55 protein-coding genes (2 of these 55 running past the window's edge) are annotated in these 56010 nt (G+C 60.3%); 20 read left to right on the forward strand and 35 right to left on the reverse strand.

The annotated features are described in order from the left end of the window. The 5 genes in view from L6D81_RS17830 to L6D81_RS17850 are tightly spaced (each overlapping or abutting the next) and all read right to left on the reverse strand, a layout consistent with a single transcriptional unit that may run on beyond the window. On the reverse strand, positions 1-145 hold the 5' portion of the coding sequence (locus L6D81_RS17830) for an ATP-binding protein (RefSeq protein ID WP_236181267.1). Its footprint begins 1259 nt before the window's first position; only the first 145 of its 1404 coding nucleotides appear in the window; the start codon lies at positions 143-145; the stop codon falls past the left edge of the window. Next, a complete protein-coding gene (locus L6D81_RS17835; RefSeq protein WP_373874311.1) occupies positions 142-1956 on the reverse strand; it encodes a DAHL domain-containing protein in 1815 nt (604 codons plus the stop codon). The genes L6D81_RS17830 and L6D81_RS17835 overlap by 4 nt, the downstream gene beginning before the upstream one ends. Then, positions 1953-2897: a cytochrome-c peroxidase gene (locus L6D81_RS17840; RefSeq protein WP_236181268.1), complete on the reverse strand. Its 945-nt coding sequence runs from the start codon at positions 2895-2897 to the stop codon at positions 1953-1955. Before L6D81_RS17840 ends, L6D81_RS17835 begins: the two co-directional genes overlap by 4 nt. Then, positions 2894-4768, reverse strand: a complete 1875-nt coding sequence (locus tag L6D81_RS17845; protein ID WP_236181269.1) for a putative bifunctional diguanylate cyclase/phosphodiesterase — start codon at positions 4766-4768, stop codon at positions 2894-2896. Before L6D81_RS17845 ends, L6D81_RS17840 begins: the two co-directional genes overlap by 4 nt. Further along, entirely contained in the window at positions 4765-6618 is a 1854-nt protein-coding gene (locus L6D81_RS17850) for an EAL domain-containing protein (protein WP_236181270.1), read from the reverse strand. The genes L6D81_RS17845 and L6D81_RS17850 overlap by 4 nt, the downstream gene beginning before the upstream one ends. Positions 6619-6870: 252 nt before the next feature. On the opposite strand from L6D81_RS17850, the gene nosR reads away from it, so the two are divergent. The 4 genes from nosR to L6D81_RS17870 are packed head-to-tail and all read left to right on the forward strand — an operon-like array spanning position 6871 to position 9915. Further along, positions 6871-8226, forward strand: coding sequence for a response regulator c-di-GMP phosphodiesterase, NosR family (gene nosR, locus L6D81_RS17855; RefSeq protein ID WP_236181271.1), 1356 nt, complete (start codon positions 6871-6873; stop codon positions 8224-8226). Positions 8227-8286: 60 nt separating this feature from the next. Then, complete coding sequence (locus L6D81_RS17860) at positions 8287-8721, forward strand: NUDIX hydrolase (protein ID WP_236181272.1); 435 nt, start codon at positions 8287-8289, stop codon at positions 8719-8721. 23 nt (positions 8722-8744) lie between these two features. Beyond that, complete coding sequence (locus L6D81_RS17865; protein ID WP_236181273.1) at positions 8745-9383, forward strand: LysE family translocator; 639 nt, start codon at positions 8745-8747, stop codon at positions 9381-9383. A gap of 1 nt (position 9384) precedes the next feature. Then, complete coding sequence (locus L6D81_RS17870) at positions 9385-9915, forward strand: GNAT family N-acetyltransferase (RefSeq protein WP_236181274.1); 531 nt, start codon at positions 9385-9387, stop codon at positions 9913-9915. Here L6D81_RS17870 and metR read toward each other — a convergent pair. Next, a complete protein-coding gene (gene metR / locus L6D81_RS17875; RefSeq protein ID WP_236181275.1) occupies positions 9899-10816 on the reverse strand; it encodes a transcriptional regulator MetR in 918 nt (305 codons plus the stop codon). The two genes, L6D81_RS17870 and metR, sit on opposite strands and share 17 nt — an antisense overlap. A 111-nt stretch (positions 10817-10927) precedes the next feature. Here metR and metE point away from each other — a divergent pair, with 111 nt between their 5' ends. Next, positions 10928-13240, forward strand: a complete 2313-nt coding sequence (gene metE, locus L6D81_RS17880; RefSeq protein WP_236181276.1) for a 5-methyltetrahydropteroyltriglutamate--homocysteine S-methyltransferase — start codon at positions 10928-10930, stop codon at positions 13238-13240. Between the two features lie 65 nt (positions 13241-13305). Here metE and L6D81_RS17885 read toward each other — a convergent pair whose 3' ends face one another. After that, a complete protein-coding gene (locus L6D81_RS17885; protein WP_236181277.1) occupies positions 13306-13806 on the reverse strand; it encodes a hypothetical protein in 501 nt (166 codons plus the stop codon). Between the two features lie 246 nt (positions 13807-14052). On the opposite strand from L6D81_RS17885, the gene L6D81_RS17890 reads away from it, so the two are divergent. Beyond that, positions 14053-15087, forward strand: a complete 1035-nt coding sequence (locus L6D81_RS17890) for an alpha/beta fold hydrolase (protein ID WP_236181278.1) — start codon at positions 14053-14055, stop codon at positions 15085-15087. A 1-nt stretch (position 15088) separates the two neighbouring features. Here L6D81_RS17890 and L6D81_RS17895 read toward each other — a convergent pair whose 3' ends face one another. From L6D81_RS17895 to L6D81_RS17945, 11 genes are all read right to left on the reverse strand, one after another. After that, positions 15089-15418, reverse strand: coding sequence for a GlpM family protein (locus tag L6D81_RS17895; protein ID WP_236181313.1), 330 nt, complete (start codon positions 15416-15418; stop codon positions 15089-15091). A 20-nt stretch (positions 15419-15438) separates the two neighbouring features. Beyond that, positions 15439-16767 (reverse strand): two-component response regulator AauR, encoded by a 1329-nt coding sequence (gene aauR, locus L6D81_RS17900; RefSeq protein ID WP_276574215.1) that lies wholly within the window; start codon positions 16765-16767, stop codon positions 15439-15441. After that, positions 16764-18677 carry a two-component sensor histidine kinase AauS gene (gene aauS, locus L6D81_RS17905; protein ID WP_236181279.1) on the reverse strand — a complete coding sequence of 638 codons (1914 nt, stop codon included), beginning with the start codon at positions 18675-18677 and terminating at the stop codon, positions 16764-16766. The genes aauR and aauS overlap by 4 nt, the downstream gene beginning before the upstream one ends. A 64-nt stretch (positions 18678-18741) precedes the next feature. Then, entirely contained in the window at positions 18742-19476 is a 735-nt protein-coding gene (locus tag L6D81_RS17910) for an amino acid ABC transporter ATP-binding protein (RefSeq protein WP_236181280.1), read from the reverse strand. Further along, positions 19473-20144, reverse strand: coding sequence for an amino acid ABC transporter permease (locus L6D81_RS17915; protein WP_236181281.1), 672 nt, complete (start codon positions 20142-20144; stop codon positions 19473-19475). The genes L6D81_RS17910 and L6D81_RS17915 overlap by 4 nt, the downstream gene beginning before the upstream one ends. Beyond that, entirely contained in the window at positions 20144-20890 is a 747-nt protein-coding gene (locus tag L6D81_RS17920; RefSeq protein ID WP_007953174.1) for an amino acid ABC transporter permease, read from the reverse strand. The genes L6D81_RS17915 and L6D81_RS17920 overlap by 1 nt, the downstream gene beginning before the upstream one ends. Before the next feature lie 192 nt (positions 20891-21082). Further along, positions 21083-21997 (reverse strand): glutamate/aspartate ABC transporter substrate-binding protein, encoded by a 915-nt coding sequence (locus tag L6D81_RS17925; RefSeq protein WP_236181282.1) that lies wholly within the window; start codon positions 21995-21997, stop codon positions 21083-21085. Positions 21998-22335: 338 nt separating this feature from the next. Further along, positions 22336-23874: a glycerol-3-phosphate dehydrogenase gene (glpD, locus tag L6D81_RS17930; protein ID WP_236181283.1), complete on the reverse strand. Its 1539-nt coding sequence runs from the start codon at positions 23872-23874 to the stop codon at positions 22336-22338. 329 nt (positions 23875-24203) lie between these two features. Next, the gene (locus tag L6D81_RS17935) at positions 24204-24959 is read right to left on the reverse strand and encodes a DeoR/GlpR family transcriptional regulator (protein ID WP_007953179.1); all 756 of its coding nucleotides are present in this window, start codon (positions 24957-24959) and stop codon (positions 24204-24206) included. Positions 24960-25054: 95 nt separating this feature from the next. Next, positions 25055-26557, reverse strand: a complete 1503-nt coding sequence (glpK, locus tag L6D81_RS17940; protein ID WP_236181284.1) for a glycerol kinase GlpK — start codon at positions 26555-26557, stop codon at positions 25055-25057. 78 nt (positions 26558-26635) lie between these two features. After that, on the reverse strand, positions 26636-27487 hold the full coding sequence (locus tag L6D81_RS17945; protein WP_007953183.1) for an MIP/aquaporin family protein: 852 nt from the start codon (positions 27485-27487) through the stop codon (positions 26636-26638). Positions 27488-27847: 360 nt separating this feature from the next. Between L6D81_RS17945 and ybaK the strand changes: the two genes are divergently transcribed. Then, complete coding sequence (gene ybaK, locus L6D81_RS17950) at positions 27848-28318, forward strand: Cys-tRNA(Pro) deacylase (protein WP_007953184.1); 471 nt, start codon at positions 27848-27850, stop codon at positions 28316-28318. An 89-nt stretch (positions 28319-28407) separates the two neighbouring features. Next, positions 28408-29190, forward strand: a complete 783-nt coding sequence (locus L6D81_RS17955) for a PhzF family phenazine biosynthesis protein (RefSeq protein ID WP_236181285.1) — start codon at positions 28408-28410, stop codon at positions 29188-29190. Positions 29191-29239: 49 nt separating this feature from the next. Here the strand turns inward: L6D81_RS17955 and L6D81_RS17960 are convergent, their stop codons facing one another. Then, the gene (locus L6D81_RS17960; protein WP_236181286.1) at positions 29240-30349 is read right to left on the reverse strand and encodes an ABC transporter ATP-binding protein; all 1110 of its coding nucleotides are present in this window, start codon (positions 30347-30349) and stop codon (positions 29240-29242) included. Beyond that, on the reverse strand, positions 30346-31266 hold the full coding sequence (gene argF / locus L6D81_RS17965; protein ID WP_207866720.1) for an ornithine carbamoyltransferase: 921 nt from the start codon (positions 31264-31266) through the stop codon (positions 30346-30348). Before argF ends, L6D81_RS17960 begins: the two co-directional genes overlap by 4 nt. Positions 31267-31672: 406 nt before the next feature. Between argF and L6D81_RS17970 the strand changes: the two genes are divergently transcribed. The 3 genes from L6D81_RS17970 to grxD all read left to right on the forward strand — a co-directional run bounded on the left by L6D81_RS17970 (position 31673) and on the right by grxD (position 34639). Then, the gene (locus L6D81_RS17970) at positions 31673-31963 is read left to right on the forward strand and encodes a hypothetical protein (protein WP_236181287.1); all 291 of its coding nucleotides are present in this window, start codon (positions 31673-31675) and stop codon (positions 31961-31963) included. A gap of 131 nt (positions 31964-32094) precedes the next feature. Continuing rightward, positions 32095-34200, forward strand: coding sequence for a molybdopterin oxidoreductase family protein (locus L6D81_RS17975; protein WP_236181288.1), 2106 nt, complete (start codon positions 32095-32097; stop codon positions 34198-34200). Between the two features lie 97 nt (positions 34201-34297). Further along, on the forward strand, positions 34298-34639 hold the full coding sequence (gene grxD, locus L6D81_RS17980; RefSeq protein WP_039765841.1) for a Grx4 family monothiol glutaredoxin: 342 nt from the start codon (positions 34298-34300) through the stop codon (positions 34637-34639). A gap of 106 nt (positions 34640-34745) precedes the next feature. Here the strand turns inward: grxD and bfr are convergent, their stop codons facing one another. Further along, positions 34746-35222: a bacterioferritin gene (gene bfr, locus L6D81_RS17985; RefSeq protein ID WP_064599145.1), complete on the reverse strand. Its 477-nt coding sequence runs from the start codon at positions 35220-35222 to the stop codon at positions 34746-34748. 199 nt (positions 35223-35421) lie between these two features. Further along, a complete protein-coding gene (locus tag L6D81_RS17990; RefSeq protein WP_007953193.1) occupies positions 35422-35640 on the reverse strand; it encodes a bacterioferritin-associated ferredoxin in 219 nt (72 codons plus the stop codon). A 291-nt stretch (positions 35641-35931) separates the two neighbouring features. On the opposite strand from L6D81_RS17990, the gene L6D81_RS17995 reads away from it, so the two are divergent. Next, positions 35932-36534 carry a peroxiredoxin gene (locus tag L6D81_RS17995; RefSeq protein ID WP_007953195.1) on the forward strand — a complete coding sequence of 201 codons (603 nt, stop codon included), beginning with the start codon at positions 35932-35934 and terminating at the stop codon, positions 36532-36534. Between the two features lie 74 nt (positions 36535-36608). Here L6D81_RS17995 and rnt read toward each other — a convergent pair whose 3' ends face one another. Both rnt and pyrC read right to left on the reverse strand, forming a co-directional pair. After that, a complete protein-coding gene (gene rnt, locus L6D81_RS18000; protein WP_007953196.1) occupies positions 36609-37283 on the reverse strand; it encodes a ribonuclease T in 675 nt (224 codons plus the stop codon). Further along, positions 37280-38326, reverse strand: a complete 1047-nt coding sequence (pyrC, locus tag L6D81_RS18005; protein WP_236181289.1) for a dihydroorotase — start codon at positions 38324-38326, stop codon at positions 37280-37282. Before pyrC ends, rnt begins: the two co-directional genes overlap by 4 nt. 160 nt (positions 38327-38486) lie before the next feature. Here pyrC and L6D81_RS18010 point away from each other — a divergent pair, with 160 nt between their 5' ends. Both L6D81_RS18010 and L6D81_RS18015 read left to right on the forward strand, forming a co-directional pair. Then, positions 38487-39395, forward strand: a complete 909-nt coding sequence (locus tag L6D81_RS18010) for a flagellar protein MotY (protein ID WP_236181290.1) — start codon at positions 38487-38489, stop codon at positions 39393-39395. A gap of 129 nt (positions 39396-39524) precedes the next feature. Continuing rightward, positions 39525-40742, forward strand: coding sequence for an argininosuccinate synthase (locus L6D81_RS18015; RefSeq protein WP_011335737.1), 1218 nt, complete (start codon positions 39525-39527; stop codon positions 40740-40742). A gap of 133 nt (positions 40743-40875) precedes the next feature. Here the strand turns inward: L6D81_RS18015 and L6D81_RS18020 are convergent, their stop codons facing one another. Continuing rightward, the gene (locus L6D81_RS18020) at positions 40876-41457 is read right to left on the reverse strand and encodes a hypothetical protein (RefSeq protein ID WP_236181291.1); all 582 of its coding nucleotides are present in this window, start codon (positions 41455-41457) and stop codon (positions 40876-40878) included. 402 nt (positions 41458-41859) lie between these two features. Between L6D81_RS18020 and L6D81_RS18025 the strand changes: the two genes are divergently transcribed. Next, positions 41860-42486 carry a response regulator transcription factor gene (locus tag L6D81_RS18025; RefSeq protein ID WP_236181292.1) on the forward strand — a complete coding sequence of 209 codons (627 nt, stop codon included), beginning with the start codon at positions 41860-41862 and terminating at the stop codon, positions 42484-42486. Positions 42487-42563: 77 nt separating this feature from the next. Here L6D81_RS18025 and L6D81_RS18030 read toward each other — a convergent pair whose 3' ends face one another. The 8 genes from L6D81_RS18030 to metG form a co-directional block, all read right to left on the reverse strand. Further along, a complete protein-coding gene (locus tag L6D81_RS18030) occupies positions 42564-42743 on the reverse strand; it encodes a PA3496 family putative envelope integrity protein (RefSeq protein WP_236181293.1) in 180 nt (59 codons plus the stop codon). 107 nt (positions 42744-42850) lie between these two features. Further along, positions 42851-43489, reverse strand: coding sequence for an endonuclease III (gene nth / locus L6D81_RS18035; RefSeq protein ID WP_236181294.1), 639 nt, complete (start codon positions 43487-43489; stop codon positions 42851-42853). Continuing rightward, positions 43486-44067, reverse strand: a complete 582-nt coding sequence (locus L6D81_RS18040) for an Rnf-Nqr domain containing protein (protein ID WP_236181295.1) — start codon at positions 44065-44067, stop codon at positions 43486-43488. Before L6D81_RS18040 ends, nth begins: the two co-directional genes overlap by 4 nt. Further along, positions 44064-44669, reverse strand: a complete 606-nt coding sequence (locus L6D81_RS18045) for an RnfABCDGE type electron transport complex subunit G (RefSeq protein WP_236181296.1) — start codon at positions 44667-44669, stop codon at positions 44064-44066. Before L6D81_RS18045 ends, L6D81_RS18040 begins: the two co-directional genes overlap by 4 nt. After that, the gene (locus tag L6D81_RS18050; protein ID WP_236181297.1) at positions 44666-45649 is read right to left on the reverse strand and encodes an RnfABCDGE type electron transport complex subunit D; all 984 of its coding nucleotides are present in this window, start codon (positions 45647-45649) and stop codon (positions 44666-44668) included. Before L6D81_RS18050 ends, L6D81_RS18045 begins: the two co-directional genes overlap by 4 nt. Continuing rightward, on the reverse strand, positions 45636-46850 hold the full coding sequence (rsxB, locus tag L6D81_RS18055) for an electron transport complex subunit RsxB (RefSeq protein ID WP_236181298.1): 1215 nt from the start codon (positions 46848-46850) through the stop codon (positions 45636-45638). Before rsxB ends, L6D81_RS18050 begins: the two co-directional genes overlap by 14 nt. Continuing rightward, complete coding sequence (locus tag L6D81_RS18060) at positions 46847-47416, reverse strand: electron transport complex protein RnfA (RefSeq protein ID WP_236181299.1); 570 nt, start codon at positions 47414-47416, stop codon at positions 46847-46849. The genes rsxB and L6D81_RS18060 overlap by 4 nt, the downstream gene beginning before the upstream one ends. Before the next feature lie 130 nt (positions 47417-47546). Beyond that, complete coding sequence (gene metG, locus L6D81_RS18065) at positions 47547-49598, reverse strand: methionine--tRNA ligase (RefSeq protein ID WP_236181300.1); 2052 nt, start codon at positions 49596-49598, stop codon at positions 47547-47549. 155 nt (positions 49599-49753) lie between these two features. On the opposite strand from metG, the gene apbC reads away from it, so the two are divergent. Then, positions 49754-50848 (forward strand): iron-sulfur cluster carrier protein ApbC, encoded by a 1095-nt coding sequence (apbC, locus tag L6D81_RS18070; protein ID WP_236181301.1) that lies wholly within the window; start codon positions 49754-49756, stop codon positions 50846-50848. 68 nt (positions 50849-50916) lie between these two features. Here apbC and L6D81_RS18075 read toward each other — a convergent pair whose 3' ends face one another. Further along, positions 50917-51675, reverse strand: a complete 759-nt coding sequence (locus tag L6D81_RS18075; protein WP_236181302.1) for an SDR family oxidoreductase — start codon at positions 51673-51675, stop codon at positions 50917-50919. A 160-nt stretch (positions 51676-51835) separates the two neighbouring features. Between L6D81_RS18075 and L6D81_RS18080 the strand changes: the two genes are divergently transcribed. The 4 genes from L6D81_RS18080 to groL all read left to right on the forward strand — a co-directional run bounded on the left by L6D81_RS18080 (position 51836) and on the right by groL (position 55353). Next, entirely contained in the window at positions 51836-52567 is a 732-nt protein-coding gene (locus L6D81_RS18080; RefSeq protein WP_236181303.1) for a HugZ family pyridoxamine 5'-phosphate oxidase, read from the forward strand. A 65-nt stretch (positions 52568-52632) separates the two neighbouring features. Then, positions 52633-53109, forward strand: a complete 477-nt coding sequence (locus L6D81_RS18085) for an FxsA family protein (RefSeq protein ID WP_064599125.1) — start codon at positions 52633-52635, stop codon at positions 53107-53109. A gap of 257 nt (positions 53110-53366) precedes the next feature. After that, entirely contained in the window at positions 53367-53660 is a 294-nt protein-coding gene (locus L6D81_RS18090) for a co-chaperone GroES (RefSeq protein WP_236181304.1), read from the forward strand. 49 nt (positions 53661-53709) lie between these two features. After that, complete coding sequence (gene groL / locus L6D81_RS18095) at positions 53710-55353, forward strand: chaperonin GroEL (protein ID WP_236181305.1); 1644 nt, start codon at positions 53710-53712, stop codon at positions 55351-55353. Positions 55354-55429: 76 nt separating this feature from the next. Here the strand turns inward: groL and L6D81_RS18100 are convergent, their stop codons facing one another. After that, positions 55430-56010 carry the 3' portion of a phosphatase PAP2 family protein gene (locus tag L6D81_RS18100; RefSeq protein ID WP_236181306.1) on the reverse strand. Its footprint extends 163 nt past the window's final position, so only the last 581 of its 744 coding nucleotides appear in the window; the start codon falls outside the window, past its right edge — the gene reads right to left on this strand; its stop codon occupies positions 55430-55432.

Consider the following 56010-nt stretch of genomic DNA (forward strand, 5'->3'; position numbering starts at 1 on the left):
TGGCGGGCACGCCGAACAGGGCGGCTTCCATCTCGTCCAGTTTTGCCGAGTGCGCCGGCGCCGGGGCGAGGATCTTGCGAAAGTCCTCGTGGATCGACGGCATGTCATCGATCAGCAGGATGCGGCGGTTCGACAGCTCGCTCATGCGTTCTCCGTTACGGTGATCAGCGGAATCTGCAGGGTGAACAAGGCGCCCAGTCCCGGCCCGTCACTGTGGGCGGTGAGGTGGCCGTTCATCTCGATGGCCGCCAGCGCGCAGCTGTGCAGGCCGAAGCCGTGGCCTTCCTTGCGGGTGGTGAAACCGTGGGCAAAGATCCGTGTCATGTTTTCCGCAGCGATGCCTTCGCCATCGTCCCTGACGCTGATTTCCAGAAAACGGTCATCGACGATCTTTACCCCCAGGGTCATGGTGCGCGGGCGGTTGCTCAGGTCGGACATCGCGTACTTGGCGTTACTGATCAGGTTGATCAGGATCAGCAGCAAACGGTGTTTGTCGCCCATCACCTGGGGGACTTCGGCGTATTCCTTGACCACCGTGACGTGGTGCCGGGTGAGGGCGCCGGCGTTCATGCGCAGCGCGTCTTCGAGCAGCTCGTTGATGTACAGCGGCTCGGTCAGGCTGTTGGCCCCGGCATAGGATTGCTGGGTGGCGACAATGTCCTTGATGTGATCGACGCTTTTGTTCATCTGGTTCAGCTCGTCGACCATCTCCTGCTGTTCCTGAGCGATGGCGCCGACCAGTTGATTGAGGTAGCCGGGCAGCAATTTGCCCTTGGCGTCTTCGCTGAGGAAATGGCCGAGGTCGTCCGGGTGTTCGTTGATCAGTTGCATGGCCTTGCCCAGCCCCAGAGTCTTGCTGCTGCGCAGTTTGCGCGAGATCAGGTCGCAGGAGATATTCACGCTGTTGAGCACGTTGCCGACGTTGTGCAGCACGTTGGTTGCGATTTCGGCCATGCCGGCCTGGCGCGCGGCGTCGAGCAGTTCGCTCTGGGCGTTCTTGAGCTCCCGGGTGCGCTCGTCGACCCGTTGCTCCAGCACATCGTTGGCGGTTTGCAGGGCCGCGTTGACCCGGTTGATCTCAGCGAAACTGCGGATCAGACGGATGGCCAGCCACAGCAGCGACAGCATCAGCAGGACCGAGAACAGCAGCAGATAGAAGTGATATTTACGGTCGATTTTTTCGGCCTGTTGCTGATCCTGGTTGAGCATGGTGGTGATGTTGTCCAGACGCTCGGCCACGGGGACCGCTTCGATGCTGTCGAGCAAGCCGTTGACGATCGGCTGTTCGCGCAGGATCAGGGCGATGTGATTGCTCAGAATCCTGATCGGGGCCTGAAAATCCTCGGGCAGGCGTTGTGCGTTGACCGCCAGTTTGTTCAAGCCCAGCACGATATCGGCGGCCTTGTCGTCGGAGGTGACCTGGGAAAACTCCAGGGCGCTGAGCAGCAGGTCGTAGGTGTCGGTGGCGATGTTCTGCACCTGGAGCTTGTCGAGGTCGGACAGGCCAGCCAGTTGCGCCTGAATGTCATCTTCGGCGGTGGGCAGAAACGCCAGGGAATTGCGCAACAAGGCGTTGTGCGACTTGAACTGCTCCACCAGCCGGGTCTTTTCCTGCATGGCCTTGAGAAAACGGTCGTGGGCCTCGTTCCATTGTTTCGAGTCGCTGCGCCCGTGGCCGGACTCCATGGTGTCGAAGCGTTCCCACAAACGGTTCATTTCGGTCATCGGCGAAATCAACGGATCGTAATTGTGTGAAAGCGCCACTCGCGCCTTGAGAATTTCGTTTTCCCAGAGTGAATCCTGTTGCTTGATCTGGCGGATCAGATCCCGGGATTCGGTATAGGCCGTCGTCTGCTCGGAACCGGATTTCAGGTACAGAAACACCAGGATCGAGGCCAGCAGCACGGTGACGAGACCGAGCAACAGCAGGCTGACACGGCGTGAAACCTTCATCATGGCTTGCCCTCCCACTGGCCGGTCAGGGTCTTGAGAAACAGCACGATCAGGGTCTTGTCTTCTTCGCTGGGCATGCGCCCCAACTGGTACTGGAACATCACGTCAACGGCCCGCTCGAGGGTGGGCGCCGAGCCGTCATGGAAGTACGGCGCCGTCAGGGCGACATTGCGCAGACTCGGCACTTTGAACACGGCGCGATCGGCTTCGTCGCCGGTAATGTTGAAGCGCCCCTGGTCGGCCACCGTCGGGTTGCCGCGGTCGGCGATGTAGTCACCGAACACGCCGAATTTCTGGAACATGTTGCCGCCGATGTTCACCCCTTGGTGGCAGGCGATGCAGCCGTACTCCTTGAAACGCTGGTAGCCGTACTTTTCTTCCAGGGTCAGGATGTCGGTGTTGCCGAGCAGGTATTGGTCGAAGCGCGAACCGGGCGTGAGCAACGTGCGCTCGAAGGCGGACAGGGCGCTCTGGATATTGGCCCGGGTCACGGCGTCGGGATAGGCAGCGCTGAAGCCTTGACGATAGGCGGTGTCGTCGGCGATCCGTTGCACCACGGTGTTCCAGTCGCTGCCCATTTCGTGGGGGCTGGTGATCACGACGTTGCTCTGTTCTTCCAGGGTTTCGACGCGACCGTCCCAGAACTGGCGGAAATTGAGGCTGGCGTTGAACACGGTCGGTGTGTTGACGGTCACCGGCTGCCCATCGAACCCGTTGGAGAAGGCGCGGGAGTCGGCGCCGTTTTTGTCCAGCAGATGGCAACTGGCGCAGGACAGCGTGTTGTTGATCGACAGCCGCGGGTCATGGAACAACTGACGTCCCAGTTCCACCCGTTTCGGGTCTTGTGGCGGGATGGTCGGCAAGGGTTTGAGCGGCTCGTCCAGCGGCGCGGCGATGGTGTTTGCGCATAGAGCGAACAGTAGAAACAACGCCGGGCGATTCATGAAACGCCCCACGGACCAGGTTGAGCGGACGCCAGCAATCGGGCAAAGGCGTCCGCCGGCAAGGCTTTGCTGAAGTAGTAGCCCTGGCCTTCCTCACAGTGGTGATCCTTGAGGAACGCCAACTCTTGCGCGGTCTCCACCCCTTCGGCGATGACGTTCAGATTCAGGCTCTTGCCCAGGCCGATGATCGCGCCGACCAGCGCCGCATCGCTGCTGTCGTGGCTCAGACCGCGAATGAACGACTGATCGATCTTCAGCACATCGATGGGAAACCGGCGCAGATAGCTCAGGCTGGAATAGCCGGTGCCGAAGTCGTCGATGGCCAGCCGCACGCCCAGCGCCTTCAGCCGGTTCAGCGCGCTCATCGTCGCGTCGACGTTCTGCATCAGCACGCCTTCGGTGATCTCCAGTTCCAGCAGACGGGGATCCAGTCCGGTCTGTGCCAGCACCTGCTCGATGCCCTCGACGAAGTGACGCTGGCGAAAGTCGATGGCCGAGGTGTTGACCGACATGCGGATCGGCGGCAACCCTGCCTGCTGCCAGTCCCGGGTCTGCCGACAGGCCTCGGCCAGCACCCACTTGCTCAGCGGCACGATCAGGCCGCTGTCTTCGGCCACCGGGATGAACTCCGAGGGATAGACCCAGCCATGCCCCGGTTTCTGCCAGCGCACCAACGCCTCGGCGCCGACCACCCGGCCGCTGGCCAGCTCGATTTTCGGCTGGTAATGCAGGACGAATTCGTTGCGTTGCAGGGCCTGGCGAATACCCGATTCGATGCCTTGCTGTTCGCGCGCGCGCTGGTTCATGGCTTCGATGAAGAAGCCGATCTCGTTCGGCCCGTTTTCCTTGGCGCTGCGCATGGCCGTTTCAGCTTTCTTGATCAGCTCGATGGCCTCGAGCCCGTCGTCGGGATAGAAGCTGATGCCCAGACTGGCCGTGATGCTCACGTCATGCCCGACGATTGTCTGTGGAACACGGATCGCGCTCAGTAGTTTCTCGGCGATGCTGCGCGACTGCTGCGGGTGCTTGATGTCACTGAGCAGCACCACGAACTCGTCGGAACCATAGCGAAAGACCGAGTCCGATTCGCGCACGCAGGCCAGCAATTGCTGGCCGACCCGTTTGAGCATCTCGTCGCCCGCCGGATGACCCAGGGCATTGTTGATGCGCTTGAAGCGATCCAGCCCGAGAAACATCACCACCAGTTGTTTGTCATGGCGCCGGCAGACGGCCAGCGACTGAGTCAGACGGTCACCGAGCAAGGTGCTGTTGGGCAGACCCGTGAGGCTGTCGTACTGCAACAGGCGCGAGACCTTGAGCAATTCATGCACGCGGGCTTCGATGGTCTGCTCAAGGTTGAGCATTTTCAGCGCCGCGTCCTGAGCCAGTTGCCATTTCCAGGTCAGGGCATTGGCCATCTGACGGATTTCCAGGGTGTCGAACGGCTTCTTCAGGATCAGCAACTGATCGCCGAACTCCAGCCGTTCGGCCATGGCCTCCCAGCTGTAGTCGGAATAGGCGGTGCACAGCGCAATTTGCAGGTTGGGGTCGACCGCCCAGAGTTTTTCGATGGTTTCCAGACCATCCCAGCCGGGCGGCATGCGCATGTCGGTGAAGGCGAGGGCGTAGGGCCGGCCTTCGTCCAGGGCGTTTTGCACCAGTTTCAGTGCTTCCTGGCCCTGATAGGCGGAGTCCAGCTGGAACGTCAGATGCGGCGATTGACGGGTGCCGAACAGCGTTTGCTCAAGCGTGTCCAGATCTGTTTCACCGTGGGTGTCCGGGGTGAGGATCTTGCGAAAGTCGGCATGGATCGCCGGGGTGTCATCGACGATCAGAATGCGCCGGTTGGTCTGAGGGGACGGTGTTTTCATCCTTCATCCTCCCTGGGCAGCGGGACGGCCACACTCCCGTCCTTCAGCAGTCGGGCGGCCTGCTCAGGGCTGACAGCTTCGCGCAGGCAAAGGCCTTGCACGTTTTTCAGTGGTGCGCAGGATGCGAGGGTAGTGCCCTGATCGTCCGGCTGGACGCCTTCGGCGCTGATGTCGATCGCCAGATCCCGGGCGAAATTGACGATCGCTCGCAGGGTATTGGCGCTGCCTTCATCCTGTGCCGCACTGTCGATCAGGGATTGGGAGAGTTTGAGGTGATTGACCCGGTAGGTTTTCAGGTAATCGAACGATGAGTATTCGGTGCCGAAATCGTCGATGGCGATCTTTACCCCTAACTCGCTCAGGCGTGGCAGCACATCGTTATGGGTCCATTTGGTCTGGGCCAGGGTCGCTTCGGTGACATCGAACCGCAGGTCCCACGGCGCAAGCTCCCAGCGGGCGGTGGTGCGCAGCACGTCATAGATGAGCTCGGGCCCGCTCTTGAGTTGCGCCAGGGAAATTCTGATCGCCATCACCGGAGGCGCCACGCCCTCGTTTTGCCATTGGCGCATCTGCCAGCAGGCGTGATCCAGTATCCAGCGACCGAGCGGGATGATGGCACCGGTCTTTTCCGCTGCCGGTACGAAGGCCGACGCCGGCAGCAGACCCAGCCTGGGATGTTGCCATTTGACCTGCGCGGCCATGCCGAGAATCTTGCCGCTGTGCATGTCCACTTCCGGCGTGTAATCGAGCTTCAGCCCTCCCTGAATGAGCGCTGTCGTCAACTCTTCGGCAAGGGTCATGCGCTCGGCCACTTCCCGGGTGATTTGCTCGGAGTAGAACTGGTACTGATTGCGCCCGGTTTCCTTGGCGCGGTACAGCGCCATGTCGGCGCCGGCCAGCAGGCTGTCGGCATCCAGACTTGTGGGCCGGTAGAGGCAGATGCCGAGACTGACGGAGGTGTGCACGGCATTGCCCGTCAAGTGGTAAGGCTGCGCCAGTGCATCGCGGATCTTGGCGGCAACGGTAGCGGACTGGGTCGGATCACTCACATCCAGCTGCAGGATCGCGAACTCGTCACCGCCCAGCCTCGCCACCACGTCGTTTTCCCGCACGCCGGATTTGATCCGCTGCGCCACTTGCTGCAACAGCAGGTCGCCGACCGGATGACCCAGGGTGTCGTTGATGCGCTTGAAGTGATCCAGATCCAGATAAAACACCGCGAAGGGCGTGCCCCCACGGCGAGCGGCGGCGAAGGCCTGATGCAGACGCTCGATCAGCGTGGCCCGGTTGACCAGCCCGGTCAGGCCGTCCGTGCGGGCCAGCAGGTTCATCTTCAGTGCGGCGTCTTCGGTCATTTGCCATTTGACGGTCAGGGCACTGGCCATCTGCCGGATTTCAATCGCGTCGAAGGGTTTTTTCAGGATCAGCAGGCGATCGGTCAGGGGCAGTCGCTGGTCAATGTCCTCCCAGGAGTAATCGGAATAAGCGGTACACAGGGCCACTTGCAGCCTGGGGTCGACCTGCCACAGCCGCTCGATGGTTTCCAGGCCGTCCCAGCCCGGCGGCATGCGCATGTCGATGAAGGCCATGGCGTAGGGGCGCCCGGCGGCCAGGGCGGCTTTCACCTTGTCCAGCGCTTCGCGGCCCTGATAGGCCGAGTCCAGCTCAAAGCGGTTCTTCGGTGCGACGGGAGCAGAGGACGGATCGCCGAACAGCAGGTTCTCGGTCTCGTCCAGGCTGTCATCTGCAACCGTGGCCGGCATGAGGATTTTCGCGAAATCCTCATGGATCGATGCCGTATCGTCGACGATCAGCACGCGGCGGTTGATGTGTCCGGGTTGCGCATTCATGACGCGATATCCGGTACACGCACATTCGTCATCGGGAGCATCCCTTTCCCCTCATCCCATGCCTGCGCGCAGGCCGATGGTGTCGTCCAGCCACTTGAGCATAGTTGCACGGGCGCAACTTCGCCTGTCGCGGTGTAACAGAGGATTTACACGGCCCCGGCGAAAATCATCTAGCCTTTGATTCAGGCGCAGGCAAGCGGGGAGGTCTGTCGGGGCGCCTGCCACGTCTAGCGTTTACCGTGAGGCATCGCCATGGAAGAGCAAACCGCCCCGAATTCATCGTTGCGACCCAAGGTATTGCTGGTCGATGACGAGGAGCCGATCCTCAACAGCCTGCGCCGTCTGCTGCGTGGCCAGCCTTATGATGTGTTGCTGGCCACCAGCGGTGCCCAGGCTCTGGAAATCCTCAAGCAGCAACCGGTGAATCTGGTGATGAGCGATGCGCGCATGCCCAATATGGATGGTGCCACGCTACTGGCTCGCGTTCATGAGCTGTACCCTGCGACGGCGCGGATCATGCTCACCGGGTACGCCGAACCTTCGGCGATCATCAAGGCCATCAACGAGGGCCAGATCGAGCGCTACATCAGCAAACCCTGGAACGACGAGGAAATGCTCCTGACCTTGCGTCAAGCGCTGGCGCATCAGCATCTGGTGCGTGAGCGCGAGCGGCTGGAACAACTGACCCGGGTGCAAAACGATCAGTTGAAGGTGCTCAACGGCACCCTGGAAAAGCGCGTCGCCGCCCGCACCGCCGAGCTGCAGCAGACCGCCGACATGCTCGATCTGGCCTACGAGGAGCTCAAGCGCAGTTTTCTGACAGGCACCGAAATGTTCTCGTTGCTGGCCAACCTGCGCCTGCCGCCGACCAAGCAGACCAACCGGCAGATCATCGAACTGGTGCGCTGCTATTGCCGCGAACATCGGTTTGACGAAGCCACCAGCCGCGATCTGACCATGGCCGCCGCACTCTATAACATCGGCAAGCTGAGCTGGACCGACAACATGATGATCACGCCTTCGGACCTGCTGCACAGCACTGACCGCGATCGCTACCGGGCGTATCCGAAACAGAGCGAATCGCTGTTGATGACCCTGGACCCGATGAAGGATGCAGCGCGACTGATCCTGCATCATCAGGAACACTGGGATGGCAGCGGTTTTCCCGACCGGCTCAAGGGCGAAGCCATTCCCTTGGGTTCGCGGCTGTTGAAACTGGCGGTGGATTTCGTCGAGTTGCAGCGCGGGCTGATTCTCGAGCGGCAAATGAACAGCGATGAAGCGCTGCTGTACCTGCGCCAGTACGCGGGCAAACTCTACGATCCCGAGCTGATCGAGGATTTCATCAAGGTCTGCGCAATGGTCAGCGACATCACCCTGGCCGATCCGGACGTCAAGGTCATGGGCACCCGGGAGCTGGCAGCGGGGATGATCCTGGCGCGCAATCTCAACGCCGACAACGGCATGTTGCTGCTCAATGCCGGCAAGGTGCTGAGTGCTTTGCTGGTGGACAAGTTGATCAGTTTCGAAGCCATGGAGGGCGCTAAATACAAGGTGTTCGTGAAAGTGCCGGAGGAGGGGGAGAGTGTGCTTCTGGCCCAAGGGTGATGACGCTGGCGCGGCCGGCGTGGGATCCTTGCGGTTTTTCCCAAGGCCGATGGCTGACCCATGACCTCCGTTTCTGCAGTTTCCCCTCGCATCATTCGTATCGCTGCCGCGCTGCTGCTCAACTCCGACGGCCAGACCCTGCTGGTGCGCAAGCGCAACACCACGGCGTTCATGCAACCGGGCGGCAAGATCGAAGCCCGCGAGCTGCCGGTGCATGCGCTGGCCCGTGAGTTGGAAGAAGAGCTGGGGCTGGTGATCGATCCGACGCAGGCGAGCTTTCTCGGTCAGTTCTCGGCACCCGCCGCCAACGAGCCGGGATTCGTCGTGCAGGCCGAGATCTTTCAACTGACCATCGACGCCAGGGTGTCTCCAGCCGCCGAGATCGAAGAGGTGATCTGGATCGACCCGGCCACCGACGGCGATGTGGTTCTCGCCCCATTGACACGTGACCTGATCCTGCCGTTTTATCGAGCCTCGCTGACCGCGATCGCCTGATCATTCGTGCAAAGGACTTCGTCATGATCCCGCTTCAAGACCTGCTGATTTTTGCCGCCGCCGCCCTGCTGATGGTACTGACGCCGGGGCCGAACATGATCTACCTGATCTCGCGGTCGATCTGTCAGGGGCGCCGGGCCGGGGTGACCTCGCTGCTCGGCGTGGTGATGGGGTTCTTCGTCCACCTGTTTGCGGCGGCCGCCGGTTTGACCGCGGTGTTTCTCGCGGTGCCGATGGCCTATGAAGTGTTGAAGTGGGCCGGTGCGCTGTACCTGCTGTGGCTGGCCTGGCAGGCGCTGAAGCCGGGCGCCCGCTCGCCGTTCGAGGCGCAGCAATTGCCGGCGGATTCTTCGCGCAAACTGGTCACCATGGGCTTTCTCACCAGTGCCTTGAACCCGAAAATCGCGGTGTTCTACCTCTCGGTATTTCCGCAGTTCATCACCCCGGAACAGGGCTCGGTGTTCACCCAGAGCATCCTCCTCGGCCTGACCCAGATCAGCGTCAGTTTCAGCGTCAACCTGTTGATCGCGCTGTTCGCGGCGGGCATCGCATCGTGGTTCGTCAACCACCCGACCTGGCTGGCGGCGCAGCGTTACTTCATGGGTTTTGTGCTGGGCGGCCTGGCCGTGCGGCTGATGCTTGAGCAACGCAAGGCAGCCTGACATGTGGATCGAGCGGCTGGACGCCAGTCATGCGCTGGCCTATCGCGAATTGATGCTGGAAGCCTATGACCGGCATCCGCAGGCGTTCACCTCCAGCGTGCGCGAGCGCGCGGTGATGCCACTGAGTTGGTGGGAGTCACGCCTGACCAGCAAGCTCGACGCGGTGTTCGGCGCGTTCGAGGACGGCCGGCTGGCGGGCATCGTTGGTCTGGCGTTCGAGCCTCGGGAGAAGGCCCGGCACAAGGCGACGGTGTTCGGCCTGTATGTGTCGGCCGAGTTTCGTCAGCGCGGGCTGGGCCTGAAATTGATGGAGGCGGTATTGGGTGAAGCGCAGCAGCATCCGGCGCTGAAAGTCATTCAATTGACCGTCACCGCCGGTAATGACGCGGCGTTTCATCTGTACCAGCGCTGCGGCTTCATCCAGTTCGGCCTCGAGCCGATGGCGGTGCGGGTCGGCGAGGACTACTTCGACAAGATCCACATGTGGTGCGCGCCGTTCGTGCCAACCGCCAGCCTCAACGAACCGCGCTGACCCCATCCAGGGTCGAGAACGAAGTGTCCTTGGCTGTCAGCAGGAAGTCGCGCATGTATGGCGCGTCCAGCATGTCGGCGCGGATCGCTGCGTACAGCGTCGCGAACAGACCTTTCTCGCCCAGCCGTTTGGCCTTCACGTAACCCCTTGAGCTGTATTCATGCAGCGCCCAGTGCGGCATGCCGCACACACCACGGCCGCTGGCCACCAACTGCATCATCATCACCGTCAGCTCTGAGGTGCGCACCTGCGCCGGTTCGATGTCGGCCGGTTCGAGGAAGCGGGTGAAAATATCGAGGCGGTCGCGTTCCACCGGGTAGGTGATCAGGGTTTCGGTCAGCAGGTCTTCGGGGACGATGTGCGGTTTGCTCGCCAATACATGCTGGTTGGCGACCGCGAGCATGGCTTCGTAGGTGAACAATGGCACGTAGGTGATACCGGCAATTTCCAGCGGGTCGGACGTCACCACCAGATCCAGATCACCCCTTGCCAGGGCCGGTAGCGGGGCGAAGGAGAAACCCGAAGCGAGGTCGAGTTCGACTTCCGGCCACGCATCGCGGAACTGGTCGATGGTCGGCATCAGCCACTGGAAGCAGCTGTGGCATTCGATCGCCATATGCAGACGCCCGGCGGTGCCACCGGCCAGACGCCCGATGTCGCGTTCAGCGGCGCGCAGCAGCGGCAGGGTCGCGTCGGCCAGTTGCAGCAGGCGCAGACCGGCGCTGGTGAAACGCACCGGCTTGGTCTTGCGCACGAACAACGGCATGCCCATGCGCTCTTCAAGCTCCTTGAACTGGTGGGACAGTGCGGACTGGGTCAGGTGCAGGCGGTCGGCCGCATCGACCAGGCTGTCGGCTTCGCGCAGGGCATGCAGGGTTTTCAGGTGACGGATCTCAAGCACCGCAGGCTCCATGAGGAAAATTTGTGATCAACACGAAAAGGTTGAGTTTGTCTCATGTTGACCTGGCTGTCGACAATGGCGCCATCTTTTACGCAATGGAGCACACTCGACATGGCCGTGGCACACACCCTGGGTTTCCCGCGCATTGGCGCCGACCGCGAACTGAAAAAAGCCCTCGAAGCCTACTGGAAAGGCGATCTCGATCAGACCGCCCTGAATCAGGTCGGCCGCGAGCTGCGCGCCAGGCACTGGCAATTGCAGAAGGACGCCGGCATCGACCTGCTGCCGGTCGGCGACTTCGCCTGGTACGACCAGGTGCTGACCCACTCGCTGACCTTCGGTGTGATCCCCGAGCGTTTCGACGCTGTGCGTGACGCGCGCGGCCTGCCGACCCTCGACACGCTGTTTGCCATGGCCCGTGGCGCGACGTCTTCCTGCTGCGGCGGTGAGCACGGCAAGACTCAATACGCCCAAGAGCTGACCAAGTGGTTCGACACCAACTACCACTACCTGGTCCCGGAATTCAGCGCCGACCAACAGTTCAAGCTGAGCTGGGAACAGTTGTTCGATGAGGTCGAAGAAGCTAAAGCCCTCGGTCACAGCGTCAAACCGGTGATCATCGGCCCGCTGACTTACCTGTGGCTGGGCAAGGCCAAAGGCAACGGCTTCGACAAGCTCGATCTGCTCGAGCGCCTGCTGCCGGTGTACAACGAAATCCTCGGTCGCCTCGCCGCGCAGGGCGTGGAATGGGTGCAGATCGACGAACCGATCCTCACTCTGGATCTGCCGCAGGATTGGAAAAGCGCCTTCGAACGCGCCTATCACATCCTTCAGTATTCGCCGCTGAAGAAACTGGTGGCGACCTATTTCAGCGGTCTGCAGGACAACCTTGGCCTGGCTGTCGGCTTGCCGGTGCAAGGCTTGCACATTGACGCGGTGCGTGCGCCGGAGCAACTCGGCCAGGTGCTCGATCGTCTGCCGACTTACAAGATTCTGTCGGTGGGCCTGGTCAACGGACGCAACGTCTGGCGCTGCGAACTGGAGCAGGCGCTGGCGCAACTTCAGCCGGCGCAGGAGCGCTTTGGCGACAACCTGTGGGTCAGCAGTTCCTGCTCGTTGCTGCACAGCCCGGTGGATGTCGAGCGCGAAGACAAGCTCGATCCGGAACTGAAAAGCTGGCTGGCATTCGCCGTACAGAAATGCAGCGAGATCTCGGTCTTGCGTGATGCGCTGAACGATCCGCAAGCGCCGAACGTGCAAACCGCTCTGGCTGAAAGCCGCGCGATTCAAGAAAGCCGCGTGCGTTCGCCGCGTATTCACAACGCCGCAGTGCAGGCGCGAATCGAGGCAATCAACGCCAGCGACAGCCAGCGTCATTCGCCGTTCGCCAAACGTATCGCCGCGCAGCAGGCGCGTCTTAAATTGCCTGCGTTCCCCACCACCACCATCGGTTCGTTCCCACAGACCGGTTCGATTCGTCTGGCCCGTCAGGCATTCAAGCAGGGCAAGCTGTCGGCCAACGATTATCACGATGCCATGCGCAGTGAAATCCGCCACGCGGTGCAGGTGCAGGAGCGCCTGGGCCTCGATGTACTGGTGCACGGTGAGGCCGAGCGCAATGACATGGTCGAATACTTCGCCGAACAGCTCGACGGTTACCTGTTCACCCGCTTCGGCTGGGTCCAGAGCTACGGTTCCCGTTGTGTCAAACCGGCGGTGATCTATGGTGACCTGAGTCGTCCGGATGCCATGACTGTGGACTGGATCACTTACGCCCAGAGCCTCACCGACAAGGTCATGAAAGGCATGCTGACAGGTCCCGTGACCATGCTGATGTGGTCGTTCCCCCGTGAAGACGTGTCACGCAAAGTCCAGGCGCAGCAACTGGCGCTGGCCCTGCGGGACGAAGTGGTGGACCTGGAAAACGCCGGGATCAAAATCGTCCAAATCGACGAAGCCGCGTTCCGCGAGGGCCTGCCGCTGCGCCGTGCACAGTGGCAGGAATACCTCGACTGGGCGGTGGAAGCGTTCCGTCTGACAGCGTCGGGTGTGAAGGATGAAACCCAGATCCACACCCACATGTGCTACAGCGAATTCAACGACGTGATCAAGGCGATTGCCGACATGGATGCCGACGTGATCACTATCGAAACCTCGCGTTCGGACATGGAATTGCTCGAGGCCTTCGAAGCGTTCGACTACCCGAACGACATCGGCCCGGGCGTCTATGACATCCACTCGCCGCGTGTGCCGGACACCGTCGAGATGGTCAAACTGATGAGCAAAGCCGTGAAGCGCATTCCGGCGCAGCGTCTGTGGGTCAACCCCGATTGCGGCCTGAAAACCCGCGCCTGGCCCGAGACCGAAGCGGCACTGGTGAACATGGTCGCGGCGGCGCGCCAGTTGCGCAGTCAGTTGGCGTAATACGCCGAAACCGACAAACGCCGAAAAACCGCTGAGGTTATGTATTCAGCGGTTTTTTTTTGCGTTCAGCTCCAGCGTTTGGAAAGAGCCTGCCCCGATGTGTAATTCACCGTATCGATGTAAAGCGGACCCTTGTTCTTGTCAGGATCGGAGGGGCCCGAGAATCGAACTTCGACCCTCTTTACGTCAGCCGGCATATTGCCGCTGTATTTAAAGACTGTATCCGTGGGTTGCAGCGGCGCCAGGCCAAAGTCCGTCTGAATCAATTGACCGCCTGCGTCGAAGCCCGAAATGAAATAAACCAGGAACGGGTGAGTAACGTAATCAAATGGAGGCAGGTAGTACTGGGCAGTGGGTGCGGATGCACTGAAACTCAGGGTAAAAGGCCCGGAGGGGGCTTCGAACTGGGTATAGAGCAAGATGCCGTTATCCACTCCAGGCTGCAGTTGCGCCTGGAAGCTGCGGTTGTGATTGACCACGTCGGCTTTGCCCTGAAGAGCCTGTGCGATCCATGGTGTAAAACTGCCCGACTCGAAATCCCCGTTTGTAATGAGATTCGCGCTCATATTGCCTCCCTGATGCGTTGATGGCCGCCTGTCGGCCGAGAGTTCATGCTGTGTCAAAGGCAGTTTTTTAACGACTGTCAGATCTGACAGTCCCGACAAGCGGCAGGTGGCACAGGCACTTGCTGGACTCTCGCCGATTCGACCGCTCGGCACTCTTCATCAAACTGTCATCGAACTGTGGCAGCGCGCTTGAACAAACTTCATCAGACTCGCGCTCTACTGGGGTTCTGCGTTTCGGTGTTTTTCATGTTCAAGGGATTCTTTGCAATCGCGGCGTTGTTGACCGCGGTTTTTTTCGTTCCGGCGTCCTACGCGGCGTCGCGTTGCGACGTCAATGTACCGACCGAACGGGTCGATCTGGAGCAGGTGAGCCTGGCGTACCAGAGCATCGGCCGTGCGTCGGATCCGGCGCTGTTGCTGGTGATGGGGTTGGGCGGGCAGTTGATTCACTGGCCGGATGAAGTGGTGGTCGCGCTGTGTCAGCAGGGCTTTCGGGTGATCCGTTATGACAACCGCGATGTCGGTCTGTCGACCTGGCGCCAGACGCCGGCTGACGCCAACCTGACCTTTGAAGTGCTGCGCTACAAACTCGGCCTGCCGGTGGCGGCGCCTTACAGCCTGACCGACATGGCCGACGATGCGCTGGGCCTGATGGACGCCTTGCACATCGAACAATTCCACGTGCTCGGCGCGAGCATGGGCGGGATGATCGCCCAGCACATGGCGGCCATGGCGCCGCAACGGGTCGAAAGCCTGACGCTGATCATGACCAGCTCCGGCGCCGAAGGGTTGCCGGCGCCGAGCGCGGCGCTGGTGCAGTTGTTGTCACGGCGTGGCGCTCCCAATCGCGAGACTGCGCTGGAGCAACAGGCCGATCTGCTGGCGGCGCTGGGCAGCCCGTCAGTCACTGATGATCGGCAGGCCTTGCTGCATCAGGCGGCGCTGTCCTACGACCGGGCGTTCAATCCCGAAGGCGTGAAGCGCCAGATCATGGCGATCCTCGCCGAGCCGAGCCGGGTGGCGTTGCTCAACCAGTTGCGGGTGCCGACGCTGGTGGTGCATGGCACCGCCGATCCGTTGCTGCCGGTGATGCACGGCGTGCACCTGGCGGCGCACATTCGCGGCAGTCAGCTGCGGTTGATTCCGGGGCTGGCGCACCGCTTTCAGGAAGCGTTCAAGGAACCGTTGCTGGCGGCGGTGTTGCCGTATCTGCGCGAGCATCGCGAAGACACGTCGCACTGGGCGCAGATCGAACCGGTGGCAGAACGCAACCTGCTCTGACTCAGGCGTGCAGCCGCACCCACACCGACACCAGCACCGTCGCCGCGATCAGCCATGCCACCGCCGCGATCGCCAGCGAAGCTTCGAGGCGCATGCGGTCGACCATCACGTACAGCGTCGCCAGGTAGACGAAGTACGGAATGATCGACCACATGCCGAAGACGATGGTGGTCTTCAGGTCGTCGATCGAGCGGCCCTTGCCGACGATGTAATGGGCGATCAGGGCGAAGGTCGGGAACAGCGGCACCAGCCCTGCGATGTAGTAGTTTTTGGTCTTGGCCAGCATGGCGAGGACCACCACTACTGCCGCACCGAGCATTGCCTTGAAGATCAGATCCACTTCGTTCTCGCTTAATGGCTCAGGCCGTATTTTTTCACTTTGTCGAACAGTGTGGTCTTGGCCATCCCCAGTTCCAGGCTGGCCTGGGTCAGGTTGCCGCCGCTGCGCTGCAGGGCGTCGCTGAGCAGGTTGCGTTCGAACGCTTCCACCGCTTCGGCGAACGCCAGGCCTTGGCCTGCGTTACCCGCGCCGGTTTTCTTGAACGCTGGCAGGCCGAGGGCAAAGCGCTCGGCGACGTTACGCAGTTCGCGCACGTTGCCTGGCCAGTCGTGGCTCATCAGGCTCGACAGGGTCTGATTGTCCAGTTCCGGCAGCGCCCGGTCGAAGCGCAGGGCCGATTGCTGGGTGAAGTGTTCGAACAGTTGCAGAATGTCTTCGCGGCGCTCGCGCAACGGCGGCAGTTCCAGCGTCACCACGTTGAGGCGGTAGTACAAGTCGCTGCGAAATTCCCCGGCCTTGCTCGACTCGTCGAGGTCGGACTTGGTGGCCGCAATCACCCGGCAATCCACCGCCACGCTCTGGTTCGAGCCGAGGCGTTCGAGGGTGCGTTCCTGCAACACCCGCAGCAGTTTGATCTGCAACGGCAGCGGCATGCTTTCCACTTCGTCGAGGAACAGCGTGCCGCCGTCGGCGTGTTCGATCTTGCCGATCCGCCGTTTGCCGGCGCCGGTGAAGGCGTTGGCTTCGTGGCCGAAGATTTCGCTTTCGAACAGGTTTTCCGGCAGCCCGCCACAGTTCAGCGCAACGAACTGTTTGGTGTGACGGCGGCTGAAATCGTGCAGGCAACGGGCGACCAGTTCCTTGCCGGTACCGGTTTCGCCTTCGATCAACACGTTGGCCGAGGTGTCGGCGACGTTGGCGATCAGCTCACGCAGGTTCTGCATGGCCGGCGAACGCCCGATGATCCGTCCTTCCAGTGAATCACGTTCGGCCAGTTGCCGGCGCAGGGAGGAGACTTCGCGATTGAGGCTGCGTTGCTCCAGCGCGCGCCTGGCCACATCGACCAGGCGCTCGGGGGAGAACGGTTTTTCCATGAAGTCGTAGGCGCCTTTCTGCATCGCGCCGACCGCCATGGAGATATCGCCGTGGCCGGTGATCAGCACCACCGGCAGGCTGCGATCCCGGGCCTTGAGCCGGGTCAGCAGTTCCAGGCCGTCGATGCCCGGCAGGCGAATGTCGCTGATGACGATCCCGGCGAAGTTGTCACCGACCTGCTCCAGCGCCTCCTCGGCACTGCCGACGCCGATGCAGGGGATGTCTTCGAGGGTCAGCGCCTGCTGGCAGCCGAGCAGGACATGGGGGTCGTCTTCGACGATCAATACACTGAGGTCGTTGTTCATATTGGCTCGGCAGGAGTAGGGCTTACCAACGGTAAACTGAGGACAAACGTGGTACCACCGCTGGCCGGGTGTTCGACACCCAGATGCCCGCCGGTGGCGGCGGCCAGGCTGGCCGACAGGGTCAGACCGAGGCCCAGTCCCTGTTCGCCGGGTTTGGTGGTGAAGAATGGTTCGAACAGGTGCTTGCGCGCTTCGGCATCGATGCCGTGACCGTTGTCGCGCACCCGCAGGCGATATTTGCCGTTGAATTCTTCGCCTTCCAGCCACAGTTCCGGCAGCGGTTGCGCCTGCATGGCGTCGAGGGCGTTGCCGATCAGGTTGACCAGAATCTGTTCCAGGCGCGTCTGGTCGATCTGCACCTGCTCATCGTTGAACTGGCGATGCACTTTCAGGGCGGCATTTTCCACACGGGCGCCAAGCACTTGCAGGGCGGCGTCCACTGCTTTGCCGAGGCTGGCGCGGCCCTTGTCGTCGCCGCGCCGGGCAAAGGAGCGCAGGCTGGCGGTGATCCGGCCCATGCGATCGATCAGGTCGTTGATGGTCTTGAGGTTGGTGCTGGCGACATCGAGCTGGCCACGCTCAAGGAAACGGATGGTGTTGCCCGACAGCGTGCGCATCGCCGCCAGCGGCTGGTTCAGTTCGTGGGCGATGCTGGTCGACATCTGGCCGATCGCCGCGAGTTTGCCGGCCTGCACCAGTTCGTCCTGGGCACGGCGCAAGGTTTCTTCGGCCTGACGCCGTTCGCGGATCTGGCTCTTGAGCCGGTCATTGCTGGCGCGCAGGTCGGCGGTGCGTTCGGTAATCCGACGCTCCAGCTGATTGTTGGCTTCCTGCAAGGCTTCGCGGGCGGCGAGGCGGGTGGCGATGACCTTGCGCCGCTCGTTCCAGGCGATCAGCAGAAACGCCACCAAGGCAAACGCCACGGCCACCAGAATTCCCTGATTGATCGCCTCGCGCCGCAGATCCTGCAGCGGCGTGAGCAAGGTGAAATTCCAGGGGGTATCGCTCAACGGCCGGGTTTGCGCCAGGTAGCTGATGTTTTCCTCATCGCCACCCTGTTGGCTCGGCACTTCGCTGTTGGCCGGAAAGGTGAGTTTTTCCACGCCTTCGGACAGGGTTTCCCGGGCCAGCGGTTGCAGCTCGTTCAGCGGGAACCAGTAGTACTGCAGGCTGCGGGCGAGTTTTTCCTTGGTCTCGTCGCTCAGCGGTACGACCGATTTAAGACGTCTGGCCGGATCGCTGGACAGAATAATGATGCCGTTTTCATCACTGACGAACGCTTCGAGGCGCGCCCGCTGCCAGCGTTCTTCCATGGCTTCCAGGCGTACCTTGACCACCGCCACTCCAATGATCTTGCCGTGTTCTTCGAGGCCGTGGGCCAGGTAATAACCGGGCTCGCCGTTGGTGCTGCCGATCCCGTAGAAGCGTCCGGGCTGACCGCGGATGGCGTTCTGGAAGTAGGCGCGGAACGACAGGTCTTCACCGAGGTAGCTGTCGACGTCCCGCCAGTTGCTGGTGGCCATGACCCGGCCGGTGGTATCCATGACATAGATGGCCCGACTGCGGCTGCGCCGGTTCAGGCCTTCCAGGTATTCGTTGACCGTTTGCCGGTATTCCGGGGTTGGGTCGTCCAGCAACTGCGAAACGCTCGATTCGAGTTCCAGCAGGCTGGGCAGGTAGGTGTATTTGCTGATTTCGCTTTCGACCGCGCGAGCGTGCAGTTCCAGCTGGCGCTGGCCGTTTTCGCCGAGGCTGCGGATGCCGAAATGTTCACTGGTCCAGAAGCCGATGTAACCCAGTCCGATCATCAGGGCGATGACCAGCGGCGGCAGGAACAGGTGGCGGATCAGACGGGGTTTCACGGCAAGTGATGGCGGCGTGGCGCGATAGAGAGTGGGGTCGCATTTCATCACAGATGCCTTGGGTCAACCACCTGCATTCCCCGACAGCAGGTGTCGGGGAATGCAGCCGTTTTTAGTGCTGCAGGATTTTCTCGAGGAAATGCTGCGCGCGTTCGGAGCGTTGGCTGATGGCGCCGAAAAACTCTTCCTTCTTGCAGTCTTCGATGATCTTGCCGGCGTCCATGAAGATCACCCGGTCGGCCACTTTGCGGGCGAAGCCCATTTCGTGGGTCACGCACATCATGGTCATGCCTTCTTGGGCCAGTTGCACCATCACGTCGAGCACTTCGTTGACCATTTCCGGATCCAGCGCCGAGGTCGGTTCGTCGAACAGCATGACGATCGGGTCCATCGCCAGCGCACGGGCGATCGCCACACGCTGTTGCTGACCGCCGGACAGTTGACCCGGATGCTTGTGGGCGTGAGCCGACAGGCCGACGCGCTCGAGCAGTTGCAGGCCCTTTTGGGTCGCCTCTTCCTTGCTGCGGCCCAGCACCTTGATCTGCGCGATGGTCAGGTTTTCGGTGATGGTCAGGTGCGGGAACAGTTCGAAATGCTGGAACACCATGCCGACGCGCGAACGCAGTTTCGGCAGGTTGGTCTTCGGATCGGCAATCGACGTGCCGTCGACCACGATGTCGCCCTTCTGGAACGGTTCCAGTGCGTTGACGCACTTGATCAGGGTCGACTTGCCCGAACCGGACGGACCGCAGACCACGATCACTTCACCCTTTTTGACCTCGGTGCTGCAATCGGTCAGCACCTGGAAGTCCCCATACCACTTGTTGATGTTCTTGATAGAGATCATACGGCGAACCTTTTTTGCAGACGCTTGACCAGCACCGAGGCGGCAAAGCTGATGGTGAAGTACACGAGACCTGCGAAGATCAGGAACTCATTCGAGCGGCCAATGATGTCGCCACTGGCGCGCGAGGCGTTGAGGAAGTCCACCAGGCCCACGGTGTAGACCAGCGAGGTGTCCTGGAACAGGATGATGCTCTGCTGCAGCAGCAGCGGGGTCATCTTGCGAAACGCCTGGGGCAGGATGATCAGGCGCATCATCTGGCCGTAGGTCATGCCCAGTGCCTGCGCGGCGCCCATCTGGCCTTTGGGAATCGACTGCACGCCAGCGCGGACGATTTCGCAGAAGTAGGCCGCTTCGAACATCATGAAGGCCACGATGCACGAGGTGAACGCGCCGATCGGGGTGTCTTCGCCGGTGATCCAGCGCAGCACGAACGGCACTGCCAGGTAGAACCAGGTGATCACCAGCAGCAGCGGGATCGAACGGAAATAGTTGACGTACGCGCCGGCGATGTTCGACAGCAGTTTGCTGTGGGACAGACGCATCAGCGCGAGGATGGTGCCGAGGATGATCCCGCCGACCACGCCCAGCGCCATCAGCTTGAGGGTCATCAGCATGCCGTTCCACAGGCCGGGAATGGCCGGAACGATGCCACTGAAATCGAATTCCATTATTTACCCCCCACGGAGATCAGGCCGGGCACGGCGACTTTCTTCTCGACCATGCGCATCAGCAGCATCAGGCTCATGTTGAGGGTGAAGTAGATCAGGGTCGCCAGGGTGAAGGCTTCAAACAGGTTGGCCGAGAATTCGGCGGTCTGTTTGGTTTGCGCCAGCAGCTCCATCAGACCGATCAAGGACGCCACGGAGGAGTTCTTGAACACGTTCAGGAATTCCGAGGTGAGCGGCGGAATGATGATCCGGTAGGCCTGGGGCAGCAGCACGTTCCAGTAGATCTGCGGCAGCTTGAAACCCATGGCGCGGGCGGCGGATTCCTGGCCCCGAGGCAGCGCCTGGATACCGGTGCGAACCTGTTCGCAGACCCGGGCGGCAGTGAACAGGCCCAGGCACACGACAACGCTCAGGTAGGCCGAGGTGGTCGGGTTCAGGTCCTGCTTGTACCACTCCTGCAGATCCGGCGGCAGCAGGTCGGGTACCAGGAAGTACCAGATGAACAGTTGAACCAGCAGCGGCACGTTACGGAACAGTTCGACGTAGCAGGTCGCGATGCCCGACACGATGCGGTTCGGCACGGTGCGCATGATGCCCAGCAGCGAGCCGAGCAGCAGGGCGATGATCCAGGCCACGATGGCGATGGCGATGGTCCAGCCCAGACCGGAAATGAACCAGTCGAGATAGGTCTCGCTGCCCACGCCGGTGGACTTGAAGAACACGCCCCAGTCCCAGTTGTAATTCATTAGGGTCTCCCCTTGATTCGATCGATGTACAAGTGCCCGCCTGGGGAAGTTCCATTCCCGCCCGATTCGAAAACCGGGCACACGCGATCGGCTCGACAGCCACCGGTTCGAGTGTTTCCAGAAAATGCCAGCAGGGAGTGACCATCCCCTGAAAAGGCAGGCGCCTTTTCAGGGGATAAGGTTAGTCAGAAATCAGGATTTCTTGTCGTCAGCCGCTTTGTCGGTCGGATTGGCGATCAGGGCCTTGAGCTCGTCGCTCATCGGGAAGTTCAGGTTCAGGCCTTTTGGCGGAATCGGCTGCATGAACCACTTGTCGTAGATCTTGTTGATCTCGCCCGACTTGTAGACGGCGACGATGGCGTCATCCACAGCCTTTTTGAACGGCTCGTCGCCCTTGCGCATCATGCAGCCGTAGATTTCGTACGACTGTGGAGTGCCGGTTACGGCCCAGTCATCGGCTTTCTTCGCTTTGGCTCGTTCGCCGGCCAGCAGAGCGTCGTCCATCATGAACGCCACGGCACGACCCGATTCCAGCATCTGGAAGGATTCACCGTGGTCCTTGGCGGAGATCACGTTCATGCCCATCTGCTTGTCGGCGTTCATCGCCTTGAGGATGCGCTCGGACGTGGTGCCGGCGGTGGTCACGACGTTCTTGCCTTTCAGATCGTCGAAATCCTTGTACTTGGAGTCAGCCTTGGACAGCAGACGGGTACCGATTTCGAAGATGCCGACGGAGAAGTCGACCTGTTGCTGACGCTCGACGTTGTTGGTGGTGGAGCCGCACTCGACGTCCACGGTGCCGTTCTGCACCAGCGGGATACGGGTTTGCGAGGTCACGAGGTTGTATTTGACCTGCAGGTTTGGCAGGTCCAGGTCTTTCTTGATCGCTTCGACGATGGCCAGCTGGATATCGTGGGAGTAGCCGACCGGCTTGCCGGTAGCATCAGCGATGTAGGAGAAAGGAATGGAGGCGTCACGGTGGCCCAGGGTGATGACGCCGGACTCTTTGATCTTCTTAAGGGTGCCGGTGAGTTCGGCAGCGAAAACTGGTGTGCTGATCAGAGCGGCAGCAATGGCTGCGCCCAGGATATGGGGAACGATGCGCATCAAATTTTCCTCGACATTGTTTTTTTTATGGAGCCGGTTGAGCGGGCCCTTTGTACTTCGAATGCCTGACGGCTCCTGTTGTGTTGGCGCAACGGGCATTCGTCGAAGGAGTGTAGAGCATGAGTCGTGCCAGACCAGTCGCTACAGGCTAATCAATTGATTTATATGGATATTAAAGTTTTGTGATGGTGGTTTTTCGTGGATCTGATCCGGTTAACCGAATTGACCGTCAAGTCGCGTTCGGAAAACCGAACGTCTCGGCGCGCCTTGTTTCGGCCTGACTGCAAAAAGCCCCTGAATCTTTCGATTCAGGGGCTTTTTGTTCAATGACGAACGGATCAGGCCGCTTCGATCTTGCTGCGGTTCTGCTCGACCTTGTTCAGGTACGTGGCCAGTCGTTCCTGTTCGGCCGCCGTGGTGAACAGGCCCAGTTTGCTGCGGCGCCACAGAATGTCATGTGCGGTGGTGGCCCACTCCTCGCTGCACAGGTAATCGACTTCACGGGTGTAGAGCCCGCCGCCGATGTGTTCGCCCATGTCGGCCAGGGTGTCGACGCCTTCGAGCATGCGCCAGGTGCGGCTGCCGTAGGTGGTGGCCCAGCGGCGGGCGATTTCGGTCGGTACCCAGTCGAACTTGTCGCGGATCAGCGCGCTCAAGGCCTGTGGCGTGGTCATGTCCTCGCCGCCGGGCAGGGTGGCGGTGGCCGTCCAGCTCGGGCGCATCTGGGTGAAGTACGGCATCAGCTGCGCCATCGCCGACTCGGCGAGCTTGCGGTAGGTGGTCAGCTTGCCGCCGAACACCGACAGCAGCGGCGCTTCTTCGGTGCTGCCGGACAGTGCCAGGGTGTAGTCGCGAGTCACGGCCGAAGGATTGTCGGACTCGTCGTTGCACAGCGGGCGCACGCCCGAGTAGGTGTGCAGGATGTCGTCACGGCTGATCTGCTTCTTGAAGTGGGCGTTGACCACTTTGAGCAGGTAATCGGTCTCGCCGTCGGTGATCGCCACTTTGGCCGGGTCGCCGGTGTACTCGCGGTCGGTGGTGCCGATCAGGGTCAGGTTGTTCAGGTACGGAATGGTGAAAACGATGCGCTGATCTTCGTTTTGCAGGATGTGCGCGTGATCGCCTTCGTACAGTTTCGGCACGATGATGTGGCTGCCCTGGATCAGACGGATGCCGTACGGCGACTCCATCTTCAGGTCGTCGCGGATGAACTTGGCGACCCAAGGGCCAGCCGCATTCACCAGCGCTTTGGCGGTGATCGAAAACAGGCTGCCATCGGCGCGTTCCAGATTCAGATGCCACAGGCCCTTGGCGCGGCGGGCACTGACGCAACGGGTCTGGGTGTGAATGTGTGCGCCTTTTTCACGGGCGGCCATGGCATTCAGAACCACGAGGCGGGCGTCGTCGACCCAGCAGTCGGAATATTCGAAGCCTTTGCTGATTTCGCTCTTGAGTGCGCTGTCGGCGCCGAACTTCAGGCTTTTCGAGCCAGCCAGTTTTTCGCGCTTGCCGAGGTGGTCATAGAGGAACAGGCCCGCGCGAATCATCCACGCCGGGCGCAGGTGCGGACGGTGCGGCAGCACGAAACGCATCGGCTTGACGATGTGCGGGGCCTTGGCCAACAGCACTTCGCGTTCGGCCAGGGCTTCACGTACCAGACGGAACTCATAATGTTCGAGATAGCGCAGGCCACCGTGGATCAGCTTGCTGCTGGCCGACGAGGTGTGGCTGGCCAGATCGTCCTTTTCGCAAAGGAACACCGAAAGACCGCGACCGGCGGCATCCGCTGCAATCCCCACGCCATTGATCCCGCCGCCAATGACGGCGATGTCGTAGATCTCGGAGATAGGGGGCGTACGCAAGGTAGAGGTGGACATCGGCAGGCCTCGGGCTCTTTTGATTATCTGTCTTTGAAATCGAACATGAATGTTCATTTGCGAAAATGGTAGCCCATAAAGACGCGCGCAGCCAGTCGACTTCGATTGAAAAAACTCATCGAAGGGCCGAAAAAGGAAAATATTCGAACATAAAATGCGCGTTAGAGCACTGATCGTTCCCACGTCGAGGCGTCGAACCGTCTGCGTGGGAATGCATACATTGACGCTCTGCGTCGGCTTCTGAATGGGACGCAGAGTGTCCCGGGTGGCATTCCCACGCAGAGCGTGGGAACGAGAATTCGCCGGGAGGGCGGTTAGGCGGGAGAGGGTTAAACGACTTCCAGACGAATCTTGTGCTGGCTCAGCAGTTGCGCCAGGGCCGGCACCGGTTGTTGGTCGGTCACCAGGCAATCGATCAGGCTGATCGGGCCGAGGCGGATCATCGCGTTTCGTCCGAACTTGCTGGAGTCCGCCGCCAGGATCACCTGTCGGGCATTGGCGATGATCGCTTGGGACACCCGCACTTCCTGGTAATCGAAGTCGAGCAGGCTGCCGTCTTCGTCGATGCCGCTGATACCCACCAACGCAAAGTCGACCTTGAACTGGTTGATGAAGTCCACGCTCGCCTGACCCACCACGCCGCCGTCGCGGCGCACGTTGCCGCCGGTCAGCAGTACATCGAAATCATCCTTGGCACTGAGCATCGAAGCGACGTGCAGGTTGTTGGTGATGATCTTCAGATGACTGTGGTTGAGCAGGGCGCGGGCAATCGATTCGGTCGTTGTGCCGATGTTGATGAACAATGAGGCGTGATCGGGAATCTGCGCGGCAATGGCTTCGCCGATGCGTTGCTTTTCATCGCGCATCTGATCGGCGCGCATCGCGTAGGCGGTGTTTTCGACGCTGGAATCATAGGCGGCGCCGCCGTGGTAGCGACGCAGCAGATTGGCTTCCGCCAGCTGATTGATATCGCGGCGGATGGTTTGCGGGGTAACAACGAACAGCGTGGCCATTTCCTCGATGCTCACATAGCCGCGTTCGCGGACCAGCTCGAGGATTTGCTGCTGACGGGGAGGCAGATTCATGGGGCTTCCTTTGGGCTGCCGTGCAAAATTTGCCCATGATGCCGCAGGAATCTCCTCCCGACCAGTTACATACAGATACGAGTACTCAGGTTGGCTTATTCAGCGTCCTCACGCGCCCAATCGCGGGTACGGCTGACGGCTTTTTTCCAGCCTTTGTACAGTTTCTCTTTCTCGACTTCGTCCAGGCTCGGTTCGAACTCGCGCTCGATCACGGCTTTGCCGCGCAGTTCTTCCAGGCTGCCCCAGAAACCGCACGCCAGGCCGGCCAGATAAGCTGCGCCGAGCGCCGTGGTTTCGCGCATTTTCGGACGCTCGACCTGGGTGCCGAGGATGTCGGCCTGGAACTGCATGAGGAAGTTGTTCGCCACCGCACCGCCGTCCACGCGCAGGGCTTTGAGGCGTTCGCCGGAGTCCTGCTGCATGGCGTCAAGGACGTCGCGGGTCTGGTAGGCGATCGACTCCAGCGCAGCGCGGATAATGTGATCCACACGCACGCCGCGAGTCAGGCCGAACAGGGCGCCACGGGCATACGGGTCCCAGTAAGGTGCGCCGAGGCCGGTGAAGGCCGGCACCAGGTACACGCCGTTGCTGTCCTTCACTTTATTGGCGAAGTATTCGGTGTCGTGGGCGTCGTTGACGATCTTCAACTCATCACGCAGCCACTGCACGGTGGAGCCGCCGTTGAATACCGCGCCTTCCAGGGCGTAAGCCACTTCGCCGCGCGGGCCGCAGGCGATGGTGGTGAGCATGCCGTGCTGGGATTTCACTGCTTTGTCGCCAGTGTTCATCAGCAGGAAGCAACCAGTGCCGTAAGTGTTTTTCGCCTGACCCGGCTCGACGCACATCTGACCGAAGAGCGCAGCCTGCTGGTCGCCGGCGATACCGCCGATGGCGATGCCGCTTTTGGTACGACCGTAGATTTCCGAGGAGGCTTTGACTTCCGGCAACATTTCGCGCGGGATGTCGAGGATCTCCAGCATCTTCGCGTCCCACTCAAGCGTGTGGATGTTGAAGAGCATGGTGCGCGAGGCGTTGGTGTAGTCGGTGACGTGAACCTTGCCGCCGGTGAATTTCCAGATCAGCCAGCTGTCGACGGTGCCGAACAGCAGTTCGCCGTTGCGCGCCCGTTCACGGCTGCCTTCGACGTTGTCGAGGATCCACTTCAGTTTGGTGCCGGAGAAGTACGGGTCGGTGACCAGGCCCGTGGTGTCACGGATGTAGTCTTCATGACCGTCGCGCTTGAGCTGCTGGCAGATCTCGGTGCTGCGGCGGCACTGCCAGACGATCGCGTTGTACACCGGGCGGCCGGTGGTCTTGTCCCAGACCACGGTGGTTTCACGCTGATTGGTGATACCGATGGCGGCGACCTGGTCATGGTGCAGGCCGGCCTGGGCCAGGGCCTCGACCATCACCGCGCTCTGGGTGGCGAAGATTTCCATCGGGTCGTGTTCGACCCAACCGGCTTGCGGGTAATGCTGGGCGAATTCGCGTTGTGCGGTGCAGACCACGTTCGCGTCGCGGTCGAAAATGATCGCGCGGGAGCTGGTCGTACCCTGATCGAGGGCAATGATGTAGTTCTTATTCTGAATGTCGGTCATGTCGATTGCCTTGGACGAAATAAGGGAGAGTGGGCCGGGGCGCGGGCTCTGGAAGGGCAGGAGCCCGCGCCGACTGTTTCAAGAAGTTCTTGGTTTGCCGTCAATGGCCGGTTCTGCATCCTTTGTAGCAGGTGTGGCGCCGGTCAGGTGACGGGCAATCAGCCCGCGATACCCGGCAGCGCCGAGGCAGGCACCGACAATCGGTGCAAAAATCGGAATCAGGAAGTACGGGATTTCACGTGCGCCGGTGAAGGAAATTTCACCCCAGCCGGCGAAGAAAGTCATCAGTTTCGGACCGAAGTCCCGGGCCGGGTTCATCGCGAAACCGGTCAGCGGGCCCATCGAGCTGCCGATCACTGCAATCAGCAGACCGATCAGCAGCGGCGCCAGCGGGCCTTTCGGCAGGCCGTTGTTGTCGTCGGTCAGGGACATGATCACGCCCATCAGGATCGCGGTGATGATCACCTCGACCAGGAACGCCTGGGCAGTCGATAGCGCAGGGTTCGGGAAAGTGGAGAACACCGACGCCAGTTCCAGGCTGGCTTCAGTGCCACGAACCATATGGTGAGTCTGTTCGAAATCGAAGAACAGGTTGCTGTACAGCGTGTAAACCAACAGCGCGCCGCAGAAGGCGCCGGCGACCTGGGCCAGGATGTAGAACGGCAGTTTGCGCTTTTCGAAGTCGGCGAAAATGCTCAGGGCGATACTGACGGCAGGGTTCAGGTGCGCGCCGGAAACGCCGGCGGTGAGGTAGATCGCCATGCTCACGCCGACGCCCCAGATGATGCTGATTTCCCACAGACCGAAGCTGGCGCCCGCGACCTTGAGCGCGGCGACACAACCCGTACCGAAAAAGATCAGGAGGGCAGTACCCAGAAACTCGGCCAGGCACTGGCTCGAGAGCGAAGGTTGCTGTAACGCAGTTGTCATTGAAAACCTCGGTTTTTGTTGTTGTCTGGCGCATTGCCGACAGGGCAAGGCGCGATTTTCGCCGAGGCAGGATCCCCATCCTGTTCCCGGTTTACTGCTGGATGCTGCGATGACGATAATTCTTACATTATTCAGATTCGAAAAAATATAGACAAGAAACAAACCTGTCAAAGGTCGAAAGTGAACCATCGGTCACAAATAAACTATCAGTCATGTGAATGATCCTGTGGGGCACCCGGCCTGCGCGGTGGTTATCGGCCTGTAAACCCCGGGAAACGTGGCGCGTGGTAGAGCCTTTTGCACAGCGATGGCCTAAAATCCGCCGCAGGTTTTTTTGCCACTGCCGAGCCCGGAGCTGCCATGACCCCTGCGTTGGACTTGTTGAAAAAAGTTCGTGCCGAACATCGCGTGCACAGTTACGAACATGACCCGAAGGCCGCGTCGTATGGTCTGGAGGCCGCGGAAAAACTGGGACTCGATCCGGCGCAGGTGTTCAAGACGCTGCTGGCGGCCAGTGAGAAGGGGGAGTTGCTGGTGGCGGTGGTGCCGGTCGTCGGAAGTCTCGACCTCAAGGGGCTTGCCCACGCCGCCGGCGTGAAAAAAGTCGAGATGGCCGACCCGGCCGCCGCGCAACGTTCCACCGGTTACCTGCTGGGTGGCATCAGCCCGCTGGGGCAAAAAAAGCGCCTGCGGACCTTCATCGATAACTCGGCCCAGCCTTTTGCGACGATTTATGTCAGCGCCGGTCGGCGCGGGCTGGAAGTGGAACTGGCACCGGCGGTCCTGGCAGAACACACACAGGCGAAATTTGCCGACATCGGTCGCCCTTGACGTCTGTATGAAGAAAATTGGCCGGCACTGTCACTGGCGCTGATCCGGCCCGCGCTGCATGCTCGTTCAACTTGCACAGGGAGAAGGTTATGCAGCTCGAGTTTCATCAGGTCGACGCGTTCAGTGATCGGCCGTTCAGTGGCAATCCGGCAATGGTTTATCGGCTCGACGCGTGGCTCGCGGACGAACTGATGCAGAAGATCGCCGCCGAGCACAATCTGGCGGAAACCGCGTTTCTGGTGCGCGAAGGACAGGCGTGGCACATCCGCTGGTTCACGCCGACCACCGAGGTGCCGCTGTGTGGTCATGCAACGCTGGCCAGCGCCTATGTGCTGTTCGAGATCTATAAGGAAAGCGCCGAGCGTCTGGACTTCACCTGCAAGTCCGGGCCGTTGAGCGTCAGCCGCGAAGGTGGCAGGTTGTGGCTGGATTTCCCGGCCATCGAAACGGTGGAAAAAGGCGTGACCGTGGAGATCGAGCGGGCATTGAATGTTCAGGCAGTGGATGTTCTGAGTTCCAACGAGCTGTTCGTGGTGCTGGAGTCCGAGCAGGCGGTGCTCGATTGCCAGCCGGACATGGTCGCCCTCGCCAAATTGCCGTGGTTGGGCGCGATCGTCACCGCCCCGGGCAATCAGCATGATTTTGTCTCGCGCTATTTCGCTCCGGCTATCGGCATCAATGAAGACCCGGTGACCGGTTCGACCCATTGCAGCCTGATTCCGTACTGGTCGAAACGTCTGGGCAAATCGAGCCTGAGCGCCTGCCAGCGTTCGGCGCGGGGCGGTGAGCTGTTCTGTCGGCTGGAAGGCGAGCGGGTGAAGATCGGCGGGAATGCGACGCTGGTGGCCAGCGGCACGTTGATGCTGGGTTGAGAGCAAAAAACAAGGGAGCCATCAGGCTCCCTTATTGTTTTTGTATCGATCAGTGCGCAGTGCCATAGCGGCGAACGCCGCTTTCCAGCGCTGGAATCTGCGCGGCAGTGCTGCCGGAGGCCTGGAACAGCACCAGGTGTTCGGCCGCCACCCGAATCCCGACATCCGCACCCACCTGATGATCGGCGTGGCTCGGGAAGATCGATTCCAGCTGTGCGCCGGTCGGCAGTTGCAGGCGATACAGAGTCGAGGCACCGAGGAATGTCTTGCCGACGATCCGCGCTTTCAACCCACTGTCCGGTGCATAAACGATGTCATCCGGACGCAGCAGCACATCCACCGCGCCACCGATCGGCCAGGTGTAGGCGCGGTTGCCGCGCAGTTCGCCGAGTTCGGTTTGCACCGATTCCGGGCTGCCGAGCTGGCCGCGAATGAAGTAACCCTGACCGATGAAGCTGGCGACGAAGGGTGTCGCCGGTTCGTGGTAGAGGTTGTAGGGCGTGTCCCACTGCTCCAGCCGGCCTTCCTTGAACACGCCGACGTGATCGCTGACGGCAAAGGCTTCTTCCTGATCGTGAGTCACCAGAATCGCGCTGGTGCCACGGGCCTTGAGGATGTCGCGCACTTCATGGCTGAGCTTGCGTCGCAACTCGCCATCGAGGTTGGAGAACGGCTCGTCGAGCAGTAACAGCTGCGGCTCCGGCGCCAGGGCGCGGGCGAGGGCGACCCGTTGTTGCTGGCCGCCGGACAGCTCATGGGGGAAGCGTTTGCCGAGGTTCTTGAGGTTGACCAGTTCCAGCAGCTCTTCGGTCACGCGCTCCTTGTTCGGGTGCTTGCGGATACCGAAGGCGATGTTGTCCGCGACACTCAGGTGCGGGAACAGCGCGTAGTCCTGGAAGACCATGCCGATCCGGCGTTTTTCCGGGGCGAGGGTGAAACCGGCGCTGGAGATCACCTCACCGCCGAGAGAGATTTCCCCTTCGTGCACCGGTTCGAAACCGGCAATCGCGCGCAGGGTGGTGGTCTTGCCGCAACCGGACGAGCCGAGCAGGCAGCCGATGTCGCCGGCGTTGAGGTGCAGGTTGAGGTTCTGCACCACACGTTGATCTTGATAGCCGCAAGCGAGGTTGCGCAGGTTCAGCAGTAATTCATGACTCATGCGTGGTGATATGCCGGTTCGACAAGGAACTCGAGCAGGGCCTTCTGTGCGTGGAGACGGTTTTCTGCCTGATCCCAGGCGACGGAGCGCGGGTCATCGAGCAGGTCGAGGCTGATTTCCTCACCGCGGTGAGCGGGCAGGCAGTGCATGAATAGCACGTCATCGGCGGCCAGGTCGAGCAGGGCACGGTTGACCTGAAACGGCGCAAACAACTTCAGACGCTTGGCGGTTTCCTCTTCCTGGCCCATGGAGGTCCAGACGTCGGTGCTGACCAGATGCGCGCCGCGCACGGCGTCTTTCGGGTCGCGGACGATGGTCACGCGGTCACCGGCCCTGGCCACGAATTCGGGGTTTGGCTCATAGCCTTCCGGGCAGGCCACGCGCAACTGGAAGTCGAACTGGATCGCCGCTTCTATATAGCTGTTGCACATGTTGTTGCCGTCGCCGATCCAGGCCACGGTCTTGCCCTGGATCGAGCCACGGTGCTCGAGGAAGGTCTGCATGTCGGCCAGCAACTGGCACGGGTGCAGGTCGTCGGACAGGCCGTTGATCACTGGCACGCGGGAGTTGGCGGCGAATTCGGTCAGGGTGCTGTGGGCAAAGGTACGGATCATCACCGCATCGAGCATGCTCGACATGACGATGGCGCAGTCGCCGATCGGCTCGCCACGGCCCAGCTGGGTGTCGCGCGGCGACAGGAAGATCGCCTGACCGCCGAGCTGGATCATGCCGGCTTCGAAGGAGATGCGTGTGCGGGTCGAGGACTTCTCGAAGATCATCCCCAGGACGCGGTTTTTCAGAGGCTCGAACAGTACGCCGCGGTTACGCAGGTCCTTGAGCTCAACGCCTCGACGGATCACGCTGACCAGCTCTTCGGGCGTGCAATCCATCAGGGAGAGAAAGTGCCTTGCGCTCATCATTGACTACCTTTTTGCTACAGACCGCAGATGCTCAAAGCCTTGTTTATCGGAACAACGGGCGAGACCTGCGGCGTAAGCCGCACGGGGGCGACGAAATAGGGGAAGGCGCGATATTGACACTAAATGTCGCGTTTTTCCAATAGGCTACGGTTTTTGCAGAAATGCGCCGGGTTGTCAGCAGCGCGAACGCTGTGATTTCCGGTCAGTTTTCGAGGGGGCCGCGAGGCCTTTGTACACTGGCCCCACCGGGCTTGGCAATCCGGCGCGGCGGGGATGGCATCGCCCTGGTCGGTTTGCGACCGGTGAGCCACCGGTTCGCTTGGTCGGATGCACGGGTTGAAACATTTGCTAAAGCAAAGTGCTGGGTTATAAATAAATCACGAGCGACGCAGGAAGCCTCCGCATGGAATCGAAAGAACAACTGTTAATGGAACTGCTGGGCCACACGGCACGCTCATTGACCCACCTTACCGCCTCGATGACCTCGATGTCCTTCGAACTGATGCGCAGTGAAGACGACGTGGTCAAGGCCGCCAGCCGGCAGATGATCGACCGCATGGCGACCATCAGCGCCGGGCTCGACGAGCATTGGCGACTGATCGGCGAACTCACCGGCGTCCACATCGCCCAAGAGCAGATCGAGACTATCCAGGAAATCCAGCTGGCCGCACCACCCCAGCTTCCGGCGAACTGACGCGGGTCTATCGGCCGGCCTGATGGCCGCCGATTCACAAGACGAACGTCGCTGGCGCTGCATCGGGTCGCGGGCCATAGTTTTGTTCCCGCAGGCGTGATTGCCTGCCCCGAACAAGACAGAGACTGGCCATGACCAAGACTCTCCATCACCGTGCCTGCCACCTGTGTGAAGCCATCTGCGGCTTGACCATCGAAACCACCGAAACCGACAACCAGGTGCAGATCACCTCGATCAAGGGCGATGCCCTGGACACGTTCAGTCGTGGGCACATCTGCCCCAAGGCCGTGGCGCTGCAAGATATCCAGAACGACCCGGATCGCCTGCGCCAGCCGATGCGCCGGGTCGGCAGCGAATGGCTGCCCATCGAGTGGGATGAAGCGTTCGAACTGGTCGCCGAAAAACTCTCGGCGATTCAGGAGCGTCATGGGCAGAACGCGGTGGCGGTGTATCAGGGCAACCCCAGCGTGCATAACTACGGGCTGATGACCCACAGCAATTACTTCCTCGGCCTGTTGAAAACCCGCAACCGCTATTCGGCGACATCGGTCGATCAACTGCCCCATCACTTGACCAGCTATCTGATGTACGGCCACGGCTTGCTGCTGCCCATTCCGGATATCGATCACACCGACTTCATGCTGATCCTGGGCGGCAATCCACTGGCGTCCAACGGCAGCATCATGACCGTGCCGGATGTCGAGAAGCGTCTGAAGGCGATTCAGGCCCGGGGCGGCAAAGTGGTGGTGGTCGATCCTCGGCGCAGCGAGACGGCGGCGCTGGCCGATCAGCATCTGTTCGTGCGTCCGGGGGGCGATGCGGCGTTGCTGTTTGGCGTGCTCAATACTCTTTTCGCCGAGGGACTGACCTCGGACAGCCATCTGCCGGTGGACGGTCTGGACGAAGTGCGCGCGGCGGTGGCGGGTTTCACCGCTGAAACCATGAGCCCGTTGTGCGCGGTTCCCGCCGAACAGATCCGTCAATTGGCCCGGGACTTCGCCGCGGCGCCAAGCGCCGTTTGCTACGGCCGGATGGGGGTTTCCACTCAGGCTTTCGGCACGCTGTGCCATTGGCTCGTGCAGTTGATCAATCTGGTGACCGGCAATCTCGACCGCGTTGGCGGTGCCTTGTGCACCGAGCCTGCGGTGGATCTGGTGGCGTCCACTTCGGGCGGGCATTTCAACAAATGGCAGAGCCGCGTGTCCGGGCGCCCTGAATACGGCGGCGAGTTGCCGGTCTCGGCGCTGGCCGAAGAAATGCTCACCGAAGGCGAAGGTCAGATCCGCGCGCTGATCACCGTGGCCGGCAATCCTGTCCTGTCCACGCCCAATGGCCGGCAACTGGAGCAGGCGCTGGACGGGCTGGAGTTCATGGTCAGTGTCGATCTGTACATCAACGAAACCACGCGCTATGCCGACCTGATCCTGCCGTCGACTTCGGCGCTGGAGAACGATCACTACGACACCACCTTCAACCTGTTTGCGGTGCGCAACGTCACTCGTTTCAACCGGGCGATCCTTGCCAAACCCGAAGGTGCGCTGCATGACTGGGAGATTTTCGTCGGCCTGGCCAAGGCCTTTGCCGCGAAGACCGGCAAGGAGCTGAAACCGACGATGCCGCCGGCGAAGATGATCGACATGGGATTGCGCATGGGCGCCTATGGCGATGCGTCCGAGCATAAATTGTCGCTGGCGACGCTGTTCGATCATCCGCACGGCGTTGATCTGGGAGCGCTGAAACCCAACCTGACACCACGATTGAAGACCGCCAATCAACGAGTTCAGGCGGCGCCGCCGGAAATCCTGGCCGACCTGGCGCGCTTCGCCGCGTTGCGGGCGCCAGCCGCCGATGAGCTGTTGATGATCGGCCGCCGTCATGTACGCAGTAATAATTCGTGGATGCACAATTACCATCGTTTGGTGAAGGGCAAGCCGCGTCATCAGTTGCTGATGAATCCGGACGATCTCGCCAGTCGTGGGCTCAGTGATGGCCAGCTTGTGCGCGTGAGTTCACGGGTCGGGCAGATCGAGGTCGAGGTGCTGGGCAGTGCGGACATGATGAAAGGCGTGGTCAGCCTGCCGCACGGATGGGGCCACGCCCGGCCGGGGGTGCAGATGGCGATTGCCAGTGGGCAACCCGGCTCCAGCGCCAATGACCTGACCGACGAATGCCAGCTCGACGAGCTGTCAGGCAACGCGGCGCTCAATGGTGTGCCGGTGACCGTGGCGGCGGCGTGAGCATGTCTGTCGGGGAGACCGAGCAGGGCGCTCGGGATTCCGTTACAATGCGCCACCGTGCCGACCCATGAGTCGGAAAGTTCAGCCGAGGTGCTCCATGGATATCATCGAAACGATTAAAGAGCAGATTGCCAACAACACCATTCTGCTTTACATGAAAGGCTCGCCGAATGCCCCGCAGTGTGGCTTCTCCGCGAAAGCTGCGCAGGCTGTGATGGGCTGTGGCGAGAAGTTCGCCTACGTCGACATCCTGCAGAACCCGGAAATCCGTGCCAACCTGCCGAAGTACGCCAACTGGCCGACTTTCCCGCAGTTGTGGGTAGCCGGTGAACTGGTCGGCGGCAGCGACATCATGGCTGAAATGTTCGCCAACGGTGAGCTGCAGACCCTGGTCAAGGAAGCATCCGCCAAGGCGGCTGCGGCCAAGTCCGAAGCCTGATTGGTTTCTGTCCGGACTTCGGCAATCCCGAAGTCCAGGCAATAAAAAGCCCCGCCTCTCCAAAGAGGGCGGGGCTTTTTAGTGTCTCGAGTTCAGCGCTGGCTAATTACTCGTCTTCGCCCATCTGCGATTGCAGATAGTTCTCGAGACCGACTTTGTCGATCAGGCCCAGTTGGGTTTCCAGCCAGTCGATGTGTTCTTCTTCGGACTCGAGAATGTCTTCGAGCAGTTCACGGCTGCCGAAGTCACCCACCGATTCGCAATGCGCGATGGCGGCTTTCAGGTCAGCGTGACCGGTCTTCTCGATGCGCAGGTCGCACTCCAGCATTTCCTGGGTGTGCTCGCCGATGTGCAGCTTGCCCAGATCCTGCACGTTCGGCAGGCCTTCGAGGAACAGAATGCGCTTGATCAGCTTGTCCGCGTGCTTCATCTCGTCGATGGATTCGTGGTACTCGTGTTTGCCGAGCTTGTTCAGGCCCCAATCTTCATACATGCGTGCATGCAGGAAGTACTGATTGATCGCGACCAGCTCATTGGCAAGGATCTTGTTGAGATGCTGGATGACTGTTACGTCGCCTTTCATGATGGGAGTCCTGCCCTAAGTAGCGGTATATAAGGCAGAGTTTGAGCTTGGTGTTTATAAGTGTCAAACCTAAGTTATTGAATAATAAATGAAAATTAATCGGAATAAGAATGTTTGTGTTCCGCGTCTAGACGCTAAGCAGTTGATTTTCAGGCATAAAAAAACCGGACATAAGTCCGGTTCTTCGAATTCGGGATAATTACGCGGCGGTAAATTCTGCCGGGTAGGGGATCGCAGCCTGGGCGGTTTGCAGCTTGGTCAGGGTTTCGCGAACCACTTCCTTCGCCAGGCATGCACATTTGCCGCATTGACTGGCGACGCCGGTGGCCTGACGGACTTCTTTATAGCTGCAGCAACCTTCATAGATCGCTTCGCGGATCTGTCCGTCGGTGACGCCAGTGCAGAGGCAAACATACATAAGTGAGAACCGTCGCTGGTTGTGACTCAATTGCGATGGATCTTAATGTTAACGAGAATGATTGTCAAAGTGCTTTCCCAAGGGTTTTCGTCGCCAATGGCTGTGACTGACGAACGGTGGTACATGGCTGAATGCCAGCCGGGATTTCGCGAAAAACCTTTAAGGACAGTCGAAAAACGCAGTGTATGATGGTCGGCCCTTGCGAAGGGGGTTCGTGTCACAGGGCTGTCGCCTGAGGGTGGCAGGCTGGCGCGAACCCTGAACTTCAAGTTTCTACACCAGGAGATATCAATGAGCGTACTCGTAGGCAAACAAGCCCCTGACTTCACCGTCCCGGCCGTACTCGGCAATGGCGAGATCGTTGACAGCTTCACCCTGTCCTCGGCCATCAAAGGCAAATACGGCCTGGTGTTCTTTTACCCGCTGGACTTCACCTTCGTCTGCCCGTCCGAGCTGATCGCCCTGGATAACCGCATGGCCGACTTCAAGGCGCGCAACGTTGAAGTGATCGCTGTGTCGATCGACTCGCACTTCACCCACAACGCCTGGCGCAACACCCCGGTCAACAATGGCGGCATCGGCCAGGTGAAATACACCATGGCTGCCGACATGAAGCACGACATCGCCAAGGCCTACGACGTTGAGTCCGAAGGCGGCGTGGCTTTCCGTGGCGCGTTCCTGATCGACGACAAGGGCGTTGTCCGCTCGCAGATCGTCAACGACCTGCCGCTGGGCCGTAACATGGAAGAGCTGATCCGTCTGGTCGACGCGCTGCAATTCCACGAAGAGCACGGCGAAGTCTGCCCTGCCAACTGGAAAAAAGGCGACAAAGGCATGAACGCTTCGCCAGAAGGCGTGGCGGCTTACCTGACCGAGAACGCTGCTGCCCTGTAAGGCGTAACGTCGAGGTACAAAAAAACCGGCCTACGTGGCCGGTTTTTTCATGCTCGGAGGAAATCCGACGAGGATCAGTCGTCGAAGTCTTCCCAGCCACCCATCTGTTTCCAGCGGTTGACGATACCGCAGAACAGTTCGGCCGTCTTCTCGGTGTCGTAACGCGCCGAATGCGCTTCACGGCCATCGAAGTCGATGTCGGCGGCCTGACAGGCCTTGGCCAATACGGTTTGACCGTAGGCCAGGCCGGCGAGGGTCGCGGTGTCGAAGCTGGAGAACGGATGGAACGGATTGCGCTTCATGTCCAGCCGCGCGACGGCGGCGTTGAGGAAGCCCAGATCGAAGCTGCTGTTGTGGCCGACCAGGATCGCCCGCTTGCAGCCGTTGGCCTTCAAGGCCTTGCGCACGCCACGGAAGATGTCGGTCAGCGCCGTTTCTTCGCTGACGGCCATGCGCAACGGGTGGTCGAGCTTGATCCCGGTGAACTCCAGCGCCGCCGCTTCAACGTTGGCGCCTTCAAACGGCTCAACGCGGAAGAAGTAGGTGTGATCCGGGTAGACGAAACCCTTTTCATCCATGGCGATGGTGGTCGCGGCAATCTCCAGCAACGCATCGGTGGCCGAGTTGAAGCCACCGGTTTCTACGTCGACGACAACCGGCAGGTAGCCGCGAAAGCGTGCTGCCATTGGATGGCGCGAACCGCCGCCACCTTGACCGTCCAGTTCGTCGTCGAAATGGTCTTCACTCACGCGTGTTCCTCCAGCAGGCGCCAGCGCAGTTTTTCACCGGCGCGCAGCGGGATAACGGTCAGCTCGCCGAAAGGCAGGCTGGTCGGGGCGGTCCATTCTTCACGAACCAGGGTGATGCGATCGGTGTTTGCCGGCAGGCCGTAAAAACGTGGGCCGTTGAGGCTGGCGAACGCTTCGAGCTTGTCCAGCGCCTTGCGCTGTTCGAAGGCTTCGGCATACAGCTCGATGGCGGCGTATGCGGTGTAGCAGCCGGCACAGCCGCAGGCGGCTTCCTTGGCGTGCTGGGCGTGCGGCGCCGAGTCGGTACCGAGGAAGAACTTGGCGCTGCCGCTGGTGGCGGCGTCGAGCAGGGCTTCCTGGTGCGTGTTGCGCTTGAGGATCGGCAGGCAATAGAAGTGCGGCCGGATCCCGCCCACCAGCATATGGTTACGGTTGTAGAGCAGGTGATGCGCAGTGATGGTCGCGCCGACGTTGGCCGGAGCCTCGTTGACGAACTGCACGGCATCGCCGGTGGTGATGTGTTCGAACACCACTTTCAGTGTCGGGAAACGCTCGACCACGCGACGCATGTGCTCGTCGATGAAGATTTTTTCGCGGTCGAACACGTCGACGTCGCCACGGGTGACCTCACCGTGGATCAACAGCGGCATGCCGACTTCGGCCATCGCTTCCAGCGCCGGGAAAATCTTGTCGATGCTGGTGACTCCGGAATCGGAGTTGGTGGTGGCGCCGGCCGGGTACAGCTTGGCGGCGTGCACGAAACCGCTGGCCTTGGCCTGACGGATTTCTTCAGGCTGGGTGCGATCGGTGAGGTATAGCACCATCAGCGGCTCGAAACGACTGCCGGCCGGGCGGGCAGCGAGAATCCGCTGGCGATAGCCGTCGGCTTCAGCGGCGTTGCGCACCGGAGGTACCAGGTTGGGCATGATGATGGCGCGACCAAAGGTGCGCGCGACATCCGCAACGGTATTGGTCAACACGGCACCATCGCGAAGATGAATGTGCCAGTCGTCGGGACGCAGCAGGGTCAGGCGGTCGGACATGAGGGGATTCCAGGCGGGTCAAACTGAGGCGAATGCTACCGGAAAAGACTCTTGCAGGCACTCGCTATCAAGTTTTGCGACGAGCGTCCGATATCCCATAGGTATGCCGTAAAGATGTATGTCTCGGTCTTTTTTGTTGTAGAAGCCAATGGAGCCTCCCGTGCGCCAGCGATATTTAGCCTTGCTCAGTGTGTTTGCCAGCCTTCCCGCGATGGCACTGACCTACCAGACCCGTCTGGAGAACATTGAGTGGACGGTCGAGGGCGACAAGTTCGAGTGCCGTCTGACGCAACCGATCACCGATTTCGGCTCGGGGCAGTTCGTGCGCAAGGCCGGCGAGCAGGCGACCTTTCGCCTGAACGCCTACAACGCCATGCTCGGCGGTGGTTCGGCGACCTTGCTGGCGGCGGCTGCGCCGTGGCAGCCGGGACGTGGCGACATCAATCTGGGCACGGTTCGGCTGGGCAGCGGCAACGTGCTCTTCAACAGTTCTCAATCCCAGGCCGGGCAACTGATCAGCGGACTGATGGACGGTCGCAGTCCGGTAGTACGCAGGGCATCGGGCGATGGTCGGGTGTCGGAAGTGCGCCTGTTGCCGGTCAAGTTCAGCAAGGCGTTCAACGACTATCAGACCTGCGTGGCGAAACTGCTCCCGCAGAATTTCGATCAGGTCAAACAGTCGCAGATCGGCTTCCCCGGCGAAGGCACCGAACTGGACGCCGCCGCCAAGGCCAAGCTGCAAGTCATGCTCGAGTACATGAAGGCCGATCCGACGGTCAATCACATCGAACTCGACGGCCACTCCGACAACAGCGGCAATCGCCTGACCAATCGCGAACTGTCGCGCCGTCGTGCGCTGGCCGTGGTCGATTTCTTCAAGGCCAACGGCATCCAGGAGTCGCAGATCACCGTGCGTTTCCATGGTGAGCGCTACCCATTGGTGCCAAACACCAACGCCGCCAATCGGGCCAAGAACCGCCGGGTCAACGTGCACCTTGCGCGAGTGGCGCCGACCACCGCTCCGGCACCTCAGGCCAGCACCCCGGCCAACGCAGCGGCGACTTCCTGACTCAGCGGTCATCGTCGCCCTCTCGACAGATTCTGTCGCTTTGTCGTCTTAAGCTGTCGCGCCTCTGTAAATTATCGCGTTTGAGCGGTAGACTCCTCGGCTTTCCGTAGAACCCCGTGGAGTGATGGCATGGCGGACGTAAACAAGGTCGTTCTGGCGTATTCCGGCGGCCTGGACACTTCGGTGATCCTCAAGTGGCTGCAGGATACTTATAACTGTGAAGTCGTGACCTTCACCGCTGACCTGGGTCAGGGCGAAGAAGTCGAGCCGGCTCGCGCCAAGGCGCAGGCTATGGGCGTCAAAGAAATCTACATCGACGACCTGCGCGAGGAATTCGTGCGTGACTTCGTGTTCCCGATGTTCCGCGCCAACACCGTTTACGAAGGCGAGTACCTGCTGGGTACTTCCATCGCGCGTCCGCTGATCGCCAAGCGTCTGATCGAAATCGCCAACGAAACCGGCGCCGACGCCATTTCTCACGGCGCGACCGGCAAGGGCAACGACCAGGTACGTTTCGAACTGGGTGCCTACGCACTCAAGCCAGGCGTGAAAGTGATCGCCCCTTGGCGCGAGTGGGACCTGCTGTCCCGCGAGAAGCTGATGGATTACGCCGAGAAGCACGCGATCCCGATCGAGCGTCACGGCAAGAAGAAATCCCCGTACTCGATGGACGCCAACCTGCTGCACATCTCCTATGAAGGCGGTGTGCTGGAAGACACCTGGACCGAGCACGAAGAAGACATGTGGCGCTGGACCGTCTCTCCGGAGAAGGCTCCCGACACCCCGCAATACCTGGAGCTGACCTACCGCAACGGCGACATCGTTGCGCTGGACGGCGTCGAAATGACTCCGGCCACCGTGCTGGCGACGCTGAACAGGATTGGTGGCGAGCATGGCATCGGCCGTCTGGACATCGTCGAGAACCGTTATGTCGGCATGAAATCCCGTGGCTGCTACGAAACCCCGGGCGGCACCATCATGCTGCGCGCTCACCGCGCCATCGAATCGATCACCCTGGACCGCGAAGTCGCTCACCTCAAAGACGAGCTGATGCCGAAATACGCCAGTCTGATCTACACCGGCTACTGGTGGAGCCCTGAGCGTCTGATGTTGCAACAGATGATCGACGCTTCCCAGGTCAACGTGAACGGCGTCGTACGCCTGAAACTGTACAAGGGCAACGTGATCGTGACCGGCCGCAAGTCTGACGATTCGCTGTTCGACGCCAACATCGCGACCTTCGAAGAAGACGGCGGCGCCTACAACCAGGCCGATGCGGCGGGCTTCATCAAGCTCAATGCACTGCGCATGCGCATTGCTGCCAACAAGGGCCGCAAGCTGTTCTGAGTCATTCGGTTCGGATGTGAAACAAAGGCCTTGTCGCAAGACAGGGCCTTTGTGCTTTTGGGTGCTCCTTTCTTCAAACTGATCGGGATCAGCATTTTCGCTGCTCTTGCTTTGCCAGCCTTCTGCGGCGTTTTCAAACCTTTTCCACCTGGATCATGCTCATTGAATCCACGTCGTAAGAGATGCAGTAGGTAGTTCCGGCGGCTTTCTTCCTTTGTTTAAACGATTTGAAGACGTTTTCTGTTAATGAAGCGTCCGGTATCGAGTGGGTCAGGAACAGGAATATTCTGAGTGAGTGTTTGGAAGGGGGCGGGATTTTTTCCAATAGTTCGCCTGTGTCAAATTCGGCACTTCCTCCTCTGATATCAACGATATATAGCGTCGTGAGCGATTTCTGCAGTTTTACTGTGTGCAACTCAATATTGGGTTGTGTGACCGTCTCCTGCAGATGAGGTGCACTTTCCTCAAATGCCTTTAAAAAACTCTTGTCGTTTTCAAAGTCTGAAGGTGCATAAAGGGATCGGTAGTTGAAGTTAAGAGTTATGAAGAACAGGAACGCCAGGAAAAAAGGAAAACTGATCAGAAGCCAAATGTAGATCTTCCGGTCTTCGTTATCGAGAAAGGGCAGGGATACCGCTGCTGAGGTCTCGGTTATCAATGCAAATACGGCAATGATGCTTATAGGGTTGGTGATCTTTCTGTTGTTTTTTAACATGTGCTTTGCTCATGAACTTGCTGTTCTCGTCATGGGGTTTTCTAGTGATTTGTATAGCTGGATATCAGGTTGATGGTCTAGCGTTAGTTAGCTGGTGTTTATCGGAATTAAGGGTGAATTAATACAGGTATGTTGTTTCAGGTTTTTATTATTTTGGTGAGTTTGCTTTTTCTTGTTGATGCCTTGTTCAGGTGCTGTCGCATTGTAATCGGTTGAGTGGCGGGCTTTACGCTCTCACCAGGCAGTAATTTTTCTGGTGATCCTTTTCTGTAGGAATAATCTTTATTGGCTGTAGGAGGTGTCTCTTGATGCCGGTGTGAATGAACTTCTCCATGCCATGAGTGAAATGACTGCGTTATTGTGCCGGTTCTAAAAATTCGAACAGCGAAACTGGACTTGCCCATGAATAAAGTGCTGATCGTGGATGATCACCCCGTCATTCGTCTTGCGGTACGTATGCTGATGGAACGTCATAGCTACGAAGTCATTGCAGAAACCGACAATGGAGTGGATGCGTTACAACTTGCTCGTGATCAGATGCCGGATATCGTGATACTGGATATCGGCATACCGAAACTGGATGGACTGGAAGTCATTGCACGCCTTACGACAAGTGCGATGCCGTTGAAAGTACTTGTGCTGACATCTCAGTCACCCGGGCACTTTTCCATGCGCTGCATGCAATCGGGGGCGGCGGGTTATGTTTGCAAACAGCAGGATCTGACTGAGTTGTTGAGCGCCATCAAGGCGGTTCTGTCCGGATACAGCTACTTTCCGAATCAGGCGTTGCATACCGTGCGTACCAGTCTGGGAAATGCCAGCGAAGCTGATATGGTCGATCGCCTGTCGGGGCGGGAAATGATGGTTTTACAGCAACTGGCGCGGGGCAAGACCAACAAGGAAATTGCCGACGGGATGTTCCTCAGTAACAAGACCGTGAGTACCTACAAGACCCGACTGCTTTTGAAACTCAATGCGCGCTCGCTGGTGGATCTGATCGAACTGGCGCAGCGCAACGGCCTGGTCTGAAGGGTCAGGTCATGGGCGGATCGGAGTCAGCGTGTGGCAGAAAGAGAAAAGCCTCCGTTGCGGGAGGCTTTCAAATGTCAGAGATCAAAATCGTAATCGGCCAATTGCTTCTGCAGTCGGCGCTCCTCAAGCAGGTTGTCGATGGTTCGGCGTTTGCTCAAGTTGGTCTTGGCGACTTCAACCAAAGGTTCGGCATCATCGGCCTCCGTGGCGATAAAGTCGTCATCCGCTTCCAATTGCTCTTTGCTGGTGCTCATAAGGTTAACTCCAGGCTAAGACTGCCTTTGGCGCTTCTTATATCGATATTCCAGCAGATGGTAAAAAAGATTTTTTCAATCGATAAATCGATAAAACCAATAGCCACTCAATCGTCAGAAGTTTTGTACTTGTAGTCGCACAAGTCTTCAATCCGACAGCTGCCGCAGCGGGGCTTGCGTGCCAGGCACACATAGCGTCCGTGAAGAATGAGCCAGTGGTGCGAGTCGAGCAGGTATTCTTTTGGCACAAACTTCATCAGCTTCTTTTCCACCTCGACCACGTTTTTACCAGGAGCGATACCGGTGCGGTTGCTGACCCGGAAGATGTGGGTGTCCACCGCCATGGTCAACTGGCGGAACGCGGTGTTGAGCACGACGTTGGCCGTCTTGCGGCCTACGCCGGGCAAGGCTTCCAGCGCTTCGCGGGTCTGCGGGACTTCGCCATTGTGCAGCTCGACCAGCAGGCGGCAGGTCTCGATCACGTTTTTGGCCTTGCTGTTATAGAGGCCGATGGTCTTGATGTATTCGGACAGCCCTTCAACGCCTAACGCGTGAATGGCCGCCGGTGTGTTTGCCACCGGGAACAGCTTGGCCGTCGCCTTGTTCACCCCGACATCCGTCGATTGCGCGGACAGAATCACTGCGATCAACAGTTCGAAAGGCGAGGAATAGGCCAGTTCGGTCTTGGGTTCGGGATTGTCCTCGTGAAACCGACGGAAGATCTCCAGACGTTTTGCGGCATTCATGGGTGATGCGTTTCCTCGGGTAGGTCGGCAGGGCGAGCCCAGGCCTGACGGGCGGCCAGTAACAGTCCCAGCAATATCAAGGCGCCGGGAGCCAGCGTCGCAAAATGCAGGCCATCGCCGAACAGAATCAAACCTTGCCAGTGTTCTGACAAATGATGGCCGATGCTGCCCTGACCGATCAGCTCACGCAACACCGCCAGCACGGTCATCAGCGCGGCAAACAGGCCGCACAGTTTCAGCCGTGCGCGGACAGGCTGGCGAAAGAACCCATTGTGCTCCAGCACGATGCATTGCAAGCCAGTCAGCCCAACATAAAGACTGATCAGTTGATGCCATTGCAGCGCACCGCGTTGCAGAAAAATATCGGCGCAGCCGGCCAGGGTCGCGGCCAGCACCAGACTGACCGGCAACAGGCTCTCGCTGCTCAGGCGCGAACGCAGCGGTGCCATGCACAAACCGTAAATGCCCACGACAACGGCGAACATCAACAGAGTCGCCAGCGCAGCTGCCACGGAGTCGGTGGCACCGATCAACAGGACCAGCATCATTGCGTTCGACAGTGTCGCTGACGTCTTCATGGTGCGCTCCCGAGCAGGCTCGTGCGGTGTTCATCGAAGTAACGCAGGGCATCGTGGATGGCGTTGATGGCCGCACGAGAGGTAATGGTTGCGCCCGCGATCTGGTCGAATTGTCCCTGATCCTTCTTCAAGGCCCATCCGGCTTCCGTCGGCTGGCTGCTCGATTGTCCGCTAAAGCGCTGGAGCCAGCGATTTGGCCAGTCGCCGATATGTCCGCCCAGCGAAGGCGTTTCGTTTTGCTCGAGGGTTTTGACGCCGAGCAAACGACCGTCGGCATCGATGGCGATCAGCAACTCGATATTGCCGGCGTAGCCTTGGGTCTGGCTGCGCAACAGCACGGCCACAGGTTGGCCGCTTTTCGTCGCCCGGTAACCGCCCAGCAACAGACTGTGGCTCAGGTGGATGTCGGTCAGCGCCAGAAGTTGTTCAAGCGGCAGATTGTCGTAAGCATCGACCGGCAGCACGTCCAGCCATTTACGACTCTCAAGCAGACGCTGTTCGGCGGCGATGTGCGGCGCGTTGCTGCGTTGCACCAGCCACGTCACACCGATGCCCAGCGCGGTCATCAACGCCAGTATGACCAGGCCGTTCGTGCGGTTCATGGTGCCACCTGCGCCTGACGGGCCACGGCGAAGCGTTCCAGCGCCGGCACGCACAGGTTCATCAATAGCACCGCAAACGCCAAGCCATCGGGGTAGCCACCCCAGGTGCGAATCACATACGTCAACAACCCCACGCCGACGCCGAACAGCAGACGGGCGAGCGGGCTTTTCGCTCCCGACACCGGTTCAGTGATGATGAAAAACGCCCCCAGCATGGTCGCGCCGCTCAGCAGGTGAAACAACGGCGAGCCGTGGGAGTCAGAGCCCGAACCGTTCCAGCACAACAGGCTGATCACGAACAGGCTGGCGAGCATGCCGATCGGCGCATGCCAGCCAAATACCTTGCGTTGCAACAGGAACAAGCCGCCGGCGAGAAACGCCAGATTCACCCATTCAACGCCGTACCCGCCAAAGCGGCCGAAGGCCGGATCGCCGGCAAACAGTTCGTCCATGGTCAGGCTTTTATTGATGCGCAGACTGTCCAGAACAGTGGCCTGAACCCAGGCATCCGGCGCGGTGCCCGGCTTGAACACCTGGCCAAATGCCGCCGCCAGATCCATGCCATGGGCCGGCCAGTGGGTCATCGGTTGCGGGAACATCACCATGACCAGGGCAAAGCCGAGCATGGCCGGATTGAACGGGTTCTGGCCCACGCCACCGTACAGATGTTTGCCCAGCAGCAGACCCGAGGCGATCGCCGTGACCGTCAGCCACCACGGGCAATAAGGCGGCAGGGCGATAGCCAGCAGCGTGGCGCTGACCACCGCGCTGCCATCGGTCAAGGTCGATTGCACCGACTGGCGGCGCAGATATGTCACAGCGGCTTCGACGCCCAGTGCCGTGACGACGGACAGGATCAGGTTGATCAACACGCCCCAGCCGTAAAACCAGAACAACGCCAGCCATCCCGGCAATGTCGCCAGCAACACCAGCTTCATTGCCTGTTGCAGGCGTTCGTCTCTGGTTTCAATGGATGACATGGGCTTGTACCTGCCGCTCTGCTTCCTGCAGGCGGGCGCGAGCCTTTTCGAGGATGTCGGCGGGCGTGCCGTCGCGCCGTTGCAGCTTGTTCAGATCGGCGCGAGCGTAGGCCAGTTCGGTTTTCAAGTGGCGAAGCTGGTCGTCGATCGGGCGTTTTTCGACGCGCACAAGCTCCGGCGCCGGTTGATCGCTGGCATCTTCGGCGCTGTGCAGCGCCTGTTCGGCATCACGCAGGGCTTGCTCCAGCGCGGCGATTTCGGCTAGCGGGGCCTCTGCGGTTTGTGCCTTTTTCAGTTCGGCGCGGCGCATCGCCAACTGGATTTTCGCCTTTTTCAGATCGGCGTCCTTTGCCGGTGCGGCCACGACCGGTGCAGGTGAAGCGCTGCTTTCCAGCTTCGTCAGTGCCTGTTCGGCAGCTTCGAATTGCTGCTGCAGGACGATCAGTTGCGATTGCTGATCGAAGGTCGGCGGATGACCGAAGGCCTTGAGCGACTTGTTCAATTGCGCCCGGCTCATGGCCACGTCGATCTTGGCTTTTTTGAGTGCGGCATCGGCAGTTGCGGCTTTTTGTGCGCGGACCCGTTCCAGCGCCGCCTGCACCGGATCAAGCGTGGTGGCGGCGACTTCGACCTGCGCCGCGCGTTGCGCCCGAGCTTCGCGTTCGGCCTGCTTCTGCTGTTCTTCGCGTTGCAGGCGAGCATTGCGCCGTTCGAAACGTTGCCGTGCGTGATCGCGTTTGGCCGCGCGGGCCTGCTGTTCTTCAAGGCTGGCCGCCAGACCACCGACCACCGGCAGCGTGCCCGGGGGCAGCGGGTGCATCTCGATGCAATCGACCGGGCAGGGCGCCACACACAGGTCGCATCCGGTGCATTCGTCGATGAGGACGGTGTGCATCAGCTTCGCCGCGCCGACGATGGCGTCGATCGGGCAGGCCTGAATGCATTTGGTGCAGCCGATGCATTCGGCCTCGCGGATGTAGGCCACTTGCGGCGGCGCCGCGCCACGGCTGACGTCCAGCTCAAGCACCGGGATTTTCAGCAGCTCCGCCAGCGCCGCGATGGTTTCGTCGCCACCCGGCGGACACTTGTTGATCAGCTCGCCGTTGGCGATGCCTTCAGCGTAGGGTTTGCATCCGGGATGGCCGCACTTGCCGCATTGGGTCTGCGGTAGCAGGGCATCGATGCGTTGAATCAGACTCATGTTTTGATCAATCCACTGAATCCGAGAAAAGCCACGGCCATCAGTCCGGCGCCGATCAACAGGATCGGCAGGCCACGAAAGGGCAGGGGAATATTGTTGTCGGCCGTGCGCTCGCGCAAATCGTTGAACAGGCTCAACACCAGCCAGAAACCCAGACCGGCGCCAAGGCTCAGCGCTGTCGCATGCAACAGGCCCTTATCCGCTTGCGCGTTGATCAGCGTCAGCCCCAGCACCCCGGCATTGCCCAGCAGCAACGGCCACAAACCATCGAATGGCAGCGCGGGTCGCCAATGCGCCAACAGCTTCAGCAACGGCGCGATCAGCAGGACGCTCAGCGGCAGAAACACAAACAGCCGCAGGAATTCCAGTTGCAACGGCACCAGCAGCCAATGCCAGACCGCATAACCCGCTACACCCACAATCAGCATCAGGCACAACGTTGCCAGCCCCAGCGCATGCACCTGACGGCGCTTGCCGGCCAACAGCGGATCGACGCCCAGCGGCCAGTGCAACACGAAGTTGTTGATCAGCGCAGCACTGAAGAGCGTAAACACGAATTCGGTCATGGTTCTGCCGGCAGAAACGGGCGTGTGTCCTTAAGGTTAGGCATTATCCGGCAGCCGTGGAGGGCGGGCCGGATATGAAAAATCCCACAGACGCACGGAGCACGCCTGTGGGATCTGTCAGGGCAGAACCTTACTTGATGCGCTGACCCGGCTTGGCGCCGCTGTCCGGGCTCAGCAGGTAGATTTCTTCACCGCCAGGGCCGGCCGCCATCACCATGCCTTCGGAGATGCCGAACTTCATTTTCCGTGGCTTGAGGTTGGCGATCATCATGGTCAGGCGACCGTCGAGCTTCGACGGATCCGGGTAAGCGCTTTTGATCCCGGAGAACACGTTGCGTTGCTCGTCACCGATGTCGAGGGTCAGACGCAGCAGCTTGTCCGCGCCTTCCACGTGTTCGGCCTTGACGATCAGCGCGACGCGCAAGTCGACGGCGGCGAACGTGTCGAAGTCGATTTCCGGTGACAGCGGATCCTTGGCCAGTTCGCCATTGCCGGTAGGTGCGGCGGCACCGGTGTCGGTCTGGCTGGCGGTCAGGTCTTCTTTCGAGGCGTCGGTCATGGCTTGCACTTTTACCGGGTCGATGCGGGTCATCAACGGTTTGAATTCGTTCAACTGGTGGTTGGCCAGCAGGGTGGTGTGGTCGTTCCAGGTCAGCGGGGCGACGTTGAGGAACGCCTCGGCATCGGCGGCCAGCACTGGCAGCACCGGTTTGAGGAAGATCACCAGTTGGCGGAACAGATTGATCGCCGTGGCGCAGACCGCCTGGACTTCATCCTGCTTGCCTTCCTGCTTGTTCAGCGACCACGGCGCCTTGTCGGCGATCCAGGCGTTGGCGCGGTCGGCCAGGGCCATGGTTTCGCGCATGGCACGGGCGAAGTCGCGGGCTTCATAGGCGTCGGCGATGCTCGGCGCGGCGGCCAGGAACGCTTCGGTCAGTTCTGGCGCGGCGTTGTTGTCCACCAACAGGCCGGCGTTGCCCTTCTGGATGAAACCGGCGCAACGGCTGGCGATGTTGACGACTTTGCCGACCAGATCGGAGTTGACCTTCTGCACGAAGTCTTCGAGGTTCAGGTCGAGGTCGTCCACGCCACGGCCCAGTTTGGCCGCGTAGTAATAGCGCAGGTATTCCGGCGACAGGTGATCCAGGTAGGTACGGGCCTTGATGAAAGTGCCGCGGGACTTGGACATCTTCTGGCCGTTGACGGTCAGGTAGCCGTGCACGTTGATCCCGGTCGGCTTGCGGAAACCTGCGCCTTCGAGCATCGCCGGCCAGAACAGGGCGTGGAAGTTGACGATGTCCTTGCCGATGAAGTGGTACAGCTCGGCGGTGGAGTCCTTGCCCCAGAACGCGTCGAAGTCCAGCTCCGGCGTGCGGTTGCACAGGTTCTTGAAGCTGGCCATGTAGCCGATCGGCGCGTCCAGCCACACGTAGAAGTATTTGCCAGGTTCGCCCGGGATCTCGAAGCCGAAGTACGGCGCATCGCGGGAGATGTCCCACTGTTGCAGGCCGGCGTCCAGCCATTCGGCGATCTTGTTGGCCACGGCGTCCTGCAGGGTGCCGCTGCGGGTCCAGGCCTGGAGCATTTCCTGAAAGTCCGGCAGCTTGAAGAAGAAGTGCTGGGAATCCTTGAGCACCGGAGTGGCACCGGAGATCGCCGATTTCGGATCCTTCAGGTCGGTCGGTGCGTAGGTCGCACCGCATTTTTCGCAGTTGTCGCCGTACTGGTCTTCGGTGCCGCATTTCGGGCAGGTGCCCTTGATGAAGCGGTCGGCCAGGAACATTTTCTTTTCCGGGTCGAAATACTGGGTGATCGAACGTTGGGCAATGTGCCCGGCGTCACGCAGCTTCAGGTAGATCTGGCTCGACAGCTCACGGTTTTCTTCGGCGTGAGTGGAGTGGAAGTTGTCGAAGTCCACTAGGAACTCGGCAAAGTCGGCGCTGTGTTCGGCCTGGACGTTGGCGATCAGTTGTTCCGGAGTGATGCCTTCCTTTTCCGCGCGCAACATGATTGCCGAACCGTGGGCGTCGTCGGCGCAGACATAAATGCACTGATTGCCGCGATGCTTCTGGAAGCGCACCCACATATCGGTCTGGATGTATTCCAGCATATGGCCAAGGTGGATCGAACCGTTGGCGTAGGGCAGGGCGCTGGTGACGAGAATCTTGCGTGGTTCGGACATGTGGGGCTTCGCTACTTGATGAAACGGAGGTCGGCCACTATAAAGCGCCGGGAAAGATATTTCACCTCTGCAAATCGTTGCCGGACATGCCGTCCGGGGGACAGAAGGGGTAGGATACCTGCCATCTTTTCCCAGTCTTGTTATCGGAGTTGCCCATGAGTGCCGTCACTCGCGCAGCGGTGGAAGCCGTCCTCAGCCAATACACCGACCCTTACCTGAATCAGGATCCGGTCAGCGCCGGTTGCGTGCGCAACATCGAAATCGCTGGCGATCGCGTCAGCGTGCAGCTGGAAATCGGCTATGCCGCCGGTCTGTTCAAGAGCGGCTGGGCGCAGTTGCTGCAACTGGCCATCGAAAACCTCGACGGCGTGGTGACTGCGAAGGTCGAAGTCAACAGCGTGATCGCTGCGCACAAGGCCCAGGCACAGGTTCCGGGGCTGGCCAACGTCAAGAACGTGGTCGCCGTGGCATCGGGCAAGGGCGGTGTGGGCAAATCCACCACCGCCGCCAACCTGGCGCTGGCGCTGGCCCGTGAGGGCGCGAAGGTCGGGATTCTCGACGCCGATATCTACGGCCCGAGCCAGGGCATCATGTTCGGCATTCCCGAGGGCACCCGTCCGCAGGTCAAGGATCAGAAATGGTTCGTACCCCTGCAGGCCCACGGCGTGGAAGTGATGTCGATGGCCTTCCTGACCGACGACAACACGCCGATGGTCTGGCGCGGGCCGATGGTCTCCGGCGCGCTGCTGCAACTGGTCACGCAAACCGCCTGGGGTGATCTGGATTATCTGGTCATCGATATGCCGCCAGGCACCGGCGACATCCAGCTGACCCTGGCGCAGAAAGTCCCGGTGGCCGGTGCGGTGATCGTCACCACACCGCAGGATCTGGCGCTGCTGGACGCGCGTAAAGGCGTGGAGATGTTCCGCAAGGTCAACATTCCGGTGCTGGGCGTGGTGGAAAACATGGCCGTGCACATCTGCTCGAACTGTGGTCATGCCGAGCATCTGTTCGGCGAGGGCGGTGGCGAGAAGCTGGCGACCCAGTTCGGCGTCGAGCTGCTGGCCTCGTTGCCATTGTCGATGCTGATTCGCGAACAGGCCGATGGCGGCAAGCCGACGGTGATTTCCGAGCCGGACAGCCAGATCGCCATGGTCTATCAGGAACTGGCCCGCCACGTCGGCGCGCGGATCGTGTTGCAGGAAGCGGCCTCGCCGGCGATGCCGAACATCACCATCAGCGACGATTGATACCTGTCGTTTAAACAAAAACGCCCCGGTGCCAGTGCACCGGGGCGTTTTTCATTCCGCGACAGAGGTCAGATGCGCAGCCCGCCGTCCATCTCCAGAATCCGACCGGTGTAGTAGTCGTTCTCGAAGATGTACGCCGCCGAGTGGGCAATCTCTTCCGGCTTGCCCATGCGCTTGAGCGGAATGCCGGAGGTCATTTTCTCCAGCGCTTCTGGCTTCATGCCCAGGGTCATCTCGGTTTCGATGAAGCCCGGCGCAATGCCCGCCACGCGAATGCCGTAGCGCGCCAGTTCCTTGGCCCAGGTCACGGTCGCCGCAGCGACGCCGGCATTGGCGGCGGAGTAGTTGGTCTGGCCGACGTTGCCCGCGCGGGAGATCGACGAGATGTTGATGATCGCGCCGCTGTTCTTCAGCTCGACCATTTTTGCCGCCACTTCACGGGTGCAGAGGAACACGCCGGTCAGGTTGACGTCGATCACCGCCTGCCACTGGGCCAGGCTCATCCTGGTCATCTCGCCGTCCTTGACCTTGAGCAGCAGGCCGTCGCGCAGGATCCCGGCGTTGTTGATCAGGCCATGGATCGCGCCGAAGTCTTCGGCGACCTGGGCGACCATGTGCGTCACCTGCTCTTCGTTGGCAACGTTGCACAGATAGCTGCGCGCCTCGACACCCTTGGCCTTGCAGGCCGCGACCGCGTCGTCGAGTTTTTCCTGGTTCAGGTCGACCAGCGCCAGCTTCGCGCCCTTGCCCGCGAAATACTCGGCCATCGAGCGGCCCAAGCCTTGGCAACCGCCAGTGATAATGATTACTTTGTCGTTGAGTTGCATTCGCATGTCCCCGAGAGCAGGTCAGAGTGGTCCTTACAGGTAGCCTCTCGATCTGCACCGGCCAGCAGCCTGTTGCACATGAGAACTGCCCGATGGCGAGTGGGACAAAACCCATGCGCCTGTCCGTTTTGTCGACGGATTCTATTTAAGGAGTCATAAATTGAGCGTTGAAGCGGCTAAGAATGCCCGAGAATTGCTTCTCAAGGAATACCGTGGCGTGCTGTCGACCCACTCCAAATCGATGCCCGGTTTTCCATTCGGCTCTGTGGTTCCCTACTGCCTGGACGACCAGGGCCGGCCGCTGATCCTGATCAGCCGCATCGCCCAGCACACCCACAACCTGCAGAAAGATCCGAAATGTTCGCTGCTGGTGGGGGAGCGTGAGGCTGACGATGTGCAAGCCGTTGGTCGCCTGACCTATCTGGCCGAGGCGGAAAAACTCGAAGACGCTGCGTCCATCGAAGCCGCCGCCGAGCGTTACTACCGCTATTTCCCCGATTCGCAGAATTACCACAAGGCCCACGATTTCGACTTCTGGGTGCTCAAACCGGTGCGTCATCGCTACATCGGCGGTTTCGGCGCGATCCACTGGGTCGATCACCTGACCCTGGCCAACCCGTTCGCCGGCAAGGCGGAAATCAGCATGGTCGAGCACATGAACAGCGACCATGCCAAGGCCATCGCTCATTACGTCGACCTCGCAGGACTGCCGAAAACCGTACCGGCGCAGCTGGCCGGGATCGATACCGAAGGCATGCACCTGCGCATCGGCCAGGCGCTGTACTGGCTGCCGTTTCAAGCACCTTGTCATACGCCGATACAAGTGCGCGAGGCCTTGGTTTCTCTGGCTCGCGCCGAGGTCTGGCCAAAAAATGCGCTGGCCGACGCTTGAATTCACGAAAGGGCGACGTCATCTAAGGCTTACTGCAAGGCATTTCTTGCGTTGAGGAAACTTTGATGCGCCCTTTTTTGTTGCTCTTTCTGCTGTTCCCGGTGTTGGAGCTGTTCGTATTCGTCAAAGTGGCAGGGGCTATCGGGTTCTTCCCGGCCCTGCTGCTGATCATTCTCGGCTCGATGTTCGGCGTGTTCGTGCTGCGCGTCGCCGGGCTGGCCACTGCACTGCGTGCCCGTGAAAGCCTGAACCGCGGCGAACTGCCAGCGCAAACCATGCTCGAAGGGCTGATGCTGGCTCTGGCCGGTGGTCTGTTGATCCTGCCGGGTTTCATCAGCGACGTGGTCGGTCTGGTGCTGCTGCTGCCGTTCAGTCGTCGGCTGGTCGCCAACAAGATGCGCCAGCGCGCCGAAGAACAGGCCATGCGCCAGCGAGCGTTCGCCGATGATCTGCAACCTCGCGGCGGTCCTGCACCGCGCCAGCCTCTGGGCCGCGAAGGCGATGTGATCGAAGGCGAGTTCGAGCATCGCGACAGCAAGTAACTTTCGCATCGACACGGCACCTTCGGGTGCCGTGTTCGTTTAGGGGACGAAATCATGCCGCCGCATGAAAAATTTTTGTCCCCAGCCCTTGTAATAAGCTTATGCGCCCTTATGTATCGGTCACCGCAAGGTTCCGGCATATGAGTCGGACAGACTTCCGCGGTTCGCTCGGCGAGCCGCAACCGGCGCAGGCCGGATTCGTTAAACCCGCCGGGACTACACCGGCCGATGAAAACCACAATTAGGAGAGATCGACAATGAAGCTTCGTCCTCTGCATGACCGCGTCGTTATCCGTCGCAGCGAAGAAGAAAAGAAAACCGCTGGCGGTATCGTCCTGCCAGGTTCGGCTGCTGAAAAAGCCAACCACGGTGTGATTCTCGCTGTAGGCCCGGGCAAAGTTCTGGACAACGGCGAAGTGCGCCCACTGTCCGTGAAGGAAGGCGACAAGGTTGTGTTCGGTCCTTACTCCGGCAGCAACACTGTGAAAGTCGACGGCGAAGACCTGCTGGTAATGAGCGAGAACGAAATCCTCGCTGTTATCGAAGGCTGATTACCCGCTCATTTTCCCGCTACTACAAAGTATTTAAGGAATATCGATCATGGCTGCTAAAGAAGTTAAATTCGGCGATTCCGCCCGCAAAAAAATGCTGGTTGGCGTAAACGTCCTGGCTGACGCGGTAAAAGCGACCCTGGGCCCGAAAGGCCGTAACGTGATCCTGGCAAAAAGCTTCGGCGCTCCGACCATCACCAAGGACGGCGTTTCCGTTGCCAAGGAAATCGAACTGAAAGACTCCTTTGAAAACATGGGCGCTCAGTTGGTCAAAGACGTTGCTTCGCGCGCCAACGATGACGCGGGCGACGGCACCACCACCGCTACTGTACTGGCCCAGGCCATCGTCAACGAAGGCCTGAAAGCCGTCGCTGCCGGCATGAACCCGATGGACCTGAAGCGCGGCATCGACAAGGCGACCATCGCCATCGTCAAAGAGCTGAAAGCTCAGTCCAAGCCATGTGCAGACACCAAGGCAATCGCCCAGGTCGGCACCATCTCCGCCAACTCCGACAGCTCCATCGGTGACATCATTGCCGAAGCCATGGAAAAAGTCGGTAAAGAAGGCGTGATCACCGTTGAAGAAGGCTCGGGCCTGGAAAACGAACTGTCGGTTGTAGAAGGCATGCAGTTCGACCGCGGCTACCTGTCCCCGTACTTCGTCAACAAGCCGGACACCATGGTTGCCGAGCTTGACGGCCCGCTGATCCTGCTGGTCGACAAGAAGATCTCGAACATCCGCGAAATGCTGCCAGTGCTGGAAGCCGTGGCCAAAGCCGGCCGTCCACTGCTGATCGTGGCCGAAGACGTTGAAGGCGAAGCCCTGGCGACCCTGGTCGTGAACAACATGCGCGGCATCGTTAAAGTCGCAGCCGTCAAGGCTCCAGGCTTCGGCGACCGTCGCAAGGCCATGCTGCAGGACATCGCCGTTCTGACCGGCGGTACCGTGATCTCCGAAGAGATCGGCCTGAGCCTGGAAAGCACCACCCTGGAACACCTGGGCAACGCCAAGCGCGTGACCCTGTCCAAGGAAAACACCGTTATTGTTGACGGTGCTGGCAGCGAAGGCGACATTCAGGCTCGCGTTACACAGATCCGCGCTCAAGTCGAAGAAACCTCTTCGGACTACGATCGTGAAAAACTGCAAGAGCGTCTGGCCAAGCTGTCCGGCGGCGTTGCGGTGATCAAGGTTGGCGCCGGTTCCGAAGTTGAAATGAAAGAGAAGAAAGCCCGCGTTGAAGACGCCCTGCACGCAACCCGCGCAGCCGTTGAAGAAGGCGTGGTACCTGGCGGTGGTGTTGCGCTGGTTCGCTCGCTGCAAGCCATTGCTGATCTGAAAGGCGACAACGAAGACCAGAACGTTGGTATTCAGTTGCTGCGTCGCGCTGTTGAAGCGCCTCTGCGCCAGATCGTTGCCAACTCCGGTGACGAGCCAAGCGTGGTTGTCGACAAGGTCAAGCAGGGTTCGGGTAACTTCGGTTACAACGCTGCTACCGGCGAATACGGCGACATGATTGAAATGGGTATTCTGGACCCGGCTAAAGTGACTCGTTCGGCTCTGCAAGCGGCTTCGTCGATTGCCAGCCTGATGATTACCACTGAAGCGATGGTTGCTGACATTGCCGAAGACAAGCCAGCCATGGGCGGTATGCCAGACATGGGCGGCATGGGTGGCATGGGCGGCATGATGTAAGCCAGCCTTATCCCCTGTAACGAAAAACCCCGTCTGCGAGAGCAGACGGGGTTTTTTATTGCCCGCGTTTCAGGGGTCAGGCGTTGGCCGGTTGTACCAGCGTCGTGGCCTGGGTTCTGGCTGCCGGGCGATACAGAACCCAGTAATACGACCCCAGACAGATCAGCCAGCAGAAGATCGCCGTCCACACGTTGTGGGAGAAGAAGTGCGCGCCCTGCATCATCCGGCTGATCGAAAACACCGAACCCAGCGCGAAGGCAAAGATGAACGCCTGACGGGCCAGCCGAGGGCGACGGTCACGCAGCACGAAGAACAGCGCAAACAAGGTGAACCCGGTAGCCGCATGACCACCCGGCCAGCAACGACCGGGTTTGTCGGTCGGCGGGCGATGCTCCAGCAGCTTGCTGTAGGTTTCGTGGCCGCCGAACTGCTCGAGACTCCAGGGGCATTGCACCGCTGTCACGGCTTTCACCGGCGTGACAAATGAGGTAGCCAGACCCAGCGACAACACCAGGCAGCCCAGCTCGCGTTTGAACGGTTTGAGCCGCTCGATGAAAAACGCGCCGATGAACCCGAGGATGGAAAACACCGAAAAGGCGATCACCACTTGTTTGGCGCGGTCATGGAGAATGTCTTCGAGAAAATAACTGTGGCGGC

The organism is Pseudomonas sputi, assembly GCF_021603585.1.
In the GTDB taxonomy this organism is placed as follows: Bacteria; Pseudomonadota; Gammaproteobacteria; order Pseudomonadales; family Pseudomonadaceae; genus Aquipseudomonas; species Aquipseudomonas sputi.

Bases quoted from the DNA above. Each gene is read 5' to 3' on its own strand.
- L6D81_RS17835 (WP_373874311.1), bottom strand. From the start codon at position 1,956: ATGATGAAGGTTTCACGCCGTGTCAGCCTGCTGTTGCTCGGTCTCGTC.
- L6D81_RS17840 (WP_236181268.1), bottom strand. From the start codon at position 2,897: ATGAATCGCCCGGCGTTGTTTCTACTGTTCGCTCTATGCGCAAACACC.
- L6D81_RS17845 (WP_236181269.1), bottom strand. From the start codon at position 4,768: ATGAAAACACCGTCCCCTCAGACCAACCGGCGCATTCTGATCGTCGAT.
- L6D81_RS17850 (WP_236181270.1), bottom strand. From the start codon at position 6,618: ATGAATGCGCAACCCGGACACATCAACCGCCGCGTGCTGATCGTCGAC.
- nosR (WP_236181271.1), top strand. From the start codon at position 6,871: ATGGAAGAGCAAACCGCCCCGAATTCATCGTTGCGACCCAAGGTATTG.
- L6D81_RS17860 (WP_236181272.1), top strand. From the start codon at position 8,287: ATGACCTCCGTTTCTGCAGTTTCCCCTCGCATCATTCGTATCGCTGCC.
- L6D81_RS17865 (WP_236181273.1), top strand. From the start codon at position 8,745: ATGATCCCGCTTCAAGACCTGCTGATTTTTGCCGCCGCCGCCCTGCTG.
- L6D81_RS17870 (WP_236181274.1), top strand. From the start codon at position 9,385: ATGTGGATCGAGCGGCTGGACGCCAGTCATGCGCTGGCCTATCGCGAA.
- metE (WP_236181276.1), top strand. From the start codon at position 10,928: ATGGCCGTGGCACACACCCTGGGTTTCCCGCGCATTGGCGCCGACCGC.
- L6D81_RS17885 (WP_236181277.1), bottom strand. From the start codon at position 13,806: ATGAGCGCGAATCTCATTACAAACGGGGATTTCGAGTCGGGCAGTTTT.
- L6D81_RS17890 (WP_236181278.1), top strand. From the start codon at position 14,053: ATGTTCAAGGGATTCTTTGCAATCGCGGCGTTGTTGACCGCGGTTTTT.
- aauR (WP_276574215.1), bottom strand. From the start codon at position 16,767: ATGAACAACGACCTCAGTGTATTGATCGTCGAAGACGACCCCCATGTC.
- aauS (WP_236181279.1), bottom strand. From the start codon at position 18,677: ATGAAATGCGACCCCACTCTCTATCGCGCCACGCCGCCATCACTTGCC.
- L6D81_RS17910 (WP_236181280.1), bottom strand. From the start codon at position 19,476: ATGATCTCTATCAAGAACATCAACAAGTGGTATGGGGACTTCCAGGTG.
- L6D81_RS17915 (WP_236181281.1), bottom strand. From the start codon at position 20,144: ATGGAATTCGATTTCAGTGGCATCGTTCCGGCCATTCCCGGCCTGTGG.
- L6D81_RS17920 (WP_007953174.1), bottom strand. From the start codon at position 20,890: ATGAATTACAACTGGGACTGGGGCGTGTTCTTCAAGTCCACCGGCGTG.
- L6D81_RS17925 (WP_236181282.1), bottom strand. From the start codon at position 21,997: ATGCGCATCGTTCCCCATATCCTGGGCGCAGCCATTGCTGCCGCTCTG.
- glpD (WP_236181283.1), bottom strand. From the start codon at position 23,874: ATGTCCACCTCTACCTTGCGTACGCCCCCTATCTCCGAGATCTACGAC.
- L6D81_RS17935 (WP_007953179.1), bottom strand. From the start codon at position 24,959: ATGAATCTGCCTCCCCGTCAGCAGCAAATCCTCGAGCTGGTCCGCGAA.
- glpK (WP_236181284.1), bottom strand. From the start codon at position 26,557: ATGACCGACATTCAGAATAAGAACTACATCATTGCCCTCGATCAGGGT.
- L6D81_RS17945 (WP_007953183.1), bottom strand. From the start codon at position 27,487: ATGACAACTGCGTTACAGCAACCTTCGCTCTCGAGCCAGTGCCTGGCC.
- ybaK (WP_007953184.1), top strand. From the start codon at position 27,848: ATGACCCCTGCGTTGGACTTGTTGAAAAAAGTTCGTGCCGAACATCGC.
- L6D81_RS17955 (WP_236181285.1), top strand. From the start codon at position 28,408: ATGCAGCTCGAGTTTCATCAGGTCGACGCGTTCAGTGATCGGCCGTTC.
- L6D81_RS17960 (WP_236181286.1), bottom strand. From the start codon at position 30,349: ATGAGTCATGAATTACTGCTGAACCTGCGCAACCTCGCTTGCGGCTAT.
- argF (WP_207866720.1), bottom strand. From the start codon at position 31,266: ATGAGCGCAAGGCACTTTCTCTCCCTGATGGATTGCACGCCCGAAGAG.
- L6D81_RS17970 (WP_236181287.1), top strand. From the start codon at position 31,673: ATGGAATCGAAAGAACAACTGTTAATGGAACTGCTGGGCCACACGGCA.
- L6D81_RS17975 (WP_236181288.1), top strand. From the start codon at position 32,095: ATGACCAAGACTCTCCATCACCGTGCCTGCCACCTGTGTGAAGCCATC.
- grxD (WP_039765841.1), top strand. From the start codon at position 34,298: ATGGATATCATCGAAACGATTAAAGAGCAGATTGCCAACAACACCATT.
- bfr (WP_064599145.1), bottom strand. From the start codon at position 35,222: ATGAAAGGCGACGTAACAGTCATCCAGCATCTCAACAAGATCCTTGCC.
- L6D81_RS17990 (WP_007953193.1), bottom strand. From the start codon at position 35,640: ATGTATGTTTGCCTCTGCACTGGCGTCACCGACGGACAGATCCGCGAA.
- L6D81_RS17995 (WP_007953195.1), top strand. From the start codon at position 35,932: ATGAGCGTACTCGTAGGCAAACAAGCCCCTGACTTCACCGTCCCGGCC.
- pyrC (WP_236181289.1), bottom strand. From the start codon at position 38,326: ATGTCCGACCGCCTGACCCTGCTGCGTCCCGACGACTGGCACATTCAT.
- L6D81_RS18015 (WP_011335737.1), top strand. From the start codon at position 39,525: ATGGCGGACGTAAACAAGGTCGTTCTGGCGTATTCCGGCGGCCTGGAC.
- L6D81_RS18020 (WP_236181291.1), bottom strand. From the start codon at position 41,457: ATGTTAAAAAACAACAGAAAGATCACCAACCCTATAAGCATCATTGCC.
- L6D81_RS18025 (WP_236181292.1), top strand. From the start codon at position 41,860: ATGAATAAAGTGCTGATCGTGGATGATCACCCCGTCATTCGTCTTGCG.
- L6D81_RS18030 (WP_236181293.1), bottom strand. From the start codon at position 42,743: ATGAGCACCAGCAAAGAGCAATTGGAAGCGGATGACGACTTTATCGCC.
- nth (WP_236181294.1), bottom strand. From the start codon at position 43,489: ATGAATGCCGCAAAACGTCTGGAGATCTTCCGTCGGTTTCACGAGGAC.
- L6D81_RS18040 (WP_236181295.1), bottom strand. From the start codon at position 44,067: ATGAAGACGTCAGCGACACTGTCGAACGCAATGATGCTGGTCCTGTTG.
- L6D81_RS18045 (WP_236181296.1), bottom strand. From the start codon at position 44,669: ATGAACCGCACGAACGGCCTGGTCATACTGGCGTTGATGACCGCGCTG.
- L6D81_RS18050 (WP_236181297.1), bottom strand. From the start codon at position 45,649: ATGTCATCCATTGAAACCAGAGACGAACGCCTGCAACAGGCAATGAAG.
- rsxB (WP_236181298.1), bottom strand. From the start codon at position 46,850: ATGAGTCTGATTCAACGCATCGATGCCCTGCTACCGCAGACCCAATGC.
- L6D81_RS18060 (WP_236181299.1), bottom strand. From the start codon at position 47,416: ATGACCGAATTCGTGTTTACGCTCTTCAGTGCTGCGCTGATCAACAAC.
- metG (WP_236181300.1), bottom strand. From the start codon at position 49,598: ATGTCCGAACCACGCAAGATTCTCGTCACCAGCGCCCTGCCCTACGCC.
- apbC (WP_236181301.1), top strand. From the start codon at position 49,754: ATGAGTGCCGTCACTCGCGCAGCGGTGGAAGCCGTCCTCAGCCAATAC.
- L6D81_RS18075 (WP_236181302.1), bottom strand. From the start codon at position 51,675: ATGCAACTCAACGACAAAGTAATCATTATCACTGGCGGTTGCCAAGGC.
- L6D81_RS18085 (WP_064599125.1), top strand. From the start codon at position 52,633: ATGCGCCCTTTTTTGTTGCTCTTTCTGCTGTTCCCGGTGTTGGAGCTG.
- L6D81_RS18090 (WP_236181304.1), top strand. From the start codon at position 53,367: ATGAAGCTTCGTCCTCTGCATGACCGCGTCGTTATCCGTCGCAGCGAA.
- groL (WP_236181305.1), top strand. From the start codon at position 53,710: ATGGCTGCTAAAGAAGTTAAATTCGGCGATTCCGCCCGCAAAAAAATG.